The sequence below is a fragment of the Streptomyces hesseae genome (assembly GCF_031845785.1).
GTDB classification, from domain to species: Bacteria; Actinomycetota; Actinomycetes; order Streptomycetales; family Streptomycetaceae; genus Streptomyces; species Streptomyces hesseae.
In genome coordinates this window covers 1-55898 of sequence record NZ_JAVRFI010000019.1, presented here as the reverse complement: position 1 = coordinate 55898, position 55898 = coordinate 1, and the positions used below count along the sequence as shown (strand labels likewise).

The following is a 55898-nucleotide window of genomic DNA, read 5'->3' as shown; positions in this document are numbered from 1 at the left end:
CGCCCAGGCCCAGCAGGAAAGCCGCGGCGGCTGTCGTGAGGGCGCGGCGGAGGGTGTGCTTCATTCGGGTCTCCTCGTCGTGAAGCGGGTGGTGGGTCCGGAACGGACGACCTACCACCGCGCGCCGTCCCCCATACGGCGTACGCCCCCGCGTCAAGGGGCGCGGGGGCGTACGGGCAAGTGAGCCGCGAGACCGCTTACTTCACGATCGTGATGCGGTCCGCCTTCGGCGGCGCCAGCGGGGACGCCTTCGAGGAGTGGGCCGTCAGGTAGGTGACGAAGACGTCCAGGTCGGACGGGCCGACGAGCTTGTTCGTGCCGTCCTTGAAGGCGGGGAAGCCGTCGCCGCCGCCCATCAGGAACTCGTTCGCGGCGACGCGGTAGGTCTTCTTCGCGTCCAGCGGGGCGCCGTTGACCTTCACGGACGACGCGACGACGCGGTCCGCGCCCTTCTTCGTCAGGTCCAGCGTGTAGGTGAGCGCCTTGCTGACCTGGAGGATCTTCTTCTCGGCCTCGTTGGCGCCGCTGACCTGCTGCTGGAGGACCGACAGCACCTGGGCGCCGGTGAGGTCCTTGGTCTGCATCATGTTGGTGAACGGCTGGACCGTGAACGCCTCGCCGTACGTGACGACGCCGTCGCCCTCACTGCCGGAGGCCTTGTAGGCGAGGTCGGAGCGGATGCCGCCGGGGTTCATGAAGGCGATCTGCGCGCCGCCCTTGTCGGCGGGGGCGAGGGCCTCGACCTGGGAGTCGGTGATGACGTCGCCCAGGGGCTGCTCCAGGGCCTCGGAGCCGCGGCCGTTGATGTCGGCGGTGATGTAGCCGACGGGCTTGTTGGCGATCGGGGCCGCCAGGGTCTTCCAGCGGTCGATGAGCGCGGTCATGTCCGCGGCCTTGGGCTGGTCGCGGTTGACCACGTGGTTGCCGGCGCGGGGGCTCTTGACGGCCGTGCGGACGATGTCCTTGGTGCGACGGTCGTAGGTCAGGGTGGTGTCCGTGAAGAGCCGGCCGAAGGAGGCCGCCGAGGTGACCGTGCGCGGGGCGCCGGACGGGTCGGGGATGGTGCAGGCGTAGGCCTGGTGGGTGTGGCCGGTGACGAGGGCGTCGACCTTCGGGGTGACCTTCTTGGCGATGTCGACGATGGGGCCGGAGATGCCCGCGCCCGCGCCCGGGGTGTCGCAGTCGAAGTTGTACGAGCCGTTGGCGGGCATGCCGCCCTCGTGGATCAGTGCGACGATCGACTTCACGCCCTGGCGGTCGAGTTCCTTGGCGTACTTGTTGATCGTCTCGACCTCGTCGGCGAACTTCAGGCCCTTGACGCCCTCGGCCGTGACGACGTCCGGCGTGTGCTTGGTCGTGACGCCGATGAAGCCGACCTTCACGCCCTTGTGCTGCCAGATCGTGTAGGGCTTGAGGATGGGCTTGCCGGTCTTCTCGTCGAGGACGTTCGCGGCGAGGTAGGGGAAGTCGGCGCCCTTGAACTTCTTGCCCTTCTCGAAGCAGCCCTCCTTCGGGTGGCAGCCGCCCTTCTGCATGCGCGTGAGCTCGGCGCGGCCCTCGTCGAACTCGTGGTTGCCGACGGAGGTGACGTCCAGCTTCAGCTTGTTGAGCGCCTCGATGGTGGGCTCGTCGTGGAAGAGGCCGGACATCAGCGGGCTGGCGCCGATCATGTCGCCGGCCGCGGCGGTGATCGAGTACTCGTGGCCCTTGCGCGCGGTGCGCAGCGAGTTGGCCAGGTACTCCACGCCGCCCGCGGGTATGACCTTCTTCGTCCCGTCGGCCTGCGTCTCCGTCACCGTGCCGGAGGAGCCCTGCGGGGGCTCGAGGTTGCCGTGGAGGTCGTTGAAGGACAGCAGCTGGAGGTCCACGGTCCGGCCGTTGCTGTGGCCATTGCCGTGCCCGTGCCCGTGCCCGTTGCCGTACGACGCGGTCGCCGCGCCGGCGGGGGCGGCGGTGGAGAGGACACCGGCGGTGGCGGCCAGTACGGCCGCCGTCGCGGTCAGCCGTCTTGCGAGGCGCTTCCGTGGCGGCGTCGCGTGCATTTGTTCCCCTTTGTGCAATTGACGAGAAGGCGCGCGTGAGGCGCGCGCGAGGCGTGATGAAGATCGGGTTTATGCGGTCGGCGGCAGCCTACGGTCAACGCGCGTAGGTCGGCAGGTGGGGCGAGGTGACGAATCGGTAGCGCTTCGGTGCGGCTCGCGGCACCGACCGGGTTCGAAGGACCCTGCCCGTGACCGCCCCGGTCGGCTCCGCCCCCGTTTCCACCCCTCTGGTCGCGAGATCCGTGCTGATCTCCGCTGCCGCGACGGGCGTCTGTGCCGTCTGGGCGGCCGCGGTCTGGGCCGCCGTCCACCTCCGGGCCGATCCGCTCCTCCACGACGTCGCGCTCTTCGTCCACCTGGCCTGCCTGATCGTCGGCTTCGGCGCCGTCCTGACCGTGGACTGGCTCGGCCTGCTGTGGCTGCTGGGCAAGCGCCCGCTGCCGGACGTCCTCCGCACGGCCGACGCCGTCCACGTGCCGATCTGGCTGGGGCTGGCCGGGCTCGTCGGCAGCGGGGTGCTGCTCCACCCGGACCCCGGCGCCCCGCTCACCCGGATCAAGCTCGGCCTCGTCCTCCTCGTCGCCCTCAACGGCCTCCACGCCCGCACCCTCCAGCCGCGCCTCACCGCGCTGGTGGCCGGAGCCCGGTCTCCCTCCGGGGTCTCCCGGCGTGCCCTGGTCGCCCGCTGCGCCGCCGGTGTGCTCGTCTCCCAGCTCGGCTGGTGGGGCGCGATCGTCATCGGTTTCCTCAACAGCCGCCGCTGAACGGGAGCGTCGACCATCAGCGCACCGCCAAGTCGTAGGCTCGCACCATGAGTGACGTGGTGAATGACGTGGACGTAAGCGGGCAGCGCCGGATCGAGGTGCTGGAGGAGCTGGCACCCGGCGTGGTGGACGACGTGCTGCGGCTGGTCGACGCGGCGGCCGCCGTGGACGGGCAGCCGGCCGTCTCCGAGCAGGGGCGCCTTCAGCTCAAGGGGCGGCGCGCGGGCGTACGGCACGTCCTGCTGAGCGACATGGACAAGAAGCTCATCGGATACGGCCAGCTGGAGGACAGCGACCCCGTGGAGGCCCCGGCGGGCGAGTTCGTGGTCCACCCCGACGCCCGGGGGCGCGGCCACGGGCGGGCGCTCGGCAGCGCCCTGCTGCACGAGTCCGGCAAGCGGCTGCGGGTCTGGGCGCACGGCGGCCACCCGGCCGCCCGGCACCTCGCGCAGGTGCTCGGGCTGAGCCTCTTCCGCGAGCTGCGGCAGATGCGCCGCCCGCTGGCCGGCCTCGACCTCCCCGACCCCGTCCTGCCCGAGGGTGTGACCGTACGGGCCTTCCGGCCCGGCGAGGACGACGCGGCGTGGCTCGCGGTGAACGCCGAGGCCTTCGCCCACCACCCCGAGCAGGGCTCGCTCACCCAGCGCGACCTCGACGACCGCAAGGCCGCCGACTGGTTCGACCCGGAGGGCTTCTTCCTCGCCGAGCGCGGCGGGGAGCTCATCGGCTTCCACTGGACGAAGATCCACGCCGCCGAGGAGCTGGGCGAGGTGTACGTCCTGGGCGTGCGTCCCGGCACCCAGGGCGGCGGCCTCGGCAAGGCGCTCACCACGATCGGCCTGCGGCACCTGGAGGCCAAGGGGCTGCCGACCGCGATGCTCTACGTGGACGCCGACAACGCCCCGGCCGTACGGGTCTACGAGCGGCTCGGCTTCCTCATCCACGAGACGGACCTGATGTACCGGACGGAGAGCTGACCGCCCCCGTTTGACAGGGCGCGGACGATTCCATCACCCTTTCACTAGTCAAGTAGTGAAAGGGTGATGTGCGTGGTCGAGTTCCGCATCGACCGGCGCAGTGGGATCGCCACGTACATGCAGATCGTCCAGCAGGTGAAACAGGCCCTGCGGCTCGGTCTGCTCGCTCCCGGCGACAAGCTGCCCACCGCCAAAGAGGTCGTCGCGGCCACCGCCATCAACCCCAACACCGTCCTGAAGGCCTACCGCGAGCTCGATCGCGAGGGCCTGGTCGAGGCACGCCCCGGACTGGGGACGTTCGTCCGGCGGTCGCTGGCCCGTCCCGGGGCCGCCGCCGATTCGCCGTTGCGTGCCGAACTTGTCGACTGGATGGCACGCGCCCACGCGGCCGGGCTCGACCGGGAGGACGTGGCCGCGCTGGTCGCGTCCGTCCTCGACGAGACCCGTTTCGACGGGACCCCTGCCCAGGCGGATCCCGCCCTGGCGGATCCCGCCCTGGCGGATCCCGCCCTGGCGGATCCCGTCCCGGTGCACCGGAGTGACCACCCGGGACCGGGGAAGGCGCGCGGGGCCGAGACGACGTGAGCGAGGGGACCGCATGACCGATCTGACATTCCTGCCCGACCGCACCGCCCTGGAGGCGGTGGACCTGGGCGTGAGGTACCGCGGCGGCTGGGCGCTGCGCGACTGCTCGTTCCGGGTGCCCGCCGGGCGCGTGTGCGCGCTCGTGGGCCCCAACGGCGCGGGCAAGTCGACCCTGCTGTCCCTCGCGGCCGGGCTGCGCAAGCCCTCCGCCGGCCGGCTGAGCGTCCTCGGCGGCGCGCCGGGCGGCGCGGACGTACGGCCCCGCGTCGCCTACGTCGCCCAGGACAACCCCCTCTACCCGCACTTCACCGTCGCCGAGACCCTGCGCCTGGGCCGTGAGCTCAACCCCGGCTCCTGGGACCAGGCCGCCGCCGAGCGCTTCGTCCACGAGGGCGGGGCCGGGGGCGGGGTGCGGCCCGGCGCCCGCGTCGACTCCCTCTCCGGCGGCCAGCGCCGCCGCGTCGCGCTCGCGTTCGCGCTGGCCAAACGGCCCGAACTGCTGCTGCTGGACGAGCCGATGAGCGACCTCGACCCGCTCGTGCGCCACGAGATGATGGCCGCCCTGATGGCCCAGGCCGCCGAGCACGCCACCACCGTCGTCATCGCCTCGCACGTCATCGCCGAACTCGAGGGCGCCTGCGACTACCTGCTGCTGATCGCCGACGGCCGGGTGCGGCTCGCGGGCGAGGTCGAGGACCTGCTCTCCGCCCACCGGCTCGTCATGGGCCGCTACGAGGACGCCGGCACGCCCCGCGAGTTCGCCGCCCACACGATCGTCGAGGCCCGTACGACGGGACGTCAGCTCACCGCGCTCGTACGGACCGACGGTCCGATCGGCGGCCACTGGGAGGTCGCCGAGCCCTCCCTGGAGGAGCTGCTGCTCGCCCACCTCCGCGCGCCCGGCGCCCCGGCGCTCGTCGCCCCGAGCGCGGAACCGCGCCCGGCCGGCCTGAAGGCGGCGGCGTGACGGCGATGACCACCTCCACGTTTTCCACGTCCCCCGCGGCGCGCAGGCCCGCCCGGGCCCGTGGCCTCGCCTGGCTCGTCCTGCGCCAGCACCGCACCACGGCCTGGGTCGCCTTGGCCCTGCTGGCCGCGCTGATCGCGGAGCTGGTGTGGCTGCGCCTGGCGATGAGCGGCCACCTCGACGCCCACCCCGGCCTGCGGACGGCCTGCGTGCCGGGCACCGGGGGCAGCGACTGCGCCGACGGCCTCCTCGCGCAGGTCGACCAATTCCGCTCCACGTACGGCGACTATCTGCACTACAACGGTCAGCTGCTGGAGTTCCTGCCGCTGCTCACCGGCCTGTTCGTGGCCGGGCCGATGGTCGCGCGCGAGCTGGAGAGCGGTACGCACCGGCTGGTGTGGGCACAGTCCGTGACCCCGGTGCGCTGGCTGGCCGCGAAGCTCGCCGTGCCGGTGGTGGCCGTCCTGGCCGGGGTCTCCGCGCTCGCCGCCGTCTACACCTGGACCTGGAGCGCCGCCCCCGCCGGGCTGCTGCCCGGGCAGCGCTGGGACCGGTCGTTCGACATGATCGGCCCCGCGCCGGTCGCCCACGCCCTGCTCGCGATCGCGGTCGGCGCGCTCGTGGGCTTGCTGATCAAGCGCACGGTGCCGGCCATGGGCGTCGCGCTGATCGCCTTCGGCGCGCTCTGGGGGCAGCTGGAGACTCTGCGGCCGCGCCTGATCGGCCCGGCCACGCAGCTGTCGTCCGCGCAGCCGGCCCTGATCAGGGGCGACAAGGACTGGATCGTCGAGTACGGCATGGTGACGAAGACGGGCGGCCGGATCCCGGAACCCCGGTGCGGGGTGGGCGTCGGCCCCGCCGACTGCGTCACTCAGCACCATGCTGCCGGGTGGTACGTGGACTGGCATCCCGGCTCGCACCTGTGGCCGCTGGAGTGGGCGGAGGCGGGCCTTACGGTGGGCCTGGCGGCGCTCGCGGCCGGCGCGGCGTTCTGGGTGATCCGCCGGACATACCCCTGACGTATCCCCGGCGTGGTGGGGGCGCGGGGCGGAGATCCGTCCCGCGTCGTCCCGTGCTGGAAGCGGATCCTCGTCCCGCGCTGGAAGCGGCCGCATTTCCTTAACGCCATGTGGACGTTACCCGTGATTAAACCTTGGTTGCGAGCCTTGGTGAATGCAGCCCGCCGCGCCCCGCGCCTCCGAACGACGGCTCCGCGCCGCCCCCGCGTCGTCTTCCGACGCGCCCGTGCGGCCCCCGGCGCGGAACAATGAAGACATGAGCCAGTCGTCCAGCGCACAGGCACACGACAGCACCGACTCCACCGAATCGGTGGGTTTCATCGCCGCCCACCGCCCGAAGGCCGCCGTGGTCGCGGGCGTGCCCCGGATCGGGCCCGATCTCGACACGTACGAGATCAAGGATCTCGACGAGGGCGACGGCCGTGTGGACGCCGAGCCGCTGCCCGACGGCCGCTTCCTGGACCGGGAGCGCAGCTGGCTCGCCTTCAACGAACGGGTGCTGGAACTGGCGGAGGATCCGGCCACACCGCTGCTGGAACGCGCCAATTTCCTGGCGATCTTCGCCAGCAATCTCGACGAGTTCTTCATGGTCCGCGTCGCCGGCCTCAAGCGCCGCATCGCCACCGGCGTCGCCACCCGCTCCGCGTCCGGGCTCCAGCCGCGCGAGGTCCTGGAGCTGATCTGGACCCGCTCCCGGGAGCTCATGGCCCGGCACGCCGCCTGCTACCAGCAGGACGTCGCCCCCGAGCTGGCCGAGCAGGGCATCCACCTGATCCGCTGGAACGAGCTGACCGAGAAGGAACAGGGCAGGCTGTTCACCCTCTTCCGGCAGCAGATCTTCCCCGTGCTCACCCCGCTCGCCGTCGACCCCGCGCACCCCTTCCCGTACATCTCGGGGCTCTCGCTCAACCTCGCCGTGGTCGTCCGCAACCCCGTGAGCGGCCATGACCACTTCGCGCGCGTGAAGGTGCCGCCGCTGCTGCCGCGCTTCCTGGAGGTCTCCCCGCGGCGGTACGTCCCGCTGGAGGACGTCATAGCGGCCCACCTCGAAGAGCTCTTCCCCGGCATGGACGTGCTCGCGCACCACATGTTCCGGGTGACGCGCAACGAGGACCTGGAGGTCGAGGAGGACGACGCGGAGAACCTCCTCCAGGCCCTGGAGAAGGAGCTCATGCGGCGCCGCTTCGGCCCGCCCGTACGGCTGGAGGTCGAGGAGACCATCGACCCGTACGTGCTCGACCTGCTCGTCCGCGAGCTGAAGATCAGCGACGCCGAGGTCTATCCGTTGCCCGGCCCGCTGGACCTCACCGCGCTCTTCGCCATCGGCTCCCTGGACCTGCCCGAGCACAAGTACCCGAAGTTCGTCGCGGGCACCCACCGTGACCTCGCCGAGGTGGAGTCCGCCTCCGCGCCCGACATCTTCGCGGCGCTGCGGGAGCGCGACGTCCTGCTGCACCACCCCTACGACTCCTTCTCCACCTCCGTCCAGGCGTTCCTGGAGCAGGCCGCCGCCGACCCGGACGTCCTGGCCATCAAACAGACCCTCTACCGGACCTCCGGCGACTCGCCGATCGTCGACGCGCTCATAGACGCCGCCGAGTCCGGCAAACAGGTCCTCGTCCTCGTCGAGATCAAGGCGCGCTTCGACGAGCAGGCCAACATCAAGTGGGCCCGGAAGCTGGAGGAGGCCGGCTGCCACGTCGTCTACGGGCTGGTGGGGCTGAAGACCCACTGCAAGCTGTCGCTGGTGGTCCGTCAGGAAGGCGACACGCTGCGCCGGTACGCGCACGTGGGCACCGGCAACTACCACCCCAAGACGGCCCGGCTCTACGAGGACTTCGGCCTGCTCACCGCCGACCCGCAGGTCGGCGCCGACCTCTCCGACCTCTTCAACCGCCTCTCCGGCTACTCCCGGCGCGAGACCTACCGGCGGCTGCTCGTCGCCCCCAGGTCCCTGCGCGACGGGCTGATCTCCCGGATCGGCAAGGAGGTCGCCCACCACCGCGCCGGACGGCCCGCGTACATCCGCATCAAGGTCAACTCGATGGTGGACGAGGCCGTCATCGACGCCCTGTACCGCGCCTCGCGCGCCGGGGTGCCGGTGGACATCTGGGTGCGCGGCATCTGCGCGCTGCGGCCGGGTGTCGTGGGCCTCTCGGAGCACATCAGGGTGCGCAGCATCCTCGGCCGGTTCCTGGAACACTCCCGGGTCTTCGCCTTCGGGAACGGCGGGGAGCCCGAAGTGTGGCTCGGCAGCGCCGACATGATGCACCGCAACCTCGACCGCCGCATCGAGGCCCTCGTCCGGGTCACCGACCCCGGCCACCGGGCCTCCCTCAGCCGGCTGCTGGAACTCGGCGTCTCCGACCGCACGGCCTCCTGGCACCTGGGCCCGGACGGCAACTGGACCCGGTACGCCACCGACGCCGACGGCCGGCCGCTGCGCAATGTGCAGGAGATGCTCATCGACGCCCGGAGGCGCCGGCGTGGCTCAGCGACCTCATGACCCGCCGGTTACGCTCACCGCGCCGGCGTCCGTGCCCGTGTCCGTGCCCGTGGAGTATGAAGTGACGACGACGGAACGTTCCGGAGGGCAGGCCGCGCTCGACGGCGGCGCCCCTTATGGCCTTCATGGCCATCACGGCCATCACGGCCTGGAGGCGCCGACCGCCGGGGACGTCCTCTCCGGCTACCTCCACACCCAGGCCACCGAATTCCTGCGCAGCCTGCGGCTGCACGGCGAGAGCCGCTCCGACGCCGAGGACGCGGGCGAGGCGGTCCGGCTGCTGCGGCGCTCCGCGCGCCGCGTCGCCGGCACGCTCCACGTCTACCGGCCGCTCACGGACGTCGCCTGGACGGATCAGCTCCGCACCGAACTGGTCTGGCTCTCGGACGTCCTCGGCCGCGAACACGCCTACACCGCCCGGCTGGCCCGGCTGCGCGGCGCGCTCCACCGCCTGTCCGGCACGGACGGCACCCCGACCGTGGGCGCCGCGCGCGCCGGGGCGCTGCTGGACCGCCAGCTGACCCTGGCCCGCACCCGCGCCCACTCGGCTGCCCTCCAGGCACTGGGCTCGTCACGCTTCCACGGCGTCGCGGACTCGGTCGCCGTCCTGGCCTCCGAAGTACCGCTGGACCCCGCCGCGCACGAGGTGCTCGCCGGCGACGCCCTGACCCGCCTGGTGGAACAGATCCAGCGTCGGCTCACCGAGGCGGTCGACGCGCTGCCCCTGTCGGCGTCCGGACTGCCGTACAACGCCGAGGCCCTCACCTGCGGGCTTGCCGCCACGCCCACCGCCGACGCCCCGGCCGCCGAGACCCGCCAGGACGCGCCCTGGCACCAGGTGCGCCGCCTGGTCCGGCTGCGGCGCTACGCCCAGGAGGTCCTGGACGAACAGCGGCAGTCGGAAGCGGAACCGTCCCTCTCGGTGCGGCTGCTCAGCGCGGGCCAGGCCCTGGACCGCCACCGCGACGCCGCCGAAGCCGCCGCCGCGGCGGCCTCGGCCGCCCGCACCCCGCGCATCGCCCCGGCGACGGCGTACGCCCTCGGCGTCCTCCACGCCGACCAACGGCACGAGGTGGAGGCGGCGCGCTTCCTGTTCGGCCGGATCTGGCAGCGGGTCTGATGGCCGGGGCGACGGTGGTGCGGGCGGCCGGGTGCGTGCTGTGGCGCCGGGCGCCTGGCACCGGGGTGATCGAGCTGGCGCTCGTCCACCGACCGAAATATGGCGATTGGTCCTTCCCGAAGGGCAAGCTCAAGCGGGGGGAGGATCCGCTGCCGGGTGCGATCAGGGAGGTCCTGGAGGAGACGGGCATGCACTGCGCGGTGGGGGCGCGGCTGCCCACGGCCCGGTACATGGTGGACGGGCGGCCGAAGGAGGTTCGTTACTGGTCGGCGGAGATGACGGGGGGATTCTTCGAGCCGAACAGGGAAGTGGATCAGCTGGTGTGGCTGCCGCCGGATGCCGCGCGGGCACGCCTTAGCAATGAACGGGACCGGCCGCTGGTGGACGCGCTGTGCGCCGCGCTGGGTCTTTGCCCCTGACCCCGGACAAAATCAGCCCCTCCGGCGTTTGAGGAGCGGGGGTCTGGGGGCGGAGCCCCCAGAAAACCTCACCCACCCGGCGCCAGCGCCCCCCACCGGACGGTGAGCTCCCCCTGCCGCCACCGCGCAGGCCCATCCACCACGGGCCAATCCGCCCGCAGCGCGGACGCCGTCCGAATCCACCGCTGCCGCGCACTGAGCGCCCCGTAAGGGGCGAACGCCGCCCACGCCCGGTCGAAGTCCCGCAAGAACGCATGCACCGCCTCCCCCGGAACGTTCCGGTGGATCAGCGCCTTCGGCAGCCGCTCCGCCAGATCCGACGGCGTGTCCAACGACCCCAGCCGCGCCGCGAACGTGAGAGTGCGCGGCCCCTCCGGCCCCAGCGCCACCCACACGTGCCGGCGCCCGATCTCGTCGCACGTGCCCTCGACGAGCAGTCCGTCCGGCGCGAGCCGCCCGCACAGCCGCTCCCAGACGGCGGCGACCTCGCCCTCGTCGTACTGCCGCAGCACATTCGCGGCGCGAATCAGCAGGGCGCGCCGCCCCGTGTCCCCGGGCAGGGGGACCTCGAAGCCGCCGTGGACGAAGGCGAGCCCGTCGCGTTCGTACGGCTTCGCGCCCGCGACGCGCGCGGGGTCGATCTCGATGCCCACGACCTCCGTGTCCGCCCGCACCGTGCGCAGCCGGCCCAGCAGTTCCACGGCCGTCCACGGCGCGGCGCCGTAGCCGAGGTCGACGGCCACGGGGTCGGCGGAGCGCCGCAGCGCGGCCGCGTGGGTGGCAGCGATCCAGCGGTCCATGCGGCGCAGCCGGTTGGGATTGGTGGTGCCGCGGGTGGCCGAGCCGATGGGGCGAACGGTCCTAGCCACGTCCGGAGCCCTCGTCCCACGCCCGCGTGTCGGAGACGTTCGCGGCGGCCTGCCGCCCCGCCTCGGCGGGGTCGCGGTCGCGCAGCGCGGCCAGCAGGGTCTCGTGGCCGACGGGGTCCGCGCCCTGGAAGCCGGACGTGGACCAGGCCTCGGCCATGGCCGCCCGCAGCGGCCCGGCGAGGTTGCGGTAGAGCTCGGCGAGCAGCGCGTTGCCGGAGGCGTCGGCGACACCGGCGTGGAAGTCCCAGTCGGCGGCGATCCACGCGTCGAAGTCGCGGGCCTCCCACGAGGCGGTGCGCCGCCGCAGCGCGTCGGCGAGCGCGTCGAGCGCGGTGTCGTCGGCGCGGGCGGCGGCGAGGCGGGCGGCCTGCGCGTCCAGGCCCTCGCGTACCTCCAGGAGCTGGCCGAGGTCGCTGCCGCCGTAGAGCCGGGTCACCGCGCCGGACAGCTCGCTCTTGGCCTTGACGTAGGTGCCGTCGCCGCGGCGTACCTCCAGCAGCCCGGTGTGGGCGAGGGCGCGTACGGCCTCGCGGACGGTGCCGCGCGCGACCTGGAGCCGGCGCATCAGCTCGGGCTCGGGCGGGATGCGGCTGCCGACGGGCCAGTCGCCGGAGGCGATGCGGGCCCGGATCCGTTCGATGACCTCGTCGGAGAGCGCCGGGCGGCGCACCGGTTCGAGGGCGGGGTCGGCGGGGTCGGCGGTCATGCGGCCACGGTACCGGCTGGCCGGGGAGCACATCGCACGTCGCACGTTGGACATCAAACGTCAGACGTCTTACGTTTAAGTCCATGGCTCAGAACACCGCCACCCCCACCTCCGCCGCGACCCCGGCCCGCGCCCGCGCCGGCCTCCTGGCTGCCGTCGCCGTGCTCCTCATCGCCCTCAACCTCCGCCTCGGTATGAGCAGCGCCGCCGCCCTCCTGGACGCCCTCCGCGCGGACCTCGGCTTCTCGCCCCTCGTCGCGGCGCTGCTGCCCACGCTGCCGTCGCTCTGCTTCGCCGCCGCGGGCGCCGGTACGGGCGCCCTGGCCCGCCGGATCGGCGCGGAGCGCGCGGTCCTCGCGGCCGTCGCCGCGCTGACCGCCGGGCTGGCGGTACGGGCCGTACCGGCCACGTGGGCACTGCTGGCCGGCACCGTGCTCGGGATGTCCGGGCTCGCGCTGTGCAACGTCCTGCTGCCCACGCTCGTCCGCACCTACTTCCCCGGGCGCGTCGGCCTGGTCACCGGCCTCTGCACCACCACCCTCGCCCTGGGGGCCACGCTCGCCTCCGCCGTGGCCGTCCCCGTGGCGGGGGTCGTGGGCTCGCCGTCGCTGGGCCTCGCCGTCTGGGCGCTGCCGGCGTTGGCCGCGACGGTCGTGTGGGCCGCCCGGACGGGCGTACGGGCGCCGGGTGCCCCGGCATCGCCGGCCCAAAGAGGGCAGGGGGAGCGGATCTCCCCCTGGGCCATGGCCCGCACCCGTCTCGGCGCGCTGGTCACCGCCTATTTCGGCCTCCAGGCGCTCAACGCCTACGCCATCACCGGCTGGCTGCCCTCGCTGCTGTCCGGCCACGGCATGTCCGAGGGCGCGGCGGGCGTCGTGCTGGCGGTCGCCCAGGCCGTGGGCATACCCGTGTCCTTCGCGGTCCTGGCCCTGGCCAAGGGCCCGGCGGGGCTGCGCGGGGCGTTCGTGGTCGTCTCGGCGGCGATGCTCACCGGCTTCACCGGGCTGCTCGTGGCGCCCATGGCGATGCCCCTGGTGTGGGCGGTGCTGGTGGGGCTGGGGCTGTGCTCGTTCCCGCTGGTCCTCACCGTGATCGCGCAGAGCGGCAGCGGCCCCGCGCAGACCACGGCGCTGTCCACGCTCTCCCAGTCCCTCGGCTATCTGCTGGCCGCGTCCGGCCCCCTCGCCGTGGGGCTGCTGCACGACGCCACCGGCGGCTGGACGGCCCCCATGGGGCTGCTCCTGGCGACGGCGGCGGCCCAGCTGGCAGCCGGAATCGCCCTCACTCGCGGCCGCCCGTAGCGATTTGACCAGGGCTTTGCGTCACTGTTTGGTAAAGGGGAAATGGGAGCCGGGCCGTCCGGTGTTGCACCGTCGGACAGGCGATGGACGCCCCAGGGACGGTCCCTCAGTGGGCGGACGGAGGACAGACGGTGAGCCAGTACGCATCCCGGCTCGGCGCTCGCCGTGGCCGTACGCTCGGCCACTTCCCCAAGCCCCAGCTCCGGCGCCTCGGCACCCCCCGGCGCCCGCGCCGCGTGGCCATGTTGAGCGTGCACACCTCCCCGCTCCACCAGCCCGGCACGGGCGACGCGGGCGGCATGAACGTCTACATCGTCGAGCTCGCCAAGCGCCTCGCGGAGATCGACATCGAGGTGGAGATCTTCACCCGCGCCACCACCGCCGCCCTTCCGCCCACCGTGGAGCTGGCCCCCGGCGTCCTGGTGCGGCACATCGACGCGGGCCCGTACGAGGGCCTGGCCAAGGAGGAGCTGCCCGCGCAGCTGTGCGCCTTCACCCACGGAGTGATGCGCGCCTGGGCGGGCCACCGGCCCGGCTATTACGACCTGGTCCACTCCCACTACTGGCTCTCCGGCCACGTCGGCTGGCTCGCCGCCGAGCGGTGGGGCGTGCCGCTCGTCCACGCCATGCACACCATGGCCAAGGTCAAGAACGCCGCGCTCGCCGTCGGCGACACCCCCGAACCCGCGGCCCGCGTCATCGGCGAGACCCAGATCGTCCGCGCCGCCGACCGGCTCATCGCCAACACCCGCGGCGAGGCCGACGAACTCGTCCACCACTACGACGCCGACCCGGAGAAGGTCGCCGTCGTCCACCCCGGCGTCAACCTCGACCGCTTCCGCCCGGCGGGCGGCCGGGCCGCCGCCCGTGAGCGGCTGGACCTGCCCGCCGACGCCCTGATACCGCTCTTCGCCGGACGCATCCAGCCCCTCAAGGCCCCGGACGTGCTGCTGCGCGCTGTCGCGGTGCTGCTGGACCGGCGTCCCGAGCTGCGCTCGCGCATCGTCGTCCCCGTGGTCGGCGGCCCCAGCGGCAGCGGCCTCGCCAAGCCCGAGGGCCTCCAGAAGCTGGCGGCCCGCCTGGGCATCGCCGACGTCGTCCGCTTCCACCCGCCCGTCGGCCAGGACCGCCTCGCCGACTGGTACCGCGCCGCGTCCGTGCTGGTCATGCCCTCGTACAGCGAGTCCTTCGGCCTCGTCGCCATCGAGGCCCAGGCCTGCGCCACCCCGGTCCTCGCGGCGGCCGTCGGCGGTCTGCCCGTGGCCGTACGCGAGGGGGTCAGCGGCTTCCTCGTCGACGGCCACGACCCGGCCGACTACGCCACCGCGCTCGCCCGCTTCGCCGACGACCCGGCCCTGGCCGGCGCCATGGGCACGGCCGCCGCCGACCACGCCCGCTCCTTCGGCTGGGGCGCGGCGGCCGCCGCGACTGCGGAGGTTTACACGGCTGCTGTCGCCGAACGGCGGCGGCGTCTGCGCGTCGGCACGTCCGCGCGGTAAGTGCCCGCTCCTCGCCGAGCCCCGGGCGTCGCCTACGCTCGGCACATGTCCGATGCGAAGACCACCATCGAGCACGCGCTTCGTGAGGCGGACCTCGAATGGGAGAGCCCGGCCGGCTCCGACGGCACGTACGTCGTCAAGCTCCCCGGCACGCGCAAGCTGTCGACGACCGTCTCCCTGGTCGTCGGCAACCACTCGCTGTCCGTCAACGCCTTCGTCGTACGGTGCCCCGACGAGAACCACGCCGCCGTGCACCGCTGGCTGCTGGAGCGCAACACCCGGCTCTACGGGCTCGCCTACGCCGTCGACCGGCTCGGGGACATCTACCTCGTCGGACGGCTGCCGCTGGCGGCCGTGACGCCCGACGAGGTCGACCGCATCCTGGGGCAGGTCCTGGAGCACGCGGACGGCAGCTTCAACACGCTGCTGGAGATGGGTTTCGCCAGCGCGATCCGCAAGGAATACGCGTGGCGCACGGCGCGCGGCGAGTCGACGCGCAACCTCGACGCGTTCACGCGCCTGACGCGCGACGAGCCGACGCCGTAGGGGGCCCGGCCGCTCAGGCCGAGGCCGTCTCGGCCGCCGTCTCGGCCGCCGTCTCGGCCGCCGGCCGAGCGGCCGCGCCGGCCGCGTCAGTCGCGCCCTCTGCGGGGAGCCCCCGCATCAGCCACCAGTACCCGGCGGCCGCGACCGTGCCCACGACCGCGCACCCCGCCCACAGCACCTTCGACCCGTACTCGTCGATCACGAACCCGCCCGCGAGCGGGGCGACCAGCGCCGCGAGGGACCACGAGAGGGTGTAGACGCCCTGGTAGCGCCCCCGCCCCTGCGCGGGGGAGAGCCGCACCACGAGCCCCATCTGGGTGGGGGAGTTGACGATCTCCGCCAGGGTCCAGACGCAGATGGTCAGCGCGTACACGCCCAGCGAGCCCGCGAAGGCGGTGAGCCCGAAGCCGTACCCGGCCAGCAGGGCGGAGATCACGAGCAGCCGCTGGGGGTCGCGGTGCTCGATGAAGCGGGTCACGGGGATCTGGAGGGCGACGATCAGGACGCCGTTGACGGCGATGGCCATGCCGTAGTCGCTGCTGGAGAAGCCGTCCTTGCCCATGGCCACCGGCAGGCCCACCGAGTGCTGCATAAAGATCAGGGCCATCAGGAAGGACAGCCCGACGACGCCCATGAAGCGACGGTCGCGCAGCACCGTCCCCAGCCCGACCGGGGGCTCCTCGGCGGCCCCGTCCGCCCCGGGCACGGCCGTGGGCCGGGTCTCGGGAAGCTTGAGGAAGACCAGGACCGCGCAGGCGAGAGTCAGCGCGGCCTCGCCGAGGAAGCCGATCAGATAGCTGTACTGGGCGATGACACCGGCCGCGAGCGAGGAGAACGCGAAGCCCAGGTTGATGGCCCAGTAGTTGAGCGCGAACGCGCGGACGCGGTCCTCGGGGGCGACGATGTCGGCCATCATCGCCTGGACGGCCGGGCGGGAGGCGTTGCTGGTCACGCCCACCAGGAAGGCGACGGCCGCGATGGCGGCGGGCTGCTCGACGAAGCCGAGCAGCGCCACGGTGCCGGCGGTGGACAGCTGGGCGATCAGCAGCGTGGGGCGGCGGCCGAGCCGGTCGGTCATCACGCCGGCGCCGAGGGAGGAGACGACCTGGCCGAGCCCGTGCAGCGCGGCGACGAGACCGGCGTAGGAGGCGGAGTAGCCCCGGTCGACGGTCAGATAGAGCGCCAGGAACGTGGCGACGAAGGCGCCCATCCGGTTGATCAGGGTCGACGTCCACAGCCACCAGAACGCCCGGGGCAGTCCCGAGACGCTCTGCTTCGCGGCCCTCCCGATACTCGCGACCGACATCCCGCGCCCCCCGAAAGTAAGTGGTACTAAGCTCTCCGCACCTTACGCATTTGAACGTGTCCACGCCATCCAATTGACGATCGGCGTCAATCGTCCCGGGCGCGGGGCGCTCGTACGGTCGATTACGCTCAAGGGCATGGCCGACGCACCGTACAAGCTGATCCTCCTCCGCCACGGCGAGAGCGAATGGAACGCGAAGAACCTGTTCACCGGCTGGGTGGACGTCAACCTCAACGAGAAGGGCGAGAAGGAGGCTGTCCGGGGCGGTGAGCTCCTCAAGGACGCCGGCCTGCTCCCGGACGTGGTCCACACGTCCCTCCAGAAGCGCGCGATCCGCACCGCGCAGCTCGCGCTGGAGTCCGCCGACCGCCACTGGATCCCGGTCCACCGCTCCTGGCGGCTGAACGAGCGCCACTACGGCGCCCTCCAGGGCAAGGACAAGGCCCAGACGCTGGCCGAGTTCGGCGAGGAGCAGTTCATGCTCTGGCGCCGTTCGTACGACACCCCGCCGCCGGCCCTTGAGGACGGCAGCGAGTTCTCGCAGAGCGACGACCCGCGCTACGCCTCGATCCCGAGCGAGCTGCGCCCGCGCACCGAGTGCCTCAAGGACGTCGTCGAGCGCATGCTGCCGTACTGGTACGACGGCATCGTCCCGGACCTGATGGCCGGCCGCACCGTCCTGGTCGCCGCGCACGGCAACTCGCTGCGCGCCCTGGTCAAGCACCTCGACGGCATCTCCGACGCCGACATCGCGGGCCTGAACATCCCGACCGGCATCCCGCTCGCCTACGAGCTCGACGCCGACTTCCGCCCGGTCGTCCCCGGCGGCACGTACCTCGACCCGGAGGCCGCCAAGGCCGCCATCGAGGCCGTGAAGAACCAGGGCAAGAAGAAGTAGGAAGTACCGAAGCGGAACGGGGCAGGGCCCCTGCCCGGCAGTCGATGGCTGCCGGGCAGGGGCCCTTCTCTACGCGTGAGTGACGTGCGTGGACTCGTCAGGCGCAGCTTCCGCCGCACTGGCACGAGCCGCCGCTCTGGCAGCCGCACGAGCACCCAGGACCACACTGACAGCCGCTCATTCGGTCTCCTCCCTCGAAGGGGTGTCTGCCTCCACCCAGTCAAGGACCGCCCGCAGCGAGCGTCAATGCCCATCGCGTACGTATGTACGGGGCGGACGGGGGCGTACAGGCGCACGGCAGGGGCGCCAGGGCGTACGGGGGAGCGGGCCCGCCTTCCGGGGGTGTCAGTCCGCCTCGACCGCGCCGGTGGCGCCGCCGGCCTGGACGATCTCGTCCGCGTGCTCGCCGGTCACCAGGTAGACCACGCGCTTGGCCACCGACACCGCGTGGTCGGCGAAGCGCTCGTAGTAGCGGCCCAGCAGGGTCACGTCGACGGCCGTCTCGATGCCGTGCCGCCAGCGGTCGTCCATCAGGTGCTGGAAGAGCGTGCGGTGGAGCATGTCCATGGCGTCGTCGTCCTGCTCCAGCTGGAGCGCCAGGTCCACGTCCTTGGTGATGATCACCTCGGCCGCCTTGGCCATCAGCCGCTGGGCGAGCTGGCCCATCTCCAGGACCGTGGAGTGGAGGTCGCGCGGGACCGCCGTCTCCGGGAAGCGCAGCCGGGCCAGCTTGGCCACGTGCTGGGCGAGGTCGCCGGAACGCTCCAGGTCCGCGCTCATGCGCAGCGAGGTGACGACGATCCGCAGGTCCGTGGCGACCGGCTGCTGCCGTGCCAGCAGGGCGATCGCCCGGGCCTCCAGGTCCCGCTGGAGGTCGTCGACCTTGGCGTCCGCCGCGATCACCGTCTCCGCCAGCTTGAGGTCCGCGTCCAGGATCGCCGTGGTGGCGCGCCCGATCGCGGAGCCGACCAGCCGGGCCATCTCGACCAGGCCCTCGCCGATCGAATCCAGCTCCTCGTGGTACGCGTCCCGCATGTCCTGTCCTTCTCTCACCTTGGCAGCGCCGGGACCGGCTCCGGCGGCTTCCCGCCGACCGTCATCCCGGCCGTGACCTCTACGTTCCGGCCGGAACGTAGACGGCAGGCGGCCGCCGGAGTGAACCAGCACTGGCCTGAAGGTGAACTCTTGGCAACGGGTGTTCGAGGTGCCCCCCATTTGGCTGTGGCTGTGTCGGCGCGCCCGCATAACCTTGACTCATGAACCTGGATGCGGCCGTCGCCGCAGCGGCAGCGATCGCCGGAGTGTGCACCGGTGTGATCGCCATGCTGGCGTTCCGCTGGAGCGAGCGCGACCAGGCTCGTCCCACCCGTAGCTCCCTGCACACCGACGCCGTGCTGCCGCCCGGCGTCGACACCGTCCTCTCCGTACTGCGCTCCTCCGCCGTCGTCCTCGACGAGGCCGACGCCGTGGTCAAGGCCAGCTCCGCCGCCTACGCCCTCGGGCTGGTGCGCGGCGGGAAGCTCGCCGTCGAGCCCATGCTCCAGATGGCCCGCGACACCCGCCGGGACGGCGAGATACGCCAGGTCGAGCTCGACCTCCCCCGGCGCGGCACCGGGCGCGGCGAAGCGCTCGCCGTGTCGGCCAGAGTCGCGCCGCTCGGCTCCCGGCTCGTGCTGCTGCTGGTCGAGGACCTCACCGAGGCCCGCCGCATCGAGGCCGTCCGCCGCGACTTCGTCGCCAACGTCAGCCATGAGCTCAAGACACCCGTCGGCGCGCTCTCCCTGCTCTCCGAGGCCGTCATGGACGCCTCCGACGACCCCGAGGCGGTCATCCGCTTCGCCGGCCGGATGCAGATAGAGGCCACCCGGCTGACCAGCCTGGTCCAGGAGATCATCGACCTCTCCCGGGTGCAGTACGACGACCCGCTGGAGGACTCCGAGCCCGTCCGGGTGGGCGAGCTCGTCGCCGAGGCCGTGGACCGCTGCCGCCAGACCGCCGCCAGCAAGCAGATAACCATGGCCACCGGAGGCACTGCCGAGCTCCACGTCTGGGGCAACCGCGGCCAGCTCGCCGCCGCCCTCGGCAACCTCGTGGAGAACGCGGTCAACTACAGCCCCGCCCGCACGCGCGTCGGCATCGCCGCCCGCCGCGTCGCCGCCCCCGGCGGCGACCTGATCGAGATCGCCGTCACCGACCAGGGCATCGGCATCTCCGAGAAGGACCGCGAGCGCGTCTTCGAGCGCTTCTACCGCGTCGACCCCGCCCGCTCCCGCGCCACCGGCGGCACGGGCCTCGGCCTGTCCATCGTCAAGCACGTGGCCGCCTCGCACAGTGGCGAGGTCACCGTCTGGAGCGCCGAGGGCCAGGGCTCCACGTTCACGCTGCGGCTGCCCGAGGCGGGCGCGGCCCGTGACCGCGAGCGGGGCGGCAAGCACCCGCGCACCGGCCAGGAGCCGGGACCGTCGCCGGTCCCGGACTCCGGCGACACCCCAGACGGGCCCGCCGGCGCGACCTACGCCGGCGAGCACCTCCCCCTGCCGGGGGTCCGGCCGTGAGCCCCGGCACTCTCCTCCTCTTCCTCTCTTCCCCCTCTCCGCACTTCTCAGAGAACCGACCGGAGGCCGCCTCGTGACCCGAGTGCTCGTCGTCGAGGACGAAGAATCCTTCAGCGACGCGTTGTCCTACATGCTCCGCAAGGAAGGCTTCGAGGTCGCGGTCGCGGCCACCGGGCCCGACGGGCTGGACGAGTTCGAGCGCAACGGCGCCGACCTGGTCCTGCTCGACCTGATGCTGCCGGGCCTGCCCGGCACGGAGGTCTGCCGGCAGCTGCGGGGACGCTCCAATGTGCCCGTGATCATGGTGACCGCCAAGGACAGCGAGATCGACAAGGTCGTCGGCCTGGAAATAGGAGCCGACGACTACGTCACCAAGCCCTTCTCCTCCCGCGAGCTCGTCGCCCGCATCCGCGCGGTGCTCCGCCGCCGGGGCGAGCCCGAGGAGGTCACCCCCGCCGCGCTGGAGGCCGGCCCGGTCCGCATGGACGTCGACCGGCACGTCGTCACCGTCGCCGGCGGCAAGGTCGACCTGCCGCTGAAGGAGTTCGACCTCCTGGAGATGCTGCTGCGCAACGCCGGGCGTGTCCTGACCCGGATGCAGCTGATCGACCGCGTCTGGGGCGCGGACTACGTGGGCGACACCAAGACCCTCGACGTCCACGTCAAGCGCCTGCGCGCCAAGATCGAGCCCGACCCGGGCGCGCCGCGCTACCTGGTCACGGTGCGGGGGCTGGGCTACAAGTTCGAGCCGTAAACCGGCCTCGGCTCACGACCCGCCGGACGGAGTCCGGCGCAGCGGCCCGAAGCCCGGGAGGCCCCCCAGGGCCGAGCGGTGCGAGGGGCGCGTGAGGAAGGTGCTCGAGCCGTAAACCGGCCTTGGCCCTGGGGCGCGGGTAAGCGAAAGGGGCCCGGAAACCTCACGAGGTTTCCGGGCCCCTTCGCATACCGTCAGTGGCCCGCGTGCTGCGGGGTGGCCGAGGCGCCCGCGCCCGGCTTGGTGCCCGCCTGGTGGCCGGCGCCCTGCGGCTGGCCCGCGGGCGCGCCGGCCGGGGCCGAGGAGGCGCCGGCGGGGGCGCTCGGCGTGCCGCTCGGCGTGCCGGCGGGGGACTGGGCCGGGCCCCAGTCCTTGTAGAAGCTCTTCGCCGGGACGACGAACGCGGCGATCTTCACCTCACCCGTGGAGCTGAAGTCGAAGGACAGCCGCTGGGTCGCGCCGTCCTTCAGGCCCTCGCGGCCCTTCGGCAGCACCGCGGAGGGGTTGTCCTTGCCGCCCAGGACGATCGAGCCGCCCGCCGGCACGACGACCGGGCCGGAGCCCTTCGCCGGGGCCAGCGTCACGGGCGAGTCCAGGCCCGTGAGCTTGATCGAGCGCAGCTCCTGGTCCTTGCGGCCGTTGTTGAAGACCTTGCCCGTGACGACCGCCGGGCCACCGGCCTTGAGGTCCTCCTGGGTGATCACATTGACGTTCTGGAGCCGGATGTCGCCGACCGAAGTGGCGGCGTTGTCCGGCTTGACCTCCAGCGTCTGCGCCTTGTTGCCCGCGGCGCAGGCGGAGAGCGAGGCGATCGAGACCACGAGGGCGGAAGCGGCGAGAGCGCCGCGTCGAAGGCTGCTGCTCACGGCGGCGGCATCTCCTTGGACGAGGTGCACGTACGAGGTACGCACGGGATAAGGGTCTTGTCAGCGGGCTTAGGTTACCGAGCCGTCGTACGGCGTCCGCACCCGACCCGCCCCCATGGTCAACTCGGCGCCACGACGGCCCCACGGCCGAATATCGACGACGGCCGGAACTCCGGCCGCCGCGGAACGCCCGGCCGGGTGACGCGAGGGAATATCGGCAATGAATGCGAGAGGTCCCGGGAAGCCCCTTCCGGAATTGATCAAGTTCGGCTTGATCAATTCCGGAAGGGAAGTACGGAAGGGATGCGCGCCCCGAACGGAGTACCGGAAGTCGGCCGACCGGAGCCCGGCAAACCGGGACGTTCGGCCGCTCGCGGGGCCTGTCCGACAGGTGTAACGTGCGCGTTTCGCCTGACCCGGACAACCGCTCCGACCTGCGAATACCTGCTTCCGGAAGGGCTCCGCAGCACGTTCCGGTTGCTGTTGTCAAGCCCTGAGATATGCCCTGACCTGCGGAAACGCCATTCAGAACGGACAGTTCCCGTGTTAGACTGGATAGCCACGGAAGGGGTACCTGTCACATGACGTTCAAGGTTGGCGACACCGTGGTCTATCCCCATCACGGGGCCGCGCTGATCGAGGCCATCGAAACTCGCCAGATCAAAGGCGTGGACAAGACCTACTTGGTGCTGAAGGTCGCCCAGGGTGACCTGACGGTTCGGGTGCCGGCGGACAATGCCGAGTTCGTCGGCGTTCGCGATGTGGTCGGCCAGGACGGGCTTGACCGGGTCTTCGAGGTGCTCCGCGCACCGTACGCCGAAGAGCCGACGAACTGGTCCCGTCGCTACAAGGCAAATCTCGAGAAGCTCGCGTCCGGCGACGTGATCAAGGTCGCCGAGGTCGTTCGCGACCTGTGGCGGCGTGAGCGTGAGCGCGGTCTTTCCGCAGGTGAGAAGCGCATGCTCGCCAAGGCGCGGCAGATCCTGGTGAGCGAGCTCGCCCTCGCGGAGAGCACCAACGAGGACAAGGCCGAGGCCCTGCTCGACGAGGTTCTCGCGTCCTGACGTAACAGCACAGGTGCCGGCGGCTGTGCCCCGCAACTGGCTTCATAGAAGTGCCGCGGTGCCCGCGTGATGACTCGAGAGTCATCCGGCGGGCGCTGCGGCGTCTTCGGCTCTACAGCTTTTGTGCCCACGAGCTTCATGCTTTGCCTACGAGCTTTGTGCCTACGAGCTCTGTGCTTACGCATCGCGCGCTTGGCGTGCCGGGCCCGGGCAGCCGGCCCGACCAGCTCGTCACGGAAGGGGCTGGTCGGGGCATCGTGCCCGGCACTCCCCCCAGCTCTTCGAGCAGGGGGTACCCCCAGGCCATACCCAATTCGGCGAAGGAAACAAACCTGAACGCCAACCCAATGTCTGATCGAGGCAGCTCTCAGACGTTTTCGCGTACCGCCGCCGTCATTCCCGCCGCGGGCCGCGGCGTCCGGCTCGGACCGGGCGCCCCCAAAGCCCTGCGGGCCCTGAGCGGTACCCCCATGCTGGTCCACGCGGTACGGGCCATGGCGGCCTCCCGCGCGGTCTCGCTCGTCGTCGTGGTCGCCCCGCCGGACGGCGCCGCCGAGGTCCGCAACCTCCTCGACGCCCATCCGCTGGCCGACCGCGACAGCACCCGCACCGACGTCGTGGTCGTCCCCGGCGGCGCGACCCGCCAGGAGTCCGTCCGGCTGGGCCTCGCGGCCCTGCCCGCCGACGTCACCGCCGTCCTCGTCCACGACGCCGCCCGCCCGCTGGTGCCCGTCGACACCGTCGACGCCGTCGCCGCCGCCGTCCGCGAGGGCGCGCCCGCCGTCGTACCGGCGCTGCCGCTCGCGGACACCGTCAAGCAGGTCGAGCCGCGCACCGGCGAGCGCGCCGGTGAGCCGGAGCCCGTGGTGGGCACGCCCGAGCGGGCGCTGCTGCGGGCCGTGCAGACGCCGCAGGGCTTCGACCGGGCGGTGCTCGTCGAGGCGCACGAGAAGGTCGCCGTGGAGGGCGAGGGCGCCACGGACGACGCCGGCCTGGTCGAGCGGCTCGGTGTCCAGGTCGTGGTCGTGCCCGGCCACGAGGAGGCGTTCAAGGTGACCCGGCCGCTGGACCTCGTCCTGGCCGAGGCCGTACTCGCCCGTAGGAGGGCCAACGATGGCTTCTGACCGCCCCCCGCTGCCCCTGGTGGGCATCGGCACCGATGTGCACGCCTTCGAGGAGGGCCGCGAGCTGTGGTGCGCGGGCCTGCTGTGGGAGGGCGCGAGCCACGGCCTCGCGGGCCACTCCGACGGCGACGTCGCCGCCCACGCGGCCTGCGACGCGCTGTTCTCCGCGGCCGGGGTCGGCGACCTCGGCGCCCACTTCGGCACGGACCGGCCCGAGTGGTCGGGCGCGTCCGGCGTCACGCTCCTGACGGAGGCGGCCCGGATCGTGCGCGCGGCGGGGTTCGAGATCGGAAATGTCGCCATTCAGGTGATCGGCGTGCGGCCGAAGATCGGCAAGCGGAGGGAAGAGGCGCAGAAGGCGCTCTCCGCCGCTGTGGGGGCCCCTGTGGCCGTTTCCGGCACCACGACCGACGGTCTCGGCCTCACCGGCCGGGCGGAGGGCCTGGCGGCCATCGCGACGGCGCTGGTGTACCGCGTCTGACACGCGGCGTAGCCATGTCCGGGGTCCGGGGCGGAGTCCCCGGTTTCGGGAAGGGGCGGGTCAGGGGAAAGATCCACGGACCCGTACCCGCCCCACCCGGAAGGACCCATCCGTGTCTGCCGCGCTCTCCGACGACCTCAAGTCGTACATCGACGACAACCCCGCCTTCGTCACCGTGGCCACCGTCCAGCCCGACGGCAGCCCCCAGCTCTCCGTCACCTGGATCAAACGCGACGGCGACGACCTGCTGTTCTCCACGACGGTCGGCCGCCGCAAGGAGCGCAATCTCCGCCGCGAGCCCCGCGTCACCGTCATGGTCAACCCGCCCAACGCGCCGTACACCTACGCCGAGGTGCGCGGCACCGCCAGCATCACCACCGAGGGCGGTCCCGAGCTGATCGACGAGCTGTCGCGGAAGTACACCGGCAAGGACTACGCCGACTTCAACCCGGCCGCCAAGGATGACGCCCAGCGCGTCGTGGTCCGCATCACGCCGCGCAAGGTCGTCGGCTCCCTCTAGTACGCCCGGTACGCCGGCCTCAGCCGCCCTCCGACCGCACGGCACCCACCCGGTCGGAGCGCCGCGGCTCGTTCAGCAGCGGCAGCCCGTCGAGCGTGGGTGCGGCCCCGCTGTGGCGGATGTCCTCCATGCCCCTGCGCAGCGCCGAGCGCAGCCGCCGGCCGAGCGGGCGCTCGACGTAGCGGTGCATGAGCCAGGCGGCGCCCAGCATCACCGTGATCAGCCCGGTGACGAGCGGCAGCGGGGGGACGGCCTCGCGCAGCGCGTAGATGATCGTCATCCCGATGTACTGGTGGAGCAGGTACATCGGGTAGGTGAGCGCGCCCGCCGTGGTCAGCCAGCGCCACCGCACCCGGTCGAAGGTGCCCAGCGCCACCGGCGCCATCACCGCGAAGATCGCGAAGACCATGACCTGTGCCGGGAGGAGCGCCGTCGTGTGGTTGGCGTTGTCGTGCACCCGCTTGGCCACCTGGTGGTTGGCGAGCAGGTACGAGATGGCGACGATGCCCCAGAGCAGGGCCGTGGGCCGGTAGCGGTGCATGAGGTAGTAGGCGATGCCCGCGACGAAGTACGGCGCCGCGAAGGGCGTCGTCCACAGCGTGAGGAGCTTGCTGTCGGCCGTCGGGGCGATGGCGGCGGCCAGGGTCCAGACGCCGCAGAAGATCACGCAGCGGCGGTAGGTGACGCCCCTGGCCACGACGAGGGCGAAGAGGACGTAGAACTTCAGCTCCACGAAGAGCGTCCAGTAGACGCCGTCCACGTCCCAGACGCCGAGTCCCTGCTGGAGCATGGTCAGGTTGGTGAAGACGGTCTCCGGGCCCGCCACCGAGCGGACCTCCGGCCACAGCATGACCACACCACCGGTCAGCAGGATCGCCACCCAGTAGGCGGGGTAGATCCGCGCGGCCCGGGACACCACGAAGTCACCGAGGGACCTGCCCCAGGCGCTCATGCAGATGACGAAGCCGCTGATGAGGAAAAAGATCTCCACGCCCAGCCAGCCGTAGCGCGTTATCGGCTCGATGCCCGGGAACAGCAGGCGCGGGTCGCGGTTCCAGCCGCCGTTCAGACTCGTGTAGTGGTACAGCACGACCATGAGGGCCGCGAGCAGACGGAGTCCGTCCAGGATGCAGAGCCTGGGACCAGGCCCACCCGGTCGGACGCCATCGTTTTCGCCGCCGCTGGCGAAACGCATGTCGTCCTCTCCCGTTGGCTGTCGGCCCGCTGCGCTTACGGGCCACCCTGCATGCTGACACACCCAACGTGCCCGACGGGTGACCGAACGTCACGGACGGGCCGCCGGCCTCCCGGTTTCCGCCCGATGCCCGGGGCGGGTCCCCCAAAAGGAGCAACGGCGGCCCCCCGGATGACCGGGGGACCGCCGTCGGGGCGTGGCGGGCGGGCTCGGGGCAGCCGCCGGGTGGCGTCAGGCGCGCTCGCGTGGTGCGCGCATGTCCGCCAGCGCCTTGGCCATGCCGCGTTTGAGCAAGCGGGCGACGGGGCGCTCCACGTAGCGGTGCAGCAGCCAGGAGGCCACCAGCATCAGCGCGACGAGGGCGGGGACGAGGACGTAGCGCGAGATGTCGTTCTCGAACTCCTTGATGACCGTCCAGCCGATGCGCTCGTGCAGCAGGTAGAGCGGGTACGTCAGCGCGCCCGCCGTCGGCAGCCAGCGCCAGTTGATCCGGCTCGTCTTGCCGAGCGCCACCGCGGCGATCGCCAGGTAGAAGAGGGCGAGCAGCATTACCAAGGGCCACAGCGGGAGCTTGTGCCCCACGTACTTCTGCACGTTGTGGTGCGTGCTGAACGCGAAGTGCTGACCGGCCACGAAGGTCGCGGCGACGATGCCCCACAGCAGCAGATTGGGGCCGTAGCGGTACATCAGGTAGAACGCCATGCCGGCGATGAAGAACCAGCAGTCGTTCGGCATCAGCACCGCGTCCAGCGCGTCGACGTCGAGGCCTGCGGCGACGGAGGCGGCCATGGCCCAGATCACGCAGAACCCGACGACCGTCCGGTAGGTCAGCCCTCTCCAGGCGATGAGCAGCGCGAAGAGCAGGTAGAAGCGGATCTCCGCCCACAGCGTCCAGTAGACCCCGTCCGCGGGGGCGACCTTCATCGGCTCGTGGAACATCGTGAGGTTGACCGCGACATCGCTCAGCGAGGGGCCGGGTCCGTTCACGGGCCAGATGGAGACGACGAGCGTCGCGGCGAGCACGGCGAACCAGTAGGCGGGGTAGAGGCGGGTGACGCGCGAGGTCGCGAAGTCGCCGATGCTTCTGCCCCAGGCGCTCATACAGATGACGAAGCCGCTGATGAGGAAGAAGAGCTGGACGCCCAGCCACCCATAGGAGGCCGGCACGTACGCCACCGGGAAGCGCTCGGTGGCAGGTTTGGACCACGCGGCGCTGTTGAAGGCGATGTAGTGGTAGAGCACGACCATGAGGGCTGCGAGCAGACGCAGGCCATCCAGTGCGGCGAGTCTCCCCTTGGGCGCTATTCGCGGGAGTGGTGAGGCAGGACGTTCCTTCTGCCGCTGCTGCACCGTCACGGAGGACGTCAACGTCCCTCCTGAGTCCTGTGTCCGGATTTCGCTGGTTTTATCGGGGGCCTGGCCGGGAAGGCACGACCGCCGGGGAAGCTACCATGCGGCCCCCTATCATGTGCAGATAGTAAGGAGAGGTCAAAGACCCGCCACGGGTTCCACGGAAGCTGTCGCTCCGCCGCAGTAGGGCTCCGCGCTCGTACCCGTTATCGAGTCAGCCCGTGCCGCCAGGGGCGATGCACCCCCTCAGGGCCACTACCCTGGTGCCGTGACCATTCGCCTGTACGACACCAGCGCCCGGCAGATCCGTGACTTCTCCCCGCTGATCCCGGGCTGCGTCTCGATCTACCTGTGCGGGGCGACCGTACAGGCAGCGCCGCACATCGGGCACATCCGTTCCGGTCTGAACTTCGACATCATGCGCCGCTGGTTCGCCTACCGCGGCTACGACGTGACGTTCGTGCGCAACGTCACGGACATCGATGACAAGATCATCGCGAAGGCCGCCGAGCAGGGCCGTCCCTGGTGGGCGATCGGCTACGAGAACGAGCGCGCCTTCAACGACGGCTACGCCGCCCTCGGCTGCCTGCCGCCCACCGTCGAGCCCCGCGCCACCGGCCACATCACCGAGATGGTCGAGATGATGCGCGGCCTGATCGAGCGCGGCCACGCCTACGCCGCCGAGGGCAACGTCTACTTCGACGTGCGCTCCTTCCCCGGCTACCTCCAGCTCTCCAACCAGGAGCTGGACAATCTCCTCCAGCCTTCGGGCGAGGGCGAGACCGGCAAGCGGGATCCGCGCGACTTCGCCATGTGGAAGGCCGCCAAGGAAGGCGAGCCGAGCTGGGAGACCCCCTGGGGCCGCGGCCGGCCGGGCTGGCACCTGGAGTGCTCCGCCATGGCGCACAAGTACCTGGGCAAGTCCTTCGACATCCACGGCGGCGGCCTGGACCTGATCTTCCCCCACCACGAGAACGAGATCGCCCAGGCCAAGGCCTTCGGCGACGACTTCGCCTCGTACTGGGTGCACAACGCCTGGGTCACCATGAGCGGCGAGAAGATGTCCAAGTCCCTGGGCAACTCGGTGCTCGTCTCCGAGATGGTCAAGCAGTGGCGCCCGATCGTCCTCCGCTACTACCTGGGCACCCCCCACTACCGCTCGATGATCGAGTACAGCCCGGAGGCCCTGCACGAGGCCGAGGCGGCGTTCGCCCGCATCGAGGGCTTCATGCAGCGCGTCGTGGAGCTGGCCGGTCCCGTGGAGCCCGCCGCCGAGGTCCCGCTCGCCTTCGCCGAGGCCATGGACGACGACCTGGGCGTCCCGCAGGCGCTGGCGATCGTCCACACCACCGTCCGCCAGGGCAACTCCGCGCTGAGCGCCGACGACAAGGAGACGGCCGTCGCCCGGCTGGCCGAGGTCCGCGCCATGCTCGGCGTCCTGGGCCTGGACCCACTGGCCGAGCACTGGGCCGGCGCTGCCACGGGCCGTGGGGACGATCTTCACGGCGTGGTGGACTCCCTGGTCAGGATGGTGCTGGAGCAGCGCGAGAGCGCCCGGGGCCGCAAGGACTACGCGGCCGCCGACGCCATCCGCGATCAGCTCCAGCAGTCCGGCCTCGCCATCGAGGACACCCCCTCCGGCCCCCGCTGGACCCTGTCCTGAGGGACACTTTTCGTACGCACGTCTACTGAGCCTCGCCCCATGCGGCTCTGAGCAGTAAAGAGATAGGTGACCCCCATGGCCGGCAACAGCCAGCGCAGGAACCGTCGCACGTCCAACAAGAAGGGCGCGACGGTCGGCAGCGGCGGCCAGCGGCGCCGGGGCCTGGAGGGCAAGGGCCCGACCCCGCCCGCGAGCATGCGCAAGGGACACAAGAAGAACCGTGTCGCCGCGGCCCAGGCCAAGCACGCGGCCCGCCGCCCGGCTCCCCGCCGCGGCGGTCCCAAGGGCACCAACGAGCTCGTCGTCGGCCGTAACTCGGTCGTCGAGGCGCTGCGCGAGGGCGTGCCCGCGAACACGCTCTACGTCCAGCAGTTCGTCGACAGCGACGAGCGCGTGCGCGAGGCCATCCAGCTCGCCACGGAGAAGGGCCTCAACCTCATGGAGGCCCCGCGTCCGGAGCTGGACCGCATGACCAACGGCCTGAACCACCAGGGCCTGGTCCTGTCGGTGCCCCCGTACGACTACGCGCACCCCGAGGACCTGACCGCGGCCGCCGCCGGCAACGGCGAGGACCCGCTGATCGTCGCCCTCGACGGCATCACCGACCCGCGCAACCTCGGCGCCGTCGTCCGCTCCGTCTCCGCCTTCGGCGGCCACGGCGTGGTCGTCCCCGAGCGCCGCGCGGCCGGTATGACCGCCAGCGCCTGGAAGACCTCCGCCGGCACCGCCGCCCGGACGCCCGTCGCCCGCGCCACCAACATGACGCGGATGCTGGAGGCGTACCAGAAGGAGGGCCTGATGGTCGTCGGCCTCGCGGCGGACGGCGAGACCGAGCTCCACGAGCTGGAGGCCCTGGAGGGCCCGGTCGTGATCGTCGTCGGCAGCGAGGGCAAGGGCCTCTCCCGCCTCGTCGGCGAGACCTGCGACTTCCGTGTGCGCATCCCGATGCCGGGCGGCGCCGAGTCGCTGAACGCCGGTGTCGCGGCGGGCGTCGTGCTCTACGAGGCGTCGCGCCGCCGCGCCTGACGCGCCGGGCGGGACCAGCGGTACGACGGTGGCCGGGGAGGATCCTCCCCGGCCACCGCGCGTTCACCGGCCGCCGCACGTTTAACGGAGGACGTTCGGCCGAAGACGTTCTGAAGATATTGACGGGTCCTGGACACATCCAACCGGTCAAGGCAGTGTCCTAACCTCCGGTCACTCGGTTAGATGAGTGTGGACACCAGAACACCCCGCACACCTACGGGGGGAAGCTCTTCCGGGTACGACGACCAGCCCGCGCTGAGTACGGTGAAGGTCCCGTCCGACCCCGCGCAGGTCATCGTCAACCATCTGAGCTTCCGGGTGCAGCTCGCCCGGCCCCCACGCGCAGCCCGGCAGTTCGCCGGGGGAGCGGACACGGCACGGATCCCCGCCGCCAAGAGCGCCGGGGCCAAGCGCCGCGCCCCCGTGGTGTGGAGCGGGCGGACCGGGCCGGGAGACTCCGCCTCCACCCAGCTCCTCCAGGCCGTCCGTGACTCCGGCGGCCTCACCGCCCCGCTGCCCACGGTCGGCGGCGGCGACGCGGGCATCACCCAGGTGCTGCCGCGCATCAGCGTCGACGACGCCCCGGCCACCGTGATCGGCCCGCGCGGGCCCGCCGAGGAGCACGGCGGACCGCCGACCCAGCTCCTGCGCGGCATGCGCCCCACCCACAGCGCCTACGACGAGGACGCCGGCCATCCCGACGATCTCGACGACTTCGCCGACGAGCAGGACGCCGACGAGGACGAGCTCCGGCGCGGCCGCCAGGGCGACCCCGTCCGCCACGCCTATTACCCCGGGCGCCGGATGAACCTCGGCGTCGTCCTCCTCCCCCTGCGCGTCTTCCTCGGCCTCATCTCCGTCTACGGCGGGATGAACAAGCTCTGCGACCCCGTCTACTTCGACGGCGGCAAGCGCGGCTCCCTGGTCGAATGGCTCCACCAGCTCCACCCCTGGGCCGCCGCCGAGCCCCTGCGCGTCCTGGCCCTCGCCCACCCCGTCGGCGCCGGCCTGAGCGTCGCCTTCGCACAGGTCGTCATCGGCGTCCTCACCATCTTCGGCCTCTGGCAGCGGATCGCCGCCGCCGTCGGCGTGCTGCTCTCCGTGATCCTCCTCGTCACGGTCAGCTGGCGGACCACCCCGGTCTACGGCGCGCCCGACATCATCTACCTGGCCGCCTGGAGCCCCCTGGTGATCGCCGGGGCGCCCTTCTACTCCGTCGACGGCCGGCTCGCCGGCGAGGCCTGGCGGCGGCTCGGGCCGCGCGCCGAGCTCTGGGCGCTGCGGCGGCGCGTGCTGCGCCGGGGCGCGGTCATGGCCACGGTGCTCATCGGGATCTCCCTGCTCACCGGGTCGATGCTGGGCGGGGCCGTCCGCTCCTCCCGGGTCGCCGAGACGCCCGGCACCCCGCCCCCGCCGTCCAACAGCCTCCAGGGTTCGCCGCTGCCGCAGCGGCCCTCCTCGTCCTCGCCGCGCGGCTCGCACGGCCCGGCGACGTCGGGTGCGCCGAAGCCCAGCCCGTCCACCCGGAAGACGCCCACCCCCGGGGCGACGCCGTCCGCGCCGGCCGGCACGGTCCGTACGCCCACGGCGTCCGCTGGCGGCGCCGGGCAGTCCAGCGGGAGCGCGGGCAGCGTCCGCCCGGCGCCGCAGTCCCCGCACCAGGCACCGGCTCCGGCGGCCCCGCAGCACAGCTCCTCGGGGGCGACGACGGGCAGCTCGACCGGCGGCTCCACGGGTGGTTCCGGCGGCGGTTCGGGTGGCTCGGGCAGCGGAGGGGCCCTGGGAGGGCTTCTCGGCTAGTCGTCGCCGTATGCGAACGGTCCCGCGCCCTGTTCAGGGTGCGGGACCGTTCCGCGTCCCGTAAGGGGCGCGGGGAACTGCGCGACCAGCTACGGACGGCCCGCAGTCCGCACGACCGCGCGTCCGAGCGAAGCGCTAACGCGCCAGCTCCTTCGCCGCCTCCGCGAGGTCCTTCGCCGTATCGATCGCCCGCCAGTACGCGCCCTGCGGCAGCGGGAAGCCCGCGAGGCGGCGCTCGCGGGCCAGGCGGGGGAAGGTGGTGCGTTCGTGGTCGCCGCGCTCGGGCAGGAGGGCCGTGAAGGCGGGCGAGAAGACATAGACGCCGGCGTTGATCAGATACGGCGAGGGCGGCGCCTCGACGAAGTCCAGGACGTGCCCGAACTCGTCGGTCTTCACCGCGCCCCAGGGGATGCGCGGCCGGGCCAGCGCGAGCGTCGCCGTGGCGTCCCGCTCATGGTGGAAGGCGGCCATCTCGCGCAGCGAGAACCGGGTCCAGATGTCGCCGTTGGTGGCGTACCAGGGTTCGTCGGGGCGGGGCAGGGAGGCGGCCGCGTGCCGCAGGCCGCCACCGCGGCCGAGGGGTTCGGGCTCGACGACCGTCGTCACCCGCAGCGGGAGTTCGGCCGTGGCGAGCCAGTCCTCAAGAACACGCGCCAAATGGCCGCACGAGACCACGGCGTCGGTGACGCCCTCGGCGGCCAGCCAGGCGAGTTGATGGCCGATGATCGGGATTCCCGTGCCGGGGATCTCGACCATCGGCTTGGGACGGTCGTCGGTGTACGGACGGAGCCGCGAACCCTGGCCTCCGGCCAGGATCACGGCTTGTGTCGGGAACGGGCTGTGCTGCGTGCCGGTCATGCTCCGCACGATATGCGGTGCCGCGCGTGGAGGTGCGGCCGGCGGTGGGAGCGGTCAGTGGCTCTGGACGCCGGCGGCGAAGGCCGTGTCGCAGACGGGGCGGGAGAAGGACTGGGCCTTGCGCTCCCCGTACTTCTTGCGCGCGGCCTCGCCCAGCGCACGGGCGATCGCCATGCAGTGCTGGGCCAGCGAAGGACGGCCGTCGGCCGCCTCCTGAAGGTGCGTGAGGGCGACGCCGGGGTTCTTCTCCTGGAGCTCCAGGAGGAGCTTGTCGCGGAGCACCTCGTGCGGCGCGCGGGCCTTGGCGACGGTCGAGGCGGTGTCGGAGGACGCGGTGAGGACCTGCGACTCGGCGGTCGGCGCCGCCCAGGGAACGCGGGTCACCGCGAGAGTCCCCGAGAGCACGAGAACGACCGGGAGGACGAGAGCGAGGGTTCTGCCGATGCGGCGGGCGGCCTGGTTCATGCCGCAGATGGTAGCGAGGCGTAATGACGCCGCTCCATTTAGTCACCCGGTCGGGGGATGTCGATGGTTATCAGAATGACGGTTGAGTTGACGCACGGGGCTCGAAATGGGCGGTGTGCCGGGGTATTTGCCGCCGAAGCGCACCCCGCGTTCCGGGCCCCCTGGACCCGGACGCGGGGCGCGCTTCGGCGGTTACGCTCAGTCGCCGATGCGCTCGCCGGAGGACGTGGAGAACACGTGCAGTTCACCGGAGCGCGGGACGACGTGGAGCACGGAGCCCTTCTCGGGCACGCGGCGGCCGTGGACGCGGACCACGATGTCCTTCTGCTCGCCGCCCACCTCGGCGGTGCCGTAGACGTAGCCGTCGGCGCCGAGCTCCTCGACGACGTTGACGGTCACGGCGACGCCGCCGGGCTCGTCGCCCTTGCCGTCGGGCCGCTCGACGACGTCGAAGTGCTCGGGCCGGACGCCCACGGTGACGGTGCGGTCGCCCTTGTCGGCGGCGGTGGTCAGCGCCTCGCGGGGCACGGGCACGACGTCGGAGCCGAACCTCACCCCGCCGTCGGTGATCGGCACCTCGACGAGGTTCATCGCGGGGGAGCCGATGAAGCCTGCCACGAAGAGGTTGGCCGGCCGGTCGTACATGTTGCGCGGGGAGTCGATCTGCTGGAGCAGGCCGTCCTTGAGCACCGCGACCCGGTCGCCCATGGTCATGGCCTCGACCTGGTCGTGGGTGACATAGACGGTGGTGATGCCCAGGCGGCGCTGGAGGCTCGCGATCTGGGTGCGGGTCTGGACGCGCAGCTTGGCGTCGAGATTGGACAGCGGCTCGTCCATGAGGAAGACCTGCGGCTCGCGGACGATGGCGCGGCCCATGGCCACGCGCTGGCGCTGGCCGCCGGAGAGGGCCTTGGGCTTGCGGCCCAGGTACTCGGTGAGGTCCAGGATGCGCGCGGCGTCCTCGACCTTCTGGCGGATCTCCGCCTTCGGCACGCCCGCGATCTTCAGGGCGAAGCCCATGTTGTCGGCCACGGTCATGTGCGGGTAGAGCGCGTAGTTCTGGAACACCATGGCGATGTCCCGGTCCTTGGGCGGCAGATGGGTGACGTCCCGGTCGCCGATGCGGATCGCGCCGCCGTTGACGTCCTCGAGTCCCGCCAGCATCCGCAGGGAGGTGGACTTGCCGCAGCCGGAGGGGCCGACGAGGACCAGGAACTCCCCGTCCTCGATGGCGATGTCGAGCTGGTCGACGGCGGGCTTGTCGGATCCCGGGTAGATCCGGGTGGCTTTGTCGTACGTGACCGTGGCCATGGTGATGTGATCCCTTCACCGGCAGGAACGTGCCGGACGATCCGAGTAGAGGGAGTGGTCCAGTCCAATCGGGCTGGGTTTCCCGTGACGCTACCGGGGCCGGAGGCCGTTGTCAGCAGATGGCGGGTCACGAAGTCGTTGTGGGTAGACTGCGTCTCGCATGCCGCCTTAGCTCAGCTGGTAGAGCACCGCTCTTGTAAAGCGAAGGTCGTCGGTTCGAGTCCGACAGGCGGCTCGGTGCAGAGACGCGGAACCGCAGGCCCTCCGAGGAGGACCTGCGGTTCCGCGCGTTGTGGGCCCGGTGTCCCGGTGTTCAGCTCCGGTGGGTCACCCGGTCGTCGACGGCCCGGGTGTCGGCCGGCGTCTCCTGGGGCGAGTCCTGGTGACCCGGCCACCAGGCCTTGTGGCCCAGCAGCGAGGTGACGGTGGGCACCAGGAGCATCGCCATCACAAAGGCGGTGAGCAGGATGCCGAAGGCGACGGCGAAGCCCATCTGCTGGAGCATGGAGTTGTCGGCGAGGACCAGTACGCCGAAGGTGCCGGCGAGGATGATCGCGGCGGAGGCGACGGTCGGGGTGGACTGGGCCACGGCCGTGCGGATGGCCTCCTTGGGCGGGACGCCGCGGCGGACCTCCTCGCGGAGGCGGGCGACCATGAGGATGTTGTAGTCGGTGCCGATCGCCACGACGAAGAGATAGACGATCACCGGCAGCATGAAGAGCAGGCCCTGCTCGCCCTTGATGTCCTGGAAGAGCCAGACGGTGGAGCCGAGGGTGGCGCCGAAGCCGAGGGCCACGGCGATCATCATGTACCAGGGCGCGACCAGGCTGCGGAGCAGCAGACCGAGGATGATCATGATGGCCAGTCCGGCGGCGGGGAAGACGACCCGGTAGTCGTGGCCCACGGCGTCCTCGATGTCGGCGAGGACGCCGGAGGTGCCGCCGACGAGGGCCTCGGTGCCGGAGGGCGCGGCCGTGTGGGCCGTGTCGCGCAGCTTGCCGCCCGCGAGGTCGATGGCCTCGTCGGAGGTGGGCGCGTACTTGAGGATCACGCTGTACTGGGCGACGGTGCCGGCGCTGTTGACGACGGCGGGCGCGGCCGTGCCGACCCCGTCGACGGCGGCGAGCTTCCCGCGGAAGGTCTCCAGCGCCGCCCGGTCGAGGCGGGTGCCGTCGGTGGCGCTGAGGTAGACCATGGCCGGGTCGGACTGGCCGGCGGAGAAGCCCCGCTGGAGGTCCTTCATGGCCTGGACGGACTCCAGCTTCTGCGGCATCTGGCTGCTGGTGTCGAACTGGGGCTTGAAGCTGAAGGCGCCCACGGCGAGGAGGGCGAGGACGGCGGTGGACAGGACCGCGACCGTGCCGGAGCGGTGGGCGACGAGCCGGCCGACGCTGTTCGCGAAGCGGTTCCTCGGCGGCTTGCGCCAGCTCTTCGACGGCCAGAACGCCGCGCGCCCGAGGAGGGAGAAGACGGCGGGTACGAGCGTGAGCGCCGCGACGAGCGTGACGGCCACGGAGATGGCCAGGGAGGGGCCCATCGCCCGCATCATGCCCAGCGTGGAGAGCAGCAGGGCGAGGAAGGCGACGATGACCGCCCCGGCGGCCGAGGCGATGGTCTCGCCGACCCGGGCCACGGCCTCGACGAGGGCCTCCTTGGGTTCCTGGCCCTGGCGCAGGTGCTCGCGGTAGCGGAAGAGCAGGAACAGGATGTAGTCGGTGCCGACGCCGAAGAGGACGACGATCAGGATCGCGGAGATGGAGCTGTCGGCCTTCAGCCCGCCCACCGAGGCGGCGGTGCCGATGAGGCCGGTGGCGACCACCGAGACGACGGCGATGATGATGACGGGCAGGATGGCGATCAGCGGGCTGCGGAAGATGATCAGCAGCAGCACAATGATCAGCAGGAACGTCGCCGACATGACCATGGTGTCGGTGTCGCTGGACGACTCCTTCGCGTCGAGCTGGGTGGCGGCCTGGCCGGTGATGCCCATCTTCAGATGGGTGCCGCCCAGCAGCGGTTTGGCGTCCTCGCGCAGCTTCTTGACCGACTGCGGCAGTTCCTCGTCGTTGAAGTTCTTGGTGGTGGCGTAGATGTTGGCCAGGGCCACCTCGCCATTGGGGGAGACGGCCTTGGGGTCGGTGACCACCTTGGCTATCTTCTCGTGGTGCTTGCCGTCGAGTCCGGTGGCGACCTTGATGACGTCGCGCTTGTCGGCGTCGTCCAGCTTGCCGCCGTCGGCGCGCTGGAACACCGCGATGGCGGCGGGCTGTTCGGTCTGCGGGAAGGCCTTCTGCTGGAGATTCCCCACCCGCACCGATTCGTAGTGCGAGGGCAGGAACTCGGTCTCGTCCGTGGTGGACTTCAGACCGGGTGCGAACATCGCGAGTACCACGGCCGCGATGATCCAGCCGGCGATCGTGAGCCAGGGCCGATGGACGGCGAACCGCCCGACTCGACGGAACATGACGCTCCTTCAACTACCTCTTAACAGCATGCGTGTACGTGTGTTCGTATGTGCGGTATAAGCATGAACACGCTAGGGACTGAAGTTCCCCGACCACAACAAAATCCCGGGGAATCAGGGGGAAATCGGCCCTGGGGTGGGGAAGTCCGCGAACCCTCTCAACCCTGAGGAGGAGAGCCGGTGGAGCCACTCTCACCCGTGGGGTAGAGGCCACCCGGTCAAACGTCTTCGTCCGGATTACGCTGCCCTCATGAGCGATGTCGATTTCTACGCCGCGCGCATGGAGCGCGCCGTCCTGGCCGCCACCGAGGCGGGCCTGGCCGGTCTGATCATCTCCCCGGGCCCCGATCTCGGCTGGCTCTGCGGATACCGCGTCCCGGCCGTCACCGAGCGCCTCACGGCCCTGCTCCTCCTCCCCGGCCGCAAGCCCCTGCTCGTGGTGCCCCGGCTGGAACAGCCCGACGCCCAACACTCACCGGGCGCGGGCGCGTTGACGATCACCGGCTGGGCCGACGGCGAGGACCCCTACGCCACTCTCGCCGGGCACCTCGACCCGAGCGGCCGTTACGGCGTCTCCGACGCCACCTGGGCGCTGCACCTGCTGGCCTTCCAGCGAACGGCCCCCGGGGCGGGCTTCGGGGCGCTCACGGAGGTCCTCCCGATGCTGCGGGCGGTGAAGGACGCCCACGAGGTCGAGCTGCTCGCCGCCGCCGGAGCGGCCGCGGACGCCACGTACGAGACCGTGGTCGACCTGCGCTTCGCGGGGCGCCGCGAGAGCGAGGTGGCCGCCGACCTCGCCCGGCTGCTCCGGGAACACGGCCACTCGCAGGTCGACTTCACGATCGTCGGCTCGGGCCCCAACGGCGCCAACCCCCACCACGAGGCGGGCGACCGGGTCATCGAGGACGGCGACATGGTCGTCCTGGACTTCGGCGGCCTCAAGGACGGCTACGGCTCCGACACGACCCGTACGGTGCACGTGGGCGAGCCGACGGCGGAGGAGCGCAAGGTCCACGACCTGGTGCGCGAGGCCCAGCAGGCGGCGTTCGAGGCGGTCCGCCCCGGGGTGGCCTGCCAGGACGTCGACCGCGTGGCCCGCCAGGTCATCCGCCGCGCGGGCTACGGCGAGTACTTCATCCACCGCACGGGGCACGGCATCGGCGTCACGACGCACGAGCCGCCGTACATGGTGGAGGGCGAACACCTGCCGCTGGTACCGGGGATGTGCTTCTCGATCGAGCCGGGGATCTATCTGCCGGGGCGGTTCGGGGTGCGGATCGAGGACATCGTGGTGTGTACGGAGACCGCTGCGCGGAGGCTGAACAACACGGCGCGTGAGCTCCGGGTGGTGAGCTAGCCCCGACCGGGGGTGGGGCCAGTCACACCACCCGCATCCGGTGCGGGTCGTAGTCGTGCGCCGGTCCGCGGGTGGTCTGTCCGTGCCGTGGCGCCCGTGCGGTGACGAGCACCCATGCGACCACCGCCGCCATCAGCATGATCCCCGCCCCCCACCCCATCGCGACGGCGAAGCCGTGCACGACACCGGCACCGACGGCCACCGACGTCGCGATCGTGTTCAGCAGCGCTGTCCCGATCGAACCCCCCACCTGTTGCGCGGTGTTCACTGTCGCCGAGGCGACGCCGGAGTCGCGCGGTGCCACCCCGGACGTGGCGACGTTGACGACCGGCATGAAGATCAGGCCCATGCCGAGGCCGACGAGGATCTCGGAGGGCAGGACGTGCGAGGCGTAGGCCGGCTCGGGGGTCAGGAAGGTCAGCAGGAACAGCCCCGTCGCCGCCAGCAGGGCACCCGGCACCATCAGCAGCCGGGGCGGCAGCCGGGTCATCAGCCGCGCCGAGATCTGCGTCGAGGCCAGCACGATCGCGCCGGTCAGCGGCAGAAAGGCCAGCCCGGTCCGGAGCGGGGAGTATCCGAGCACGGCCTGCATGTAGTAGGTCATGAACAGAAACATCCCGAACATCCCCACGACCGCCAGCGCCATCGTCATGACCGCGCCACCCCGGTTGCGGTCACCGATGACGCGCGGCGGCAGCAGCGGGCTGCGCGCCCGGGTCTGCCACCGGGCGAAGGCCGCCAGCAGTACCACTCCGCCGCACAACAGGCCGAGGACCAACGGGCTGGACCAGCCGTGCGGTTCGGCCTCGCTGCACGCGTACACGACGGCCACGAGCCCGCCGCAGCCCAGCAGCACCCCGAGCAGGTCGAGGCTCGGCCGGTCGGCCGGGAGCGGCCGGTGGTCGCGCAGCAGCCAGACCGCCCCGAGCAGCGCGACCAGGGCGATCGGTACGTTGACGTACAGGCACCAGCGCCAGTCCAGGTACTCCGTCAGCAGACCGCCGGTGATCAGGCCGATGGCGGCGCCGCCGCCCGCGATGGCGCCGTAGATCCCGAACGCCTTGCCGCGCTCGCGCAGATCCGTGAACGTCGTCGTCAGCAGCGAAAGCGCCGAGGGCGCCAGCACCGCCGCGAAGACGCCCTGAAGGGCGCGGGCCGCGTAGAGCGTGCCCTGGCTGTGCGCGGCGCCGCCGAGCGCGGAGGCGACCGCGAAACCGACGAGTCCCAGGGTGAAGGTGCGTTTGCGCCCGATACGGTCGGCGATCCTGCCCCCGAGCAGCAGGAGCCCGCCGAAGGCGAGGGAGTAGGCGGTGATGACCCACTGCCGGTGGGCGTCGGTCATCCCGAGCTCACGCTGGGCCGAGGGGAGAGCGATGTTCACGATGGTCGCGTCGAGGACGACCATCAGCTGCGCCAGTGCGATCACCACCAGCCCCCACCAGCGGCGGGGGTCGGAGTCGGCTTCGGGGGTCTCGGAACCGGCTATGGGGGGCTCGTTCGAGCTCATGGGTACCCGCTCTCGCGTGCTTACGCGCCGTGCGCGACGTGCAGAAGCTCGCAATCCAGCCTAGGCCTGGCGGGTGACATACGCCCCTCGACGGATAATCGTCCACCTGTTCGGCGTATTTCGGCGTACCCCGGAACGGGCGGCTCAGGGGACGAGCACGACCTTGCCGATCGTGCCGCGCGTCTCCAGCGCCCGGTGGGCGGCCGCGGCCTCGGCGAGCGGGAAGCGCTGCACGGCCGGTACGACGCGCCCCGCCGCGGCCTCCGCGAGGGACAGCTCCTCCAGCCGCCGCATCCCGGTCTCACCCCCGCCGAACCGTTCCAGCATGGCCGGGCCGAGCACGTTCCGTGAGGTGATGCCGCGCTCGGCGAGCCGGGCCGGGTCGATGTCCAGTGGCCCGCCGCCGACCGTGCCGTGCGCGGACCAGCCGAAGACCAGGTGGAGCCCGCCGGGCGCCAGCAGATCGATCGCGGCCAGGGCGGCCGGGCCGCCGACGCCGTCGAACACGACCGTGGCGGCGCGCCCCCACAGCGCCGTACGGGCCCGCTCGGCCCAGTCGGGGTCCTTGTAGTCGAGGGCGATGTCGGCGCCCAGCGCGCCGACGTGCGCGACCTTGGCCGGCCCGCCGGCCAGCCCGACGACGGTGGCGCCCGCGTTCCTGGCGTACTGCACGAGCAGCGAGCCGATGCCGCCCGCCGCGGCCGTCACGACCACGACGTCGTCCTCGCCCAGCTCGGTGAAGCCCAGGATGCCGAGCGCGGTGCGGCCCGTACCGATCATGGCGATGGCGTGGTCCTCGGCGAGCCCGTCCGGCAGCTCGTGGAGTCTGGCGGCGTCGACGACGGCCAGCTCCGCGTAGCCGCCGCCGGGGGCGGTACGGCCCAGGTGGGCGACGACACGCCGGCCGAGCCAGCGGGGGTCGGTGCCCTCGCCGAGGGCGTCGACGGTGCCCGCGATCTCCCGGCCGGGGACGGACGGCAGCTCGGGCAGGCCGTACGGGTTGCCGGGGTCCCCGGCGCGCTGGCTGGTGTCGACGAGATGGACGCCGGCGGCCGCCACGGCCACCCGGACCTGGCCGGGGCCGGGAACGGGGTCCTCGGTGCGCTCGTGGCGCAGGTTCTCGGCGGGGCCGAAGGCGTGCAGACGGACGGCGTGCATGGCGCTCTCCTCGAAGATCGTCACGGGGACGGTCCCGAGTCTTCAACCGCAAGCGGGATTGAGGTCAAGGGGCGCCGGGTCGCTCACACGCGTGGGAAGCGGCTCTGGATGTCCCAGACGACGGGGTTGTCGGCGAGTCCCTCATGCATGTCCGCCAGATCCGCGATCAGGTCGTGGAGGAAATCGCGGGCTTCGCGGCGCAGGGCCTTGTGGTCGAAGGTCAGCGGCGGGTCGTCCGGCGCCCAGTCGGCCGTGACCTCCACCCAGCCGAAGCGGCGCTCGAAGACCAGGCAGTCGGTGGACTCGGTGAAGTCCAGCTCGGCGAACTGCGTCTCCGCCGAACGGCTGCCCCTGGGATCGCGGTCGATCTTCTCCATGGTGTCGCACAGCGCCCAGGCGAAGTCGAGCACCGGCACCCATCCCCAGGCTGTGGACAGTTCCCGGTCCTCCTTGACGTCGGCCAGATAGACGTCGCCGCAGAACAGGTCGTGCCGCAGCGCGTGCACGTCGGCGGTGCGGTAGTCCGTCTGCGGGGGGTCCGGGAAGCGGCGGGATAGGGAGTAGCCGAGGTCGATCACGCTTCGATGGTACGTATGCCGGGCGGGTGCGTACGACGGGCGTGCCCCCGCCGCCACAGGGGCGACGGGGGCACCGAGGGGGGTGTACCCGTGGGGGCGTAGCGGTGGGGGCTACTTCACGTTGATCGCGGACCAGGTGGCGGCGACCGTCTTGTACTCGTTGCTGGTGGCGCCGTAGAGGTCCGCGGTGGCCTTGAGGGTGGCGGTGCGGGCGGCCTTGTAGTTGGTGGTGGAGGTGAAGTACGTGGTCAGGGCCTTGTACCAGATCTTGGTGGCCTTGTCCCGGCCGATACCCGTGATCTTGGAGTTGTCGGAGGTGGGGCTGTTGTAGCTCACACCGCCGATGACCTTGCTACCGCTGCCCTCGGACAGCAGGTAGTAGAAGTGGTTGGCGGGGCCGGAGGAGTAGTGGACGTCCACGTTGCCGATGGAGGACGACCAGTAGTCCTTGGAGCGGCCGTCCTTGCTCGGCTTGTCCATGTAGCGCAGCGGGGTGCCGTCGCCATTGATGTCGATCTTCTCGCCGATGAGGTAGTCGCCCGGGTCGGCGGCGTTGTTGGCGTAGAACTCGGCGGCGGTGCCGAAGATGTCGGAGGTGGCCTCGTTCAGACCGCCGGACTCACCGCTGTAGCGCAGGTTGGCGGTGGCGGCGGTGACGCCGTGGCTCATCTCGTGGGCGGCCACGTCGAGCGCGGTCAGCGGGTGGGAGTCGTTCTCGCCGTCGCCGTAGGTCATGCAGAAGCACTCGTCGTCCCAGAAGGCGTTGACGTAGCCGCTGCCGTAGTGGACGCGGGAGTAGGCGGCCTTGCCGTCGCCCTTGATGCCCGTGCGGCCGAGCACGTTCTTGTAGAAGTCCCAGGTGACGGCCGCGCCGTAGTGGGCGTCGACACCGGCGGTCTGCCGGCCGCCGCCCCACACGTCGGTGGAGTTGGTGAAGAGCGCGCCGGTGCCGGAGGTGCCCTGGTTGAGGTCGTACGTCTTGTGGCCGCCGCGGGTGCCGTCGGTGAGCGAGTAGCCCGAGCCCGACTTGGTGGTGTTCAGCGAAACCTTTCCGCTGTAGGTGCTGGTCCCGGTGCCGGTCTCGATGGCCTCGTCCTGGAACAGCTTCTCACCGGTGTTCGCGTCCGTGATCACGTGCAACTTGCTGGGCGTGCCGTCCTTCTGGACGCCGGTGACCACGGTTTCGTACGCCAGGACCGGCTTGCCCTGCGCGGCCCAGATGACCTTGCGCGGCGCGCTTCCGGCGTCGGCCTTCGCGGTCTTCTCGCTCGCGGCGACGCTCAGCGCGCTCTTCTTGGCGGCGGCGGGCGCGAGGGAAGGCGTGGTGCTGGGCACGGCTATCTTGGCGTCGGTCGCCTTGGTGACGTCACGGGCGCCGCTCTTCTTCTGGTGCACCACCAGGTCGCCGCCGAGCACCGGCAGACCCTCGTACGTGCGCTCGTAGCGCGTGTGCACGGTGCCGTCGGCGTCCTTCACGACGTCACGGACGACCAGCTTCTCCTTGTCGGCGTCGAGGCCGATCTTGGCGGCGGTCGAGGCCGCCCCGCCCTGTGCCTCCTGGATCGCGGAGGACCGCTGCCCGGCCGACAGCGTCAACTGCTGTCCGCCCTGGGCCTTGTCGGCCGACGCGTTCGCGGAACCCGACTGCACGCCGATGACCACCATGGCGGCGGAGGCGACAAGTGCGGCGGCACGCAGGGAGTTCTTGCGGGGGGTGGCGGTGTTGCTTCTCAACTCGATCTCCTAAGAGGGGGGTTACGGGCAGCCCGAGCGAGGGCCGCACCGTTGCGTCAGGAGTGATGCAGGAGCGAATTGAGGAGAGCGTGCCATCGATGGCCAGAGATTGACAGGGGCGCAACAAGGATTTGATCTGTTGGTAAACGCTGAGCGGTGGATTGGATCCGCTATGCGGTGAGTTGGGGGCCGAACACGTTGTGTTCAACTGGTGAGGAAGGGCAGTTGAACGGAGTGAAAGGGGTGGCGGGAATGGATATCGGAATGTACGCGGAGGACTACGTTCCGAAGCAATTCCGCATACAGGCACACGCGTTGCGAGAAGAAGCGTGGCCCGGACTGGGCGGAATCCCGCACGACCCCGCGTTGAATCCGCTGACGATACTGCTGGTAACTCCGGATGGTGAAGTCACGGCGGTGCTCGACGTCCTGTCGAAGGACATCGAGCACGAAGGCGTCCGTTACCGGGCGGCGGGCCTGAGTTCGGTCGTCACGGCCGAGGCGCACCAGGGCAAAGGACACGGGCGACAGCTCGTGGCTGCCGCCCGTGAAATCATCGCGAAAAGCGGTGCGGACCTTGGAATCTTCACCTGCGACCGCCCCCTGCGGGGCTTCTACGAAGGGGCCGGCTGGCGCGTACTGGAGGGCGCCGTGCTCGTCGGGGGCACCCCTGAGGCCCCCTTCCCCAGCGACCGCCCGGGATTCGACAAGGTCACGATGGCGGGCTTCTTCACCGAGCGGGGGCGGCGGGGCGCCGCGTCGTTCCGGGACGCCCGGATCGGGCTCTACCCGGGTGAGATCGACAGGCTGTGGTGAGGGGGGCCGTGGCTACGGCTGGTCGTCCGGCTTCCGCTCCTGGGTGCCGAGCTGTTCGTTGATCCTTCGCTGCGCCTCGTCGACCTGGCTCTGGTACTTGTTCCCCGTCCTCTCGTCGAACGCGTCGCCGGCCTTGTCGACGCCCTGGCGGGCTGTGTCCTCATGCCCCTTGAGCATGTCCTTGAGCTTGTCGAGCATGGACATGGTTGTCCTCCTTACGGAACGCCTGACGCCTTCAGGATCGCCGCGTTCCGGCCGCGCCGCATCCCAGGGCTCGCCGCATCCCAGGGCTCCGCCTCAGCCCGTCCTGTCGCCCAGCGACTCCAGCAGGACCCGCAGCGATCCCGTCAGCGCCTCCCGCTCGGCCGGGCTCAGGGCCGCCAGGAGACGTTCCTCCGTGGCGAGGTGGTCCGGGAGGACGCGGTCGATGAGGGCGCGGCCCTCGTCCGTGAGGGAGACGACGACGCTGCGGCCGTCGTGGTCGCTGCGGGTGCGGGTGACGAGGCCACGGGCCTCCAGGCGGTCGAGGCGCTGGGTGATGGCACCGGAAGTGACCATCGACGAGCGCATCAGCTCGGCCGGGGTGAGGCGGTACGGGGGGCCGTTGCGGCGGAGGGTGGCGAGGACGTCGAAGGAGGCGCCGTCCAGGTCGTGCGCGGCGAACGTGCGCCGGAGCTCGGCGCCGACCAGCTGGTGCAGCCGGTTCAGGCGGCCGATCACGGCCATGGGGGAGGCGTCCAGGTCGGGCCGCTCTCGCGCCCACTGGTCCAGTACTCGGTCGACGTGATCTGCCACGGCCCCAGCCTAGCAATGCCTTAGCGGTGAGGTAGATCACTCACCGATAGCTTAGCGCTGAGTTATATTGGCTTAGTGCTAAGCAATCGCCTCGGGATCGTGTTCCTCACCGCTCTGGCGCCCGCCATCTGGGGCACCACCTATGCCGTCACCACCGAGTTCCTGCCGCCCGGCCGGCCGCTGCTGGCGGCGGTCGTACGGGCGCTGCCCGCGGGGCTCGCCCTGGTGGCGGTGACCCGGCGGCTGCCGAAGGGCGCGTGGTGGTGGCGGGCGCTGGTGCTGGGGGCGCTCAACATCGGGGCGTTCTTCGCGCTGCTGTTCGTCGCCGCGTACCGGCTGCCCGGCGGGGTCGCCGCCACCATCGGGGCGGTGCAGCCCCTGCTGGCCGCCGGGCTCTCCACCGGACTGCTGGGGGAGCGGCTCTCCCTGCGCACGGTGATCGCTGGCGCGGTGGGCGTGGCCGGCGTCAGCATGCTCGTCCTGCGGGCCGACGCCCGGCTCGACGGGATCGGGGTGGCGGCCGCGGTCGGCGGCGCGGTGGTGATGGCCACCGGCGTCGTGCTCAGCAAGCGCTGGGCCTCGGACGTGTCGCCGCTCGCCGCGACGGGCTGGCAGCTCGTCGCCGGAGGCGTGCTGCTGGTCCCGGTCGCCCTCGTCGTGGAAGGCGCGCCGCCCACGTCGCTCACCGCCGGGAACATCGCCGGGTACGGCTATCTGGCCGTTGTCGGCTCCGCGTTCGCCTACGTGCTGTGGTTCCGGGGGATACGGGCGCTGCCCGCCACGGACGTCACCTTCCTCGGGCTGCTGAGCCCCGTCGTCGCCACGGCGGTCGGCTGGCTCGCGCTCGGCCAGTCCCTCACCGTCGCACAGGGACTGGGCGGGTTGGTCGTCCTGGGCGCCCTGGTTCTGGCGCAGGCACAGTTCAAACCTCGTCAACTCGCTCAGAAGGGCTGAAAGTCATGGGAAAGACCCTGCGCATCACCGTCATCGGCGCGGCCGGGAACGTCGGACGCCGCGTCGTGGCCGAGGCCCTGGCCCGGGGGCATGCCGTCACCGCCGTCGTCCGCGACCCGGCCCGGGGGCGGGCGGCGGGGCTGCCCGAGGCAGTGGAAATACGCGTCGGCGATGCGGGAAACGCTGAGGATGTCGCTGCCTTGAGCGCCGGGCAGGACGTGGTCATCGGCGCCACCCGGCCCGCCCCGGGGCAGGAGGGCGAGCTCGCCGCCATGGCGAAGGCCCTGCTGGCCGGTGTCGCGGAAGCCGGCACCCGGCTGCTGCTCGTCGGCGGCGCGGGGAACCTCTCCGTGCCGGGCACGGGCGGCCGTACCCTCGTCGTCGACGACCCGGCGTACGTCCCCGAGTCGTGGCGGCCCATCGCGCTGGCCTGCGTCGAGCAACTGGCCGCCGTCCGTGCCGCCGGCGCGGGCGTGGACTGGACGTATCTGAGCCCGCCGGCGCTGCTGGAGCCGGGCGAGCGGACGGGCGCCTACCGGCTGGGCCGCGACGAACTGCTCGTCGACGGCGCCGGGAGCTCGGCCGTCTCCATGGAGGACCTGGCCGTGGCCCTGCTGGACGAGGCCGAGCGGCCCGGGCACCGGCGGGCGCGGTTCACCGTCGCGTACTGAAGTGGATGTGCGGAGGGCCGCACCGTCCCGCTGTGCGGCGTGGTGCGGCCCTCCGTCGGCTCTGTGGGCCGGGCGTCGTCAGACGTTGACGCCGAAGTCCTGGGCGATGCCGACGAGGCCGGACGCGTAGCCCTGGCCGACGGCGCGGAACTTCCACTCGGCGCCGTTGCGGTAGAGCTCGCCGAAGACCATGGCCGTCTCGGTGGCCGCGTCCTCGCTGAGGTCGTAGCGGGCGATCTCGGCGCCGCCGGCCTGGTTGACGATGCGGATGTAGGCGTTGCGGACCTGGCCGAAGTTCTGCGAGCGGGCCGCGGCGTCGTAGATGGAGACCGGGAAGACGATCTTGGTGATGTCGGCCGGGAGGGCCGCCAGGTTCACATTGATCTGCTCGTCGTCGCCCTCGCCCTGGCCGGTGGTGTTGTCACCGGTGTGGACGATGGTCTGGTCCGGCGTCGACTTGTTGTTGAAGAAGACGAAGTGGCCGTCGGAGTAGACCCGGCCGCCCGCGTTCACGGCGATGGCGCTGGCGTCGAGGTCGAAGTCGGTGCCGGTGGTGGTGCGGACGTCCCAGCCGAGGCCGACCGTGACGGCCGTCAGGCCCGGGGCCTCCTTGGTGAGGGAGACGTTGCCGCCCTTGGACAGGCTTACAGCCATGGGATGGGTCCCTTTCTTCTGCTTCTGCGTCGGCTGGCGGCGCGCTCCAGGCCGCCGTCACACCCCTGATAACGCCATGTGGGGGACCCGGGGTTCCATTCCGCTTTACTTTCTTTGCCGGTTCCTGACGGCGACCCGGTCCTTGGCTCGTCCCGGCCCGTCCCGGCTCGTCCCGCGCAAAACGAGGTGACGTGTCCGCGTCCGCCAGGGGAACATGGACGCATGTCCGGTCCTCACGTCATCCGCGGCTCCGTCTCCCTCCCCGAGGCCGAGCTCATGTGGCGCTTCTCGCGTTCCTCCGGGCCGGGCGGGCAGCACGTCAACACGAGCGACAGCCAGGTCGAGCTGCGCTTCGACCTCGCGGCGACGAACGCGCTGCCGGAGGTGTGGAAGGAGCGCGCGCTGGAGCGGCTCGCGGGTCGGCTCGTCGACGGCGTCGTGACCGTCCGGGCCTCCGAACACCGCTCGCAGTGGCGGAACCGCGAGACGGCCGCCGTGCGGCTGGCGGCGCTGCTGGCCGAGGCGAGCGCGCCGCCGCCGAAGCCGCGGCGGGCCACGAAGATCCCGCGTGGCATCAATGAGCGGCGGCTGCGCGAGAAGAAGCAGCGCGCCGACACCAAAAAGGGGCGTTCCGGGCGCGATTGGCACTGACCGGGGTCGGCGGCAACCGCTCGCTGTCAGTCCAGGTGGCGGTAGCGCCCTCGGAAGTATGTGAGCGGGCCGCTCTCGGTGGCGGGCGTGTTCGCCCGGAGCACCCGTCCGATGACGAGCGTGTGGTCTCCGGCCACCACGCGCTGCTCGGTGCGGCATTCAAGGACGGCCAGGGTGCCCTCGATCAGGAGAGCGCCGCTGACCGCGCCGCGCTCGTGGGGGACGTCCGCGAAGAGGAGCCGGTCGCTGACGCGGCCCTTCATGGCGAAACGGCCCGCGATGTGGCGCTGGCCCTCGGCGAGCACGGAGACCGCCCACAGGGGCTGCCGCTCCAGCAGGTCGTCCATGCGGGAGCCGTTGCGGACGCTCACCATCACCAGGGGCGGCTCCAGGGAGACGGACACGAAGGCGGTGGCCGTCATGCCGACGTCCTCGCCGCGGGGGCCGTCCTCCGGGTCGTGCGCGGTCACCAGCACGACACCGGCCGCCAGCCGGGTCAGGGCGGCGCGGAATTCGTCGGCGGCCACCCCCTCGGGGCGGCCCTCGTGGTGGGTTTCGGGCTCGGCGGTCACTCCAACAGGATGGGCTATGCCGGTCTCGGTGGGCGAAGTCGTCTGCAACACGCCTCGAACGCTAGCCGTCCCGGAGGATGAGACGCATCGGGCCGGGGGACCAATCGGGGTTCCGGACCGGTCCTAGGTCCTGAGAGCCTGTGCGCGTACGTCCGCGTGGGAATCGGTCCGGAAGAGATCTGATCATGTCCGTTCGTGTCTTTTCCGGGCCGTCGAATTTGCGTTCATTAAGCATAAGAGCGCGCTCGAACGCCAGAGGCGCGACTTCAACGTCACCTGTGACATGAGTCACAGAGGGCGGTAATTGTTGACCCTGTGTACCGGGTGGTCAGCTCGCTGTGATTCAGTGGCCGGGTAATCGGACGAACAAGAAGCCTGGAGTTTGCTGTCGAGGTCTCGGGGGAGAGCGAGCTATGGAGACCGAGTCGGAGCCGTATGTCCGCCTGGCCACACTGAAACAGGTCCATCGGGCGATCGCGGACCTGAACACCGCGCGCAGCCTCGCGGACACCTTGCAGACCGTCGCCGACGGTGTCGTGTCCGGGCTCGGCTACGAGCTCTCCGCCATCAACCTCGTCCGCCCGGACGGTGACCTGGTCGTCGCCGCCGTGGCCGGGAGCGCCAGCGCGGAGGCCCTGATGGCGGGGCGTGTCGGCTCGCGCGTGTCATGGGAGCGGCGGCTGGCGATGGGCGACGAGTGGGGCGATCTGCGCTTCATCCCGTACACCGAGGGCTGGGTCCTCGACGACGACGACGTCCCCCAGTGGCACACCGCCGGCCCCGCGCCGCGCTTCGCGGACGAGTGGCACCCGATGGACCGGCTCTTCGCCCCGATGTACTCCACGGGCCCCTCCGGCGGCGAACTGCTCGGCGTCATATCCGTGGACAAACCGAGCAATGGGCGCAGACCCGGCGCATGGGGCCGAGAGGCTCTTCAGATGTATGCGTCGCAAGCAGCGATTGCGATCAGTAACGCTCGTCTACGCGCAAATATGCAGCGCGCTCTGGTCCGGCTCGAGCGGGAACAGCAGGCGCTGCGGGCCAGCGAGGAGAGCTTCCGACAGGCGTTCGAATATGCGCCGAGCGGGATGGCCATCGCCGAAATGGGCGGCGACCAGCACGGCCGCCTCCACCGCACCAACGACGCGCTGTGCCGGCTGCTCGGCCGCTCCGCCTCCCAGATGCGCCGCTACTCCTTCGCCGACCTCGTCCACCCCGAGGACATAGGCACCCTGCTCCGCACCTCCGCCGAGGGCGGCCGCGCCGAGCTGCGGCTGGCGCGGCGCGACGGCACGTTCGTCTGGGTCTCGCTGCGCAACTCGGTCGTGGCCGACGCCGCCGACGGCCCGCGCTTCCTGCTCACCCATGTGGAGGACATCGAGGAGCGCAAGCGGCATGAGCTCCAGCTCGCCCACCGCGCCAGCCACGACTCCCTGACCGGCCTGCCCAACAGCGCCGAGCTCCGCGCCCGCCTCAGCAGCCGGCTCTGCGGCCGCCCGCCCGGCAGCGAGACCCACGCGGCGGCGGCCGCCGGCCCGTACGGGGCGCTCGACGGCTTCGCGGAGGTCGCGAGCGTGGAGAGCGCGGCGTATGTGCCGGAGGCGCTGCCGGCGGGTGCGGGGGGCGCTGTGGGCCGCGTGGGCGCTCTCGCGCCGGGCGGCGCCCATGGCGGTCATGGCCACGGCTTCGGCTCCGACACCGGTCCCGACTACGCGCCGGACTTCCCGCCCGAGGACTACGGCGGCGGCCCGGGGTTCTCCGTCGGCTACGGCCACGGCCACGCCTACGACCACCACGAGCACGCGATCGCCCCGGACGAGGACGCCGACGACGGCACCAAGGGCCTGGCCGTCCTCTTCTGCGACCTCGACGGCTTCAAGCTGATCAACGACCGGTTCGGGCACCACACGGGCGACGCGGTGCTCATAGAGGTCGCCCGGCGGCTGAGCAACGGCGTGCGGGAGGGCGACACGGTCGCCCGGCTCGGCGGCGACGAGTTCGTCGTCCTCGCGGACGGGCTGGCCCTCGCCGATGCGGAGGATCTTGCCGTCCGGCTGAGAAATGCCATCATTCCTCCCATAAGGGTCGATGGCCGGGCCGTCCGGGTGGGGGCGAGTTTCGGAATCGGCTGGGCCGGGTGCGGCATGAGCGCGGACGAGGTGCTGCACTCCGCCGACCAGCGGATGTACATGGAGAAGCGGGCACGGGCGAAGGCGGGAAGACGCGCCGGATGAGTGCCGGTTTGCCCGGCCCCCCGATCTCGGGTGCACGGCGTGAAACCACCCACTCGGGGTACGCTTCGCCGATGCGGCACAGCCGACGGGGACACCATGTGGGATATGGGGAGTGACAGGGGATGACGGCCGGTAACAACGGCACAGGCACCGGTTCCGGCGCGTCCGGCGCGCCGGAGAACGACGACCCGTTCGGCTACCTGTACCGCTCGGAGGGCGGCGGGTCCACCGAGGGTGGTCAGCAGCAGCCCGCCGCCTATCAGCCGGGCGTTCCCCGCACGTCCTACAACCAGGTACGGCCTGTGGGCTCGCGCACATACGGCGGCGCACAGGGCATCGGCTCGACCGCGCCCCGCCCGGCCGGACCGAACCCGCACTACGCGGCTCCGGAGACGCTGGGCGGCACACCCACGCAGGGCCAGGCGCCCGTGCGCGGCGGGCACGGCGCGACCGCGCCGGCGCCGCGGCGGCGGGGGCTGCTCATAGCGGCGATAGCGGTCGTGCTCGTGGTCGCGGGCGGCATCGGCGTGGCGATGCTGACGAACAGCTCGTCCGACGACAAGCAGACGACGGCGGGCGGCGAGGAGAAGCCCGGCGGCGACCCGGCCAAGGGCGGCGACGACGCGAAGAAAAAGAAGGACAAGGACGAGGGGCCGAAGAATCCTTCGGTCAATGCCCAGACGAAGCGTGACGCGTCGAACCTCCGGCTGAGCGGCGGTGCCACCACGGAGAAGACCGTGAAGGGCGCCCAGGCCGACGGGGGCGTCTACATCACCGGCATGAACCAGCCGGGTGCGGCCGTCGAATGGACCGTGGACGTCGAGAAGGCCGGGGACTACCGGCTGAACCTGCGCTACGGCGTTCCCGGCAAGGACGCCACCCTCACCACGTGGGCGAACGGCAACAAGACCTTCAGCTCCATCAAGATGAAGAACTACGGCGCCAAGCCTGGTGACTGGGAGAACGGCTGGTTCACCAGCTGGGTCCAGGTGTCGCTCAACAAGGGCACCAACACCCTCAAGTTCTCCTGCGAGCCGGGCGACCAGTGCGAGTCCCACCTCGACCAGGTCTGGATCAGCTGACGACCCGCAGGAACCCCGCCACCGCCCCCGCCATCGCCTCGCGAGCGGGGGCGAGGTATTTCCGGGGATCAACTGCTGACGTGTGGGCCTCCAGGAAGGCTCGTACCGCGTCCGTGTAGGCCGTGTTCAGGGCTGTTCCGACGTTGATTTTCTTTATGCCGGCAGCGATGGCACGGCGGATTTCCGCGTCCGGAACGCCCGAGGAGCCGTGGAGGACCAGCGGGACCGGGACGGTGGCGGCGAGGGTCGCGATGAGGGTGTGGTCGAGGGTGGCTGTGCGTTCGGTCATGGCGTGGGTGCTGCCTACTGCCACGGCCAGGGCGTCCACGCCCGTGTCGGCCACGTAGGCGGCCGCCTCGGCCGGGTCGGTGCGGATGCCGGGGGTGTGGGCGTCGCCCGCCTTGCCGCCGATGCGGCCGATCTCCGCCTCCAGCCAGAGGCCTCGTTCGTGTGCCCAGCGGGCGGCGGAGGACGTGGCCTTCACGTTGTCGCCGTAGGGCAGTTTCGACGCGTCAAACATGACCGAGCCGAAGTCGTGGGCGTGCGCGGCGTGGAGGAGGTCCACGCTTTCGACGTGGTCCAGGTGGAGGGCGAGCGGGGTCGTCGATGCGCGGGCCACCGCCGCCGTCGCGGCGGCGATGGGGGCCAGGTTCCCGCCGTGGAACCTCACGGCGTTCTCGGAGATCTGGAGGATGGCCGGGGCGCCGGCTGCCTCCGCGCCGAGCGCGATGGCTTCGGCGTGTTCGACGGTGATGACGTTGAAGGCCATCACGGTTCCGCCTGCGGTCATCAGGTCTGCGGTGCGGGTCAGTGGCATGACGCTTCTTCGCCCTTCTGTGGCCTTGACCGGGGCTCCCCCCGGACTCTCACAGCGCTTCGACCCGTATGCCCGCCCTCAACTCCTCGTACGCGCCCGCGTCGAACTCGCCCGCCCCCGGTGCCCGGACCGTCGCCGCCGACAGGGCCACCGCGCGTATCAGGCGGTCCGGCCAGGACAGGCCCTCCGTCAGGCCCGAGAGGAGGCCCGCGACGGCCGAGTCGCCCGCGCCCGTGGGGTTGCCCCGCAGCGGCGCCGGCGGGGTGGCGCGCCAGGTGCCGTCGGGGGTGATGGCCAGTATCCCCTCGGGGCCCAGGGACGCCGCGACGGCGTGGGCGCCGCGGCGGCGGGCGTCCAGGGCCGCGGGGAGGGGGTCCGTGGAGCCCGTCAGCGCGGCCAGTTCGGCGGCGTTGGGCTTGACGATGTCCGGGCGGGCGGCGATGCCGCGCCGCAGGGGCTCGCCGCTGGTGTCGAGGAGGACGGGCACGTGCCGGGCGCGGGCCTGGCGGATCAGGTGCGCGTAGGCGCCGACGGGGACGCCGGGCGGCAGGCTGCCGCACAGGGCGACGGCCTTCGCGTCGCGCAGGAGGTGGCCGTAACGGTCGTCGAAGGCGGCCCACTCGGCCGGAGTGACGTCCGGGCCCGCCTCGTTGAGCTGCGTCGCGTCGCCCGTCGAGTCGTCCACGACGGCCACCGTGCGGCGCGTCGCGCCGGTGATGGGCACCAGCGCGTCGGTCAGCGGACCCGCCGACTCCGCGAGGAGCCGGCGCAGGGTGTCGCCCGTGGCGCCGCCCGCGAAGCCGGTGACCACCGTCTCGTGGCCCAGCGCGGCCAGCACCCGCGCGACGTTCACGCCCTTGCCGCCCGGTCGTTCGGCCGAGTGCCGGACGCGGTGCGAGGTCTGCGGGAGCAACCGGGGGACGCGGTAGGTCAGATCGAGCGCGGCGTTGAGCGTGACCGTGAGGATCATCGGCGCCTCTCTCCTCGACCGGGGCGACAGCGGGCGGCAGTGGTGGTTGCGCCAGCGATCATGCCAAAGCGAGGGCGGCAGGCCCAGACCCTGGACCCACCGCCCTCGATGAAGTGGGAGGAGAATTACCGCACTTCCGGCTTAACCAGCCATTCACCCTTGCGCATCACGCCGACGAGGTCGAACGTCCCGTTCAGGACGACCAGGTCCGCGTCCTTGCCCGCTTCGATGGCGCCGACCCGGTCCGACAGGCCCAGCAGCCGCGCCGGGGTCGTCGACAGGGCCCGTACCGCGTCCTCGACCGGCAGCCGGTCGACCGTCACCGCGCGCTTGAACGCCGTGTCGAGGGTGAGCGTCGAGCCCGCGATCGAGCCGGCCGTCGGGCCGTCCGCGATCCGCGCCACGCCGTCCTTGACCTCGACGCTCATCGGGCCCAGCGGATACATCCCGTCGCTCATGCCCGCCGCGCCCATCGCGTCCGTGATGAACGCGACCCGGTCGGCGCCGGCCTGCCTGAAGGCCAGCTGGAGGGCGGCGGGGTGGAGGTGCGTGCCGTCGTTGATCAGCTCGACCGTGACCCGCTCGTCCTCCAGCAGCGCCGCGATCGGGCCGGGCGCGCGGTGCAGCAGCGACGGCATCGCGTTGAACAGGTGCGTGGCGACCGTCGCGCCCGCGTCGATGGCCTCCAGGGTCGCCTCGTACGTCGAGTCCGTGTGGCCGACGGCCGCGATGACGCCGTGCTCGGCCAGAAGGCGGACCGACTCCAGGCCGCCCTCCAGCTCCGGCGCCAGCGTCATCATCCGCGCCGCGCCGCGCGCCGCGTCGACGAGCTTGCGGACGTCCGCCGGGTCCGGGTCGCGGAGGAGCTCCGGCTGGTGCGCGCCGCAGCGGTGCGGGGAGATGAACGGGCCCTCGAAGTGGATGCCTGCCAGGTCGCCCTGCTCGGTCAGCTCGGCGAGGGTCGCCGCCTGCCGGGCCAGGTCGTCCAGGTCGCCCGTGACCGTCGAGGCGACGATCGTGGTGGTGCCGTGGGCGCGGTGGGTGCGGATCGCGGTGAGCGCCTCTTCGGCGTCGCCGGACGAGAAGGACGCGCCGCCGCCGCCGTGGACGTGGATGTCCACGAAGCCGGGGACGATCCAGTGGCCCGTCAGGTCGATGCCTCCGGCTTCCTGGGGCCGGTTCGCCGCGATGCGGTCGCCCTCGATCGTTACGCGGCTCCCCTCCGCCACTCCGGTCGGCAGCACTACGCGGGCGCCGGTGAGAACCGTTCGTTCGGTCATCGGGCGGATACCTCCATGGTTTCCGTTGCGAGAAGGTCCCAGGCGAGCAGGCCCGCGCCCAGGCAGCCCGCGGTGTCCCCGAGGGCCGCCGGGACGATCCGGGGGAGCTTCTGGAAGGTGACGCGCTCGGCCACCGCCGCGCGCAGGGGGGTGAAGAGGGTGTCCCCCGCCTCGGCCAGGCCGCCGCCGATGATCAGCACGCGCGGGTCGAGCAGGGTCAGGGCCGTCACCAGGCCGTCGGCGAGGGCGTCCACCGCGTGCCGCCACACCTTCCCGGCGCGCGGGTCGCCGGACGCCACGGCCTTGGCGCAGTCCGCGGCGTCGGCGGCGGGGTCGCCGCTCGCCTCCGCCCAGGCGCGGCTGACCGCCGACGCGGAGGCGATCGTCTCCAGGCAGCCGCGGCCGCCGCAGCCGCAGTCGAGGGCGTCGGGTTCGGCGCCGCGGCGTACCGCGATGTGGCCGATCTCGCCCGCGTAGCCGTGGGCGCCCGCCTCGATGCGGCCGTCGATGCCTATCGCCCCGGCGATGCCGGTGCCCAGCGGTACGAAGAGGAAACGGTCGGCGCCCCGGCCCGCGCCGATGCGGCCCTCGGCGAGGCCGCCGGCGCGGACGTCGTGGCCGAGGGCGACGGGGGTGCCGGCCAGGCGGTCGCCGAGGCGGTCGCGGAGGGGGAGGTCGCGCCAGCCGAGGTTGGCGGCGTAGACGGCGGTGCCGGTGGCGGTGTCCACGATGCCGGGTACGGCGATGCCGGCCGCGGCGGCCGGCTCCCCGTACGCGCGGCGGCCGTGCTCGCGGAGGTCGGCGGCGAGGGCGAGGATGCCGGCCACGACGGCTTCGGGGCCCTTGGCGCGCTCGGTCGGCCTGCGGGTCTCGTACAGCAGGGTGTGGTCCGGGGCGACCAGCGCGGCCTTGATGGCGGTGCCGCCTACGTCCAGGGCGATGACGTGTTTCACGTCTGTAGTTTCGCCCTTACGGGCATGAAAGGTCTAGTCCACTCGCCGGTGTGGGCGGCTGCCGGTGCGTCGTGGGTCGGGGGCGGGGGGGGGGG

At 71.8% G+C, this 55898-nt stretch carries 53 protein-coding genes and 1 tRNA gene (1 of these 54 running past the window's edge); 29 read left to right on the top strand and 25 right to left on the bottom strand.

Annotation, left to right across the window (positions count from 1 at the left end; all coding sequences use genetic code 11):
• Together RM609_RS25010 and RM609_RS25005 are read right to left on the bottom strand one after the other, a co-directional pair.
• Positions 1–64, bottom strand: the 5' portion of a protein-coding gene (locus RM609_RS25010; protein WP_311613803.1) for a hypothetical protein. 149 nt of this gene lie to the left of the window's left edge; 64 of the gene's 213 nt are visible here — the first part of the coding sequence; the start codon lies at positions 62–64; its stop codon lies beyond the left edge, outside the window.
• Positions 65–197: 133 nt separating this feature from the next.
• Positions 198–2042, bottom strand: coding sequence for a bifunctional metallophosphatase/5'-nucleotidase (locus RM609_RS25005; RefSeq protein ID WP_311613802.1), 1845 nt, complete (start codon positions 2040–2042; stop codon positions 198–200).
• A 188-nt stretch (positions 2043–2230) separates the two neighbouring features.
• Here RM609_RS25005 and RM609_RS25000 point away from each other — a divergent pair, with 188 nt between their 5' ends.
• From RM609_RS25000 to RM609_RS24965, 8 genes are all read left to right on the top strand, one after another.
• The gene (locus RM609_RS25000) at positions 2231–2806 is read left to right on the top strand and encodes a hypothetical protein (protein WP_311613801.1); all 576 of its coding nucleotides are present in this window, start codon (positions 2231–2233) and stop codon (positions 2804–2806) included.
• A gap of 47 nt (positions 2807–2853) precedes the next feature.
• Positions 2854–3783, top strand: coding sequence for a mycothiol synthase (gene mshD / locus RM609_RS24995; protein ID WP_311613800.1), 930 nt, complete (start codon positions 2854–2856; stop codon positions 3781–3783).
• A gap of 72 nt (positions 3784–3855) precedes the next feature.
• A complete protein-coding gene (locus RM609_RS24990) occupies positions 3856–4368 on the top strand; it encodes a GntR family transcriptional regulator (RefSeq protein ID WP_311613799.1) in 513 nt (170 codons plus the stop codon).
• A 13-nt stretch (positions 4369–4381) separates the two neighbouring features.
• Complete coding sequence (locus tag RM609_RS24985) at positions 4382–5335, top strand: ABC transporter ATP-binding protein (protein ID WP_311613798.1); 954 nt, start codon at positions 4382–4384, stop codon at positions 5333–5335.
• Positions 5336–5340: 5 nt separating this feature from the next.
• Positions 5341–6354: an ABC-2 membrane transporter-related protein gene (locus RM609_RS24980; protein ID WP_498073175.1), complete on the top strand. Its 1014-nt coding sequence runs from the start codon at positions 5341–5343 to the stop codon at positions 6352–6354.
• Positions 6355–6610: 256 nt separating this feature from the next.
• Positions 6611–8860: an RNA degradosome polyphosphate kinase gene (locus tag RM609_RS24975; protein WP_311613796.1), complete on the top strand. Its 2250-nt coding sequence runs from the start codon at positions 6611–6613 to the stop codon at positions 8858–8860.
• Positions 8861–8921: 61 nt separating this feature from the next.
• Positions 8922–9980: a CHAD domain-containing protein gene (locus RM609_RS24970; protein ID WP_311613795.1), complete on the top strand. Its 1059-nt coding sequence runs from the start codon at positions 8922–8924 to the stop codon at positions 9978–9980.
• Positions 9980–10399, top strand: coding sequence for an NUDIX hydrolase (locus RM609_RS24965; RefSeq protein WP_311613794.1), 420 nt, complete (start codon positions 9980–9982; stop codon positions 10397–10399). The genes RM609_RS24970 and RM609_RS24965 overlap by 1 nt, the downstream gene beginning before the upstream one ends.
• A gap of 68 nt (positions 10400–10467) precedes the next feature.
• Here RM609_RS24965 and RM609_RS24960 read toward each other — a convergent pair whose 3' ends face one another.
• Together RM609_RS24960 and RM609_RS24955 are read right to left on the bottom strand one after the other, a co-directional pair.
• Positions 10468–11268, bottom strand: a complete 801-nt coding sequence (locus RM609_RS24960) for a class I SAM-dependent methyltransferase (RefSeq protein ID WP_311613793.1) — start codon at positions 11266–11268, stop codon at positions 10468–10470.
• On the bottom strand, positions 11261–11974 hold the full coding sequence (locus RM609_RS24955) for a FadR/GntR family transcriptional regulator (RefSeq protein ID WP_311613792.1): 714 nt from the start codon (positions 11972–11974) through the stop codon (positions 11261–11263). Before RM609_RS24955 ends, RM609_RS24960 begins: the two co-directional genes overlap by 8 nt.
• Before the next feature lie 83 nt (positions 11975–12057).
• Here RM609_RS24955 and RM609_RS24950 point away from each other — a divergent pair, with 83 nt between their 5' ends.
• The 3 genes from RM609_RS24950 to RM609_RS24940 all read left to right on the top strand — a co-directional run bounded on the left by RM609_RS24950 (position 12058) and on the right by RM609_RS24940 (position 15320).
• Positions 12058–13275, top strand: a complete 1218-nt coding sequence (locus RM609_RS24950) for an MFS transporter (protein WP_311613791.1) — start codon at positions 12058–12060, stop codon at positions 13273–13275.
• A gap of 131 nt (positions 13276–13406) precedes the next feature.
• A complete protein-coding gene (mshA, locus tag RM609_RS24945) occupies positions 13407–14774 on the top strand; it encodes a D-inositol-3-phosphate glycosyltransferase (protein ID WP_311613790.1) in 1368 nt (455 codons plus the stop codon).
• 45 nt (positions 14775–14819) lie between these two features.
• On the top strand, positions 14820–15320 hold the full coding sequence (locus RM609_RS24940) for a type III secretion system chaperone family protein (protein WP_311613789.1): 501 nt from the start codon (positions 14820–14822) through the stop codon (positions 15318–15320).
• Between the two features lie 13 nt (positions 15321–15333).
• On the opposite strand, the gene RM609_RS24935 is transcribed toward RM609_RS24940, so the two are convergent.
• On the bottom strand, positions 15334–16626 hold the full coding sequence (locus RM609_RS24935; protein ID WP_311613788.1) for an MDR family MFS transporter: 1293 nt from the start codon (positions 16624–16626) through the stop codon (positions 15334–15336).
• Between the two features lie 136 nt (positions 16627–16762).
• On the opposite strand from RM609_RS24935, the gene RM609_RS24930 reads away from it, so the two are divergent.
• Positions 16763–17524 (top strand): phosphoglyceromutase, encoded by a 762-nt coding sequence (locus tag RM609_RS24930; RefSeq protein WP_311613787.1) that lies wholly within the window; start codon positions 16763–16765, stop codon positions 17522–17524.
• 345 nt (positions 17525–17869) lie between these two features.
• Here the strand turns inward: RM609_RS24930 and phoU are convergent, their stop codons facing one another.
• Complete coding sequence (gene phoU / locus RM609_RS24925; RefSeq protein WP_311613786.1) at positions 17870–18559, bottom strand: phosphate signaling complex protein PhoU; 690 nt, start codon at positions 18557–18559, stop codon at positions 17870–17872.
• Positions 18560–18780: 221 nt separating this feature from the next.
• Between phoU and phoR the strand changes: the two genes are divergently transcribed.
• Both phoR and phoP read left to right on the top strand, forming a co-directional pair.
• Entirely contained in the window at positions 18781–20079 is a 1299-nt protein-coding gene (gene phoR / locus RM609_RS24920) for a two-component system sensor histidine kinase PhoR (protein ID WP_311613785.1), read from the top strand.
• 82 nt (positions 20080–20161) lie between these two features.
• Positions 20162–20833, top strand: a complete 672-nt coding sequence (phoP, locus tag RM609_RS24915) for a two-component system response regulator PhoP (protein WP_466728736.1) — start codon at positions 20162–20164, stop codon at positions 20831–20833.
• A 194-nt stretch (positions 20834–21027) separates the two neighbouring features.
• Here phoP and RM609_RS24910 read toward each other — a convergent pair whose 3' ends face one another.
• On the bottom strand, positions 21028–21699 hold the full coding sequence (locus tag RM609_RS24910; protein ID WP_311613784.1) for a DUF461 domain-containing protein: 672 nt from the start codon (positions 21697–21699) through the stop codon (positions 21028–21030).
• 581 nt (positions 21700–22280) lie between these two features.
• Here RM609_RS24910 and RM609_RS24905 point away from each other — a divergent pair.
• The 4 genes from RM609_RS24905 (at position 22281) to RM609_RS24890 (ending at position 24888) form a co-directional block, all read left to right on the top strand.
• A complete protein-coding gene (locus RM609_RS24905) occupies positions 22281–22763 on the top strand; it encodes a CarD family transcriptional regulator (protein WP_009716930.1) in 483 nt (160 codons plus the stop codon).
• 347 nt (positions 22764–23110) lie between these two features.
• A complete protein-coding gene (ispD, locus tag RM609_RS24900; protein ID WP_311613783.1) occupies positions 23111–23887 on the top strand; it encodes a 2-C-methyl-D-erythritol 4-phosphate cytidylyltransferase in 777 nt (258 codons plus the stop codon).
• Positions 23877–24368, top strand: coding sequence for a 2-C-methyl-D-erythritol 2,4-cyclodiphosphate synthase (gene ispF, locus RM609_RS24895; RefSeq protein ID WP_311613782.1), 492 nt, complete (start codon positions 23877–23879; stop codon positions 24366–24368). Before ispD ends, ispF begins: the two co-directional genes overlap by 11 nt.
• A 112-nt stretch (positions 24369–24480) precedes the next feature.
• Entirely contained in the window at positions 24481–24888 is a 408-nt protein-coding gene (locus RM609_RS24890) for a PPOX class F420-dependent oxidoreductase (RefSeq protein WP_311613781.1), read from the top strand.
• A gap of 19 nt (positions 24889–24907) precedes the next feature.
• On the opposite strand, the gene RM609_RS24885 is transcribed toward RM609_RS24890, so the two are convergent.
• Positions 24908–26083, bottom strand: coding sequence for an acyltransferase family protein (locus RM609_RS24885; protein WP_311613780.1), 1176 nt, complete (start codon positions 26081–26083; stop codon positions 24908–24910).
• Positions 26084–26314: 231 nt separating this feature from the next.
• The gene (locus RM609_RS24880) at positions 26315–27451 is read right to left on the bottom strand and encodes an acyltransferase family protein (RefSeq protein WP_311613779.1); all 1137 of its coding nucleotides are present in this window, start codon (positions 27449–27451) and stop codon (positions 26315–26317) included.
• A 250-nt stretch (positions 27452–27701) separates the two neighbouring features.
• On the opposite strand from RM609_RS24880, the gene cysS reads away from it, so the two are divergent.
• The 3 genes from cysS to RM609_RS24865 all read left to right on the top strand — a co-directional run bounded on the left by cysS (position 27702) and on the right by RM609_RS24865 (position 31922).
• Positions 27702–29096, top strand: a complete 1395-nt coding sequence (cysS, locus tag RM609_RS24875) for a cysteine--tRNA ligase (protein ID WP_311613778.1) — start codon at positions 27702–27704, stop codon at positions 29094–29096.
• Positions 29097–29171: 75 nt separating this feature from the next.
• Complete coding sequence (gene rlmB, locus RM609_RS24870; RefSeq protein WP_311613777.1) at positions 29172–30122, top strand: 23S rRNA (guanosine(2251)-2'-O)-methyltransferase RlmB; 951 nt, start codon at positions 29172–29174, stop codon at positions 30120–30122.
• Between the two features lie 183 nt (positions 30123–30305).
• Positions 30306–31922: a DoxX family protein gene (locus RM609_RS24865; protein ID WP_311613776.1), complete on the top strand. Its 1617-nt coding sequence runs from the start codon at positions 30306–30308 to the stop codon at positions 31920–31922.
• A 135-nt stretch (positions 31923–32057) separates the two neighbouring features.
• Here RM609_RS24865 and RM609_RS24860 read toward each other — a convergent pair whose 3' ends face one another.
• From RM609_RS24860 to RM609_RS24850, 3 genes are all read right to left on the bottom strand, one after another.
• Positions 32058–32780: a nucleotidyltransferase family protein gene (locus RM609_RS24860; RefSeq protein WP_311613775.1), complete on the bottom strand. Its 723-nt coding sequence runs from the start codon at positions 32778–32780 to the stop codon at positions 32058–32060.
• Positions 32781–32834: 54 nt separating this feature from the next.
• Positions 32835–33245: a hypothetical protein gene (locus tag RM609_RS24855; protein WP_311613774.1), complete on the bottom strand. Its 411-nt coding sequence runs from the start codon at positions 33243–33245 to the stop codon at positions 32835–32837.
• Between the two features lie 198 nt (positions 33246–33443).
• Positions 33444–34556 carry an ABC transporter ATP-binding protein gene (locus tag RM609_RS24850; protein WP_311613773.1) on the bottom strand — a complete coding sequence of 371 codons (1113 nt, stop codon included), beginning with the start codon at positions 34554–34556 and terminating at the stop codon, positions 33444–33446.
• A gap of 162 nt (positions 34557–34718) precedes the next feature.
• On the opposite strand from RM609_RS24850, the gene RM609_RS24845 reads away from it, so the two are divergent.
• Positions 34719–34791, top strand: a tRNA-Thr gene (locus RM609_RS24845).
• 78 nt (positions 34792–34869) lie between these two features.
• Here the strand turns inward: RM609_RS24845 and RM609_RS24840 are convergent.
• Positions 34870–37020 carry an MMPL family transporter gene (locus RM609_RS24840; RefSeq protein WP_311613772.1) on the bottom strand — a complete coding sequence of 717 codons (2151 nt, stop codon included), beginning with the start codon at positions 37018–37020 and terminating at the stop codon, positions 34870–34872.
• A 250-nt stretch (positions 37021–37270) separates the two neighbouring features.
• Between RM609_RS24840 and RM609_RS24835 the strand changes: the two genes are divergently transcribed.
• Positions 37271–38377 carry an aminopeptidase P family protein gene (locus RM609_RS24835; protein WP_311613771.1) on the top strand — a complete coding sequence of 369 codons (1107 nt, stop codon included), beginning with the start codon at positions 37271–37273 and terminating at the stop codon, positions 38375–38377.
• A gap of 22 nt (positions 38378–38399) precedes the next feature.
• On the opposite strand, the gene RM609_RS24830 is transcribed toward RM609_RS24835, so the two are convergent.
• The 4 genes from RM609_RS24830 to RM609_RS24815 all read right to left on the bottom strand — a co-directional run bounded on the left by RM609_RS24830 (position 38400) and on the right by RM609_RS24815 (position 43285).
• The gene (locus tag RM609_RS24830; RefSeq protein WP_311613770.1) at positions 38400–39884 is read right to left on the bottom strand and encodes an MFS transporter; all 1485 of its coding nucleotides are present in this window, start codon (positions 39882–39884) and stop codon (positions 38400–38402) included.
• A 144-nt stretch (positions 39885–40028) separates the two neighbouring features.
• Positions 40029–41042 (bottom strand): zinc-binding dehydrogenase, encoded by a 1014-nt coding sequence (locus RM609_RS24825; protein WP_311613884.1) that lies wholly within the window; start codon positions 41040–41042, stop codon positions 40029–40031.
• 83 nt (positions 41043–41125) lie between these two features.
• Positions 41126–41620 carry a hypothetical protein gene (locus RM609_RS24820; protein WP_311613769.1) on the bottom strand — a complete coding sequence of 165 codons (495 nt, stop codon included), beginning with the start codon at positions 41618–41620 and terminating at the stop codon, positions 41126–41128.
• Positions 41621–41731: 111 nt separating this feature from the next.
• Entirely contained in the window at positions 41732–43285 is a 1554-nt protein-coding gene (locus RM609_RS24815; protein WP_438828531.1) for a M4 family metallopeptidase, read from the bottom strand.
• Between the two features lie 225 nt (positions 43286–43510).
• Between RM609_RS24815 and RM609_RS24810 the strand changes: the two genes are divergently transcribed.
• A complete protein-coding gene (locus tag RM609_RS24810) occupies positions 43511–44170 on the top strand; it encodes a GNAT family N-acetyltransferase (RefSeq protein ID WP_311613767.1) in 660 nt (219 codons plus the stop codon).
• Between the two features lie 12 nt (positions 44171–44182).
• Here the strand turns inward: RM609_RS24810 and RM609_RS24805 are convergent, their stop codons facing one another.
• Positions 44183–44374 carry an antitoxin gene (locus tag RM609_RS24805; RefSeq protein WP_311613766.1) on the bottom strand — a complete coding sequence of 64 codons (192 nt, stop codon included), beginning with the start codon at positions 44372–44374 and terminating at the stop codon, positions 44183–44185.
• Between the two features lie 93 nt (positions 44375–44467).
• Entirely contained in the window at positions 44468–44965 is a 498-nt protein-coding gene (locus tag RM609_RS24800; RefSeq protein ID WP_311613765.1) for a MarR family winged helix-turn-helix transcriptional regulator, read from the bottom strand.
• A 99-nt stretch (positions 44966–45064) separates the two neighbouring features.
• On the opposite strand from RM609_RS24800, the gene RM609_RS24795 reads away from it, so the two are divergent.
• Both RM609_RS24795 and RM609_RS24790 read left to right on the top strand, forming a co-directional pair.
• Positions 45065–45919, top strand: a complete 855-nt coding sequence (locus tag RM609_RS24795; protein ID WP_438828525.1) for an EamA family transporter — start codon at positions 45065–45067, stop codon at positions 45917–45919.
• Positions 45920–45936: 17 nt separating this feature from the next.
• On the top strand, positions 45937–46590 hold the full coding sequence (locus tag RM609_RS24790; RefSeq protein WP_311613883.1) for an NAD(P)-dependent oxidoreductase: 654 nt from the start codon (positions 45937–45939) through the stop codon (positions 46588–46590).
• A gap of 78 nt (positions 46591–46668) precedes the next feature.
• Here RM609_RS24790 and RM609_RS24785 read toward each other — a convergent pair whose 3' ends face one another.
• Positions 46669–47244 (bottom strand): TerD family protein, encoded by a 576-nt coding sequence (locus RM609_RS24785; RefSeq protein WP_311613763.1) that lies wholly within the window; start codon positions 47242–47244, stop codon positions 46669–46671.
• Between the two features lie 222 nt (positions 47245–47466).
• Between RM609_RS24785 and arfB the strand changes: the two genes are divergently transcribed.
• Positions 47467–47895, top strand: coding sequence for an alternative ribosome rescue aminoacyl-tRNA hydrolase ArfB (gene arfB, locus RM609_RS24780; protein ID WP_311613762.1), 429 nt, complete (start codon positions 47467–47469; stop codon positions 47893–47895).
• Positions 47896–47921: 26 nt separating this feature from the next.
• Here the strand turns inward: arfB and RM609_RS24775 are convergent, their stop codons facing one another.
• Positions 47922–48485 (bottom strand): flavin reductase family protein, encoded by a 564-nt coding sequence (locus RM609_RS24775; protein WP_311613882.1) that lies wholly within the window; start codon positions 48483–48485, stop codon positions 47922–47924.
• Positions 48486–48880: 395 nt separating this feature from the next.
• On the opposite strand from RM609_RS24775, the gene cdgB reads away from it, so the two are divergent.
• Complete coding sequence (gene cdgB / locus RM609_RS24770) at positions 48881–50701, top strand: diguanylate cyclase CdgB (RefSeq protein ID WP_311613761.1); 1821 nt, start codon at positions 48881–48883, stop codon at positions 50699–50701.
• 122 nt (positions 50702–50823) lie between these two features.
• Entirely contained in the window at positions 50824–51783 is a 960-nt protein-coding gene (locus RM609_RS24765; RefSeq protein ID WP_311613760.1) for a carbohydrate-binding protein, read from the top strand.
• Here the strand turns inward: RM609_RS24765 and RM609_RS24760 are convergent.
• From RM609_RS24760 to RM609_RS24745, 4 genes are all read right to left on the bottom strand, one after another.
• Positions 51776–52600 carry a class II fructose-bisphosphate aldolase gene (locus tag RM609_RS24760; protein WP_311613759.1) on the bottom strand — a complete coding sequence of 275 codons (825 nt, stop codon included), beginning with the start codon at positions 52598–52600 and terminating at the stop codon, positions 51776–51778. The genes RM609_RS24765 and RM609_RS24760 overlap by 8 nt on opposite strands.
• Positions 52601–52649: 49 nt before the next feature.
• On the bottom strand, positions 52650–53570 hold the full coding sequence (locus tag RM609_RS24755) for a 1-phosphofructokinase family hexose kinase (RefSeq protein WP_311613758.1): 921 nt from the start codon (positions 53568–53570) through the stop codon (positions 52650–52652).
• A gap of 125 nt (positions 53571–53695) precedes the next feature.
• Positions 53696–54850: an N-acetylglucosamine-6-phosphate deacetylase gene (gene nagA / locus RM609_RS24750; protein ID WP_311613757.1), complete on the bottom strand. Its 1155-nt coding sequence runs from the start codon at positions 54848–54850 to the stop codon at positions 53696–53698.
• Positions 54847–55803 (bottom strand): ROK family protein, encoded by a 957-nt coding sequence (locus tag RM609_RS24745; protein ID WP_311613756.1) that lies wholly within the window; start codon positions 55801–55803, stop codon positions 54847–54849. Before RM609_RS24745 ends, nagA begins: the two co-directional genes overlap by 4 nt.
• Between the last annotated feature and the right edge of the window lie 95 nt (positions 55804–55898).

Coding starts and splice junctions, on each gene's coding strand:
- RM609_RS25005 (WP_311613802.1), bottom strand. CDS start 2,042: ATGCACGCGACGCCGCCACGGAAGCGCCTCGCAAGACGGCTGACCGCG.
- mshD (WP_311613800.1), top strand. CDS start 2,854: ATGAGTGACGTGGTGAATGACGTGGACGTAAGCGGGCAGCGCCGGATC.
- RM609_RS24985 (WP_311613798.1), top strand. CDS start 4,382: ATGACCGATCTGACATTCCTGCCCGACCGCACCGCCCTGGAGGCGGTG.
- RM609_RS24980 (WP_498073175.1), top strand. CDS start 5,341: ATGACCACCTCCACGTTTTCCACGTCCCCCGCGGCGCGCAGGCCCGCC.
- RM609_RS24975 (WP_311613796.1), top strand. CDS start 6,611: ATGAGCCAGTCGTCCAGCGCACAGGCACACGACAGCACCGACTCCACC.
- RM609_RS24965 (WP_311613794.1), top strand. CDS start 9,980: ATGGCCGGGGCGACGGTGGTGCGGGCGGCCGGGTGCGTGCTGTGGCGC.
- RM609_RS24955 (WP_311613792.1), bottom strand. CDS start 11,974: ATGACCGCCGACCCCGCCGACCCCGCCCTCGAACCGGTGCGCCGCCCG.
- RM609_RS24950 (WP_311613791.1), top strand. CDS start 12,058: ATGGCTCAGAACACCGCCACCCCCACCTCCGCCGCGACCCCGGCCCGC.
- RM609_RS24940 (WP_311613789.1), top strand. CDS start 14,820: ATGTCCGATGCGAAGACCACCATCGAGCACGCGCTTCGTGAGGCGGAC.
- RM609_RS24935 (WP_311613788.1), bottom strand. CDS start 16,626: ATGTCGGTCGCGAGTATCGGGAGGGCCGCGAAGCAGAGCGTCTCGGGA.
- RM609_RS24930 (WP_311613787.1), top strand. CDS start 16,763: ATGGCCGACGCACCGTACAAGCTGATCCTCCTCCGCCACGGCGAGAGC.
- phoU (WP_311613786.1), bottom strand. CDS start 18,559: ATGCGGGACGCGTACCACGAGGAGCTGGATTCGATCGGCGAGGGCCTG.
- phoR (WP_311613785.1), top strand. CDS start 18,781: ATGAACCTGGATGCGGCCGTCGCCGCAGCGGCAGCGATCGCCGGAGTG.
- RM609_RS24905 (WP_009716930.1), top strand. CDS start 22,281: ATGACGTTCAAGGTTGGCGACACCGTGGTCTATCCCCATCACGGGGCC.
- ispD (WP_311613783.1), top strand. CDS start 23,111: ATGTCTGATCGAGGCAGCTCTCAGACGTTTTCGCGTACCGCCGCCGTC.
- ispF (WP_311613782.1), top strand. CDS start 23,877: ATGGCTTCTGACCGCCCCCCGCTGCCCCTGGTGGGCATCGGCACCGAT.
- RM609_RS24885 (WP_311613780.1), bottom strand. CDS start 26,083: ATGCGTTTCGCCAGCGGCGGCGAAAACGATGGCGTCCGACCGGGTGGG.
- rlmB (WP_311613777.1), top strand. CDS start 29,172: ATGGCCGGCAACAGCCAGCGCAGGAACCGTCGCACGTCCAACAAGAAG.
- RM609_RS24865 (WP_311613776.1), top strand. CDS start 30,306: ATGAGTGTGGACACCAGAACACCCCGCACACCTACGGGGGGAAGCTCT.
- RM609_RS24860 (WP_311613775.1), bottom strand. CDS start 32,780: ATGACCGGCACGCAGCACAGCCCGTTCCCGACACAAGCCGTGATCCTG.
- RM609_RS24855 (WP_311613774.1), bottom strand. CDS start 33,245: ATGAACCAGGCCGCCCGCCGCATCGGCAGAACCCTCGCTCTCGTCCTC.
- RM609_RS24850 (WP_311613773.1), bottom strand. CDS start 34,556: ATGGCCACGGTCACGTACGACAAAGCCACCCGGATCTACCCGGGATCC.
- RM609_RS24840 (WP_311613772.1), bottom strand. CDS start 37,020: ATGTTCCGTCGAGTCGGGCGGTTCGCCGTCCATCGGCCCTGGCTCACG.
- RM609_RS24835 (WP_311613771.1), top strand. CDS start 37,271: ATGAGCGATGTCGATTTCTACGCCGCGCGCATGGAGCGCGCCGTCCTG.
- RM609_RS24830 (WP_311613770.1), bottom strand. CDS start 39,884: ATGAGCTCGAACGAGCCCCCCATAGCCGGTTCCGAGACCCCCGAAGCC.
- RM609_RS24825 (WP_311613884.1), bottom strand. CDS start 41,042: ATGCACGCCGTCCGTCTGCACGCCTTCGGCCCCGCCGAGAACCTGCGC.
- RM609_RS24815 (WP_438828531.1), bottom strand. CDS start 43,285: ATGGTGGTCATCGGCGTGCAGTCGGGTTCCGCGAACGCGTCGGCCGAC.
- RM609_RS24805 (WP_311613766.1), bottom strand. CDS start 44,374: ATGTCCATGCTCGACAAGCTCAAGGACATGCTCAAGGGGCATGAGGAC.
- RM609_RS24785 (WP_311613763.1), bottom strand. CDS start 47,244: ATGGCTGTAAGCCTGTCCAAGGGCGGCAACGTCTCCCTCACCAAGGAG.
- arfB (WP_311613762.1), top strand. CDS start 47,467: ATGTCCGGTCCTCACGTCATCCGCGGCTCCGTCTCCCTCCCCGAGGCC.
- cdgB (WP_311613761.1), top strand. CDS start 48,881: ATGGAGACCGAGTCGGAGCCGTATGTCCGCCTGGCCACACTGAAACAG.
- RM609_RS24765 (WP_311613760.1), top strand. CDS start 50,824: ATGACGGCCGGTAACAACGGCACAGGCACCGGTTCCGGCGCGTCCGGC.
- RM609_RS24760 (WP_311613759.1), bottom strand. CDS start 52,600: ATGCCACTGACCCGCACCGCAGACCTGATGACCGCAGGCGGAACCGTG.
- RM609_RS24755 (WP_311613758.1), bottom strand. CDS start 53,570: ATGATCCTCACGGTCACGCTCAACGCCGCGCTCGATCTGACCTACCGC.
- nagA (WP_311613757.1), bottom strand. CDS start 54,850: ATGACCGAACGAACGGTTCTCACCGGCGCCCGCGTAGTGCTGCCGACC.